A 56937-nucleotide genomic window follows, 5' to 3' on the forward strand; every position below is an offset into this window, starting at 1 on the left:
TCTCTGCAACGATCAGTGCACCTTCAGCAATCCAGCCCCCTCGTGCCAGAGCGCGCAGACCCGATTCGACCAGTGTTTTCCCGTAAGGTGGATCCAGGAAAATCAGCGTATGCGGCTCTGTCGCACGGGGCGGATGCGTCACGCTGCAACTCAGCACGCGGGAGATGTTCCGGGCGCGACAGATATCGAGATTGGCGCGCAGGGCGTTCAGGGCATTACGGTCCCGCTCGATGAAAGACGCACGCTGAGCCCCGCGGGACAGGGCTTCCAGGCCCATCGCCCCTGTCCCGGCATAACCGTCCAGGACAATGGCCTCTTCAAGCTCATCATGCCCGTACCATGGGGCATGAGCGAGCATGTCAAAGATGGCCTGCCGCGTCCGATCAGATGTGGGGCGCGTTCCTTCTCCCCGTGGGGCCATAAGTGCACGGCCCTTGTTCTCTCCGCCAACAATCCGCATGAATCAGCGGGTCCGCTTGCGGGTCGGAGCAGGTAGATCGGGGATCTGCTCGCGCAGCGTCTTACCGTTGACTTCCTCAAGCTCGCGCGCCTTCAGGGAGCCCAGCTGAAACGGACCATACGACAGACGGATCAGTCGGCTCACATGCAGGTTCAGGCCGCGCATGACCTGACGGATTTCACGGTTCTTGCCTTCACGCAAAGAGACGGTCAGCCAGGAGTTGTCACCCTTGACGGAATCCAGTTCGGCTTCGATCGAGCCATAACGGATGCCTTCAAATTCAAAACCATCGACCAGAGAGGCCAGACGTCTCTCGTCCACCATGCCAAAGACGCGCACACGGTAACGGCGGACCCAGGCATTGCCGGGTAGTTCCAGACGACGTGCCAGTTCGCCATCGTTTGTCAGCAGCAGCAGACCTTCGGAATTGATATCCAGCCGGCCGACGCTGATAACACGCGGCATTCCCTCAGGCAGGGAGTCAAAAACTGTCCGGCGTTCCTGCGGGTCACGATGCGTGGTCAGAAGGCCGTCAGGCTTGTGATAACGCCACAGACGGGTACGCTCGGGATTATCCACGGGCTTACCGTCAACCAGCACGATGTCACCCGGCTGAACGAATGTTGCGGGATGCGTGACGGGCTGGCCGTCCATCTTGATCCGGCCGTCTTCGATCATGCGTTCCACGTCACGACGGCTGGCAACGCCAGCGCGCGCAAGGAACTTCGCGATGCGTTCGCCTCTTGGGCCGTCGGATGTTTCAGGGGTCGGGTTAAGTTCTTCGGTCATCGTGCTGCTGCCTCCACCAGCGCCGCATACAGGCGACGGTCGCCGGGGTCGAGGGTGAATTCAGGATGCCACTGTACACCAATGGCGAATTTTGCGTCGTCCAGTTCGATTGCCTCGATCACACCGTCTGCTGCAACAGCCGAGATTTTTGCCCTTCCTGCCGTTCGCACAGCCTGATGGTGAGACGAATTGACGTGCATAATCTCGGTGTCAGCAATGCGGGCCAGGCGGGTGCTAGCCACAAGGGAAACCGTATGTCCGGGTTCATGGCGAGGGTTGGGCTGCTCGTGTTCCAGTTCGGGTGGAAGATGCTGGATCAGCGTCCCGCCCGCATTCACGGCCATAAGTTGCATGCCGCCGCAGATTCCGAGAACGGGAATGTCCCGCTTGAGCGCAGCACGCAGAAGGGCAAGCTCGGCAGATGTTCTGGCGGGACGGGGAGCGGTCAGAGAATGAGGCTCTTCCCCATACAGCGCAGGATCAACATCAAACGCGCCGCCAGTGATAACGAGGGCGTCCAGGCGTTCCACTATCGCTTCCGCGTTCCCCATATACCCCAGGCAGACTGGTAAGCCGCCAGCATCACTGAGGGCCGTGAGATAATTTTCCCGCAAGGCATAATAAGGATAGCGAGAAAATTGTCCCGGACCGCCAGGTTCATGATCGAGCGTAAGACCAATGAGCGGAGCTGTGTTCCGGGAAGGGGATGGACGGGCAGTGGTCATACGCCCCATCATCGCATCATGATTCAGGCCGATACAAGCCGCGCCATGCAGATGGCTCTTGATGCCGCAGACGAAGCGGCCCGACAGGGTGAAGTTCCCGTGGGGGCAGTTGTGCTGGATGCGGCGGGAGATGTCGTGTCCGTGGCGCGCAACCGCGTAGAGGAACTGTATGACGCCTCTGCCCATGCTGAATTGTTGGCCATGCGTGCCGCAGCGGTGAAGCTTGGCTCTTCGCGCCTGACAGGATGTACGCTTGTGGTCACGCTGGAACCCTGCCCGATGTGCGCGGGTGCCATTGTGCATTTCCGGTGCGAGCGTGTCGTGTTCGGTGCTTATGATCCCAAAGGTGGCGGCGTAGAGCATGGCCCGCGTGTGTTTGAACGGCCGACCTGCCTGCACAAACCTGAAGTGATCGGCGGACTACGCGAACGGGAAGCTGCTCATCAGCTCAGGACATTTTTCCAGCGGCTGCGGAACGGGTGACAAACAAAGACTTACGGATGTTTCACCTCCCGGTCAGCTTGGTGAATGGGAACGCAGTGCATAGTGCGGACTTATAACGACCGAACCGTTCTTCTGTAACAATCGGGACTGACATGACCACACGCTTCCGCGCTTCCCTTGCTGCCCTCGCTGCCACGACCTTTCTGGTCGCCGCTCCCGCTGCCATGGCGGATAACGGAGCCATCAAGCCGCAGACCAATGTTCAGGCGCTGCCCAACTTCGTCACTCTTGTGAAGCAGGTGAAGCCTGCCGTCGTCTCCATCACGGCACACATCAAGGCCGATGTTGCCGAGCAGGAAGAGAACGGTCCAGGTGGTGATGGCGGCGGCGGAATGCAGGGCTCGCCTTTCCCGTTTCCCTTCCCGTTCCAGATGATGCCGCAGCAACAGCAGCAGAACCGCACAGTAGAAGCTCGTGGCTCGGGCTTCATCATCTCGGCTGATGGTTATGTCGTGACCAACAACCATGTTGTGAATGGCGCCACGAAGGTCACGGTCACGCTGGATGACGGGACCACATTGCAGGCCAAGATCATTGGCCGTGATCCGAAGACGGACGTGGCTCTGCTGCGTGTGAAGCCAACAGGCAAACTGCCGTTCATTGACCTCGGTGATTCTGACGATGTCCAGCCGGGCGAATGGGTCGTTGCCGTCGGCAATCCCTATGGTCTTGGCGGAACCGTGACGGCAGGTATCGTCTCGGCTCTGGGCCGTGATCTGCATTCCGGCGCGTATAACGACTTCATCCAGGTTGATGCCCCGATCAATCACGGCAACTCCGGCGGCCCGCTGTTCACACAGGACGGCAAGGTCGTGGGCATCAACTCCATGATCATTTCGCCGAACGGTGGTGGTTCAATCGGTATCGGCTTTGCCATTCCGTCCAACACGGTGCGATCTGTCGTCGACCAGCTTGAAAAGACCGGTCATGTCACGCGTGGCTATTTCGGCATCGAGGGGCAGGATATTTCTCCGACGATGGCTCAGGCGCTCAACCTGAAGTCCCCGGAGCCCGGTGCTCCGCCGCATGGTACGCTGGTGGCGTCCGTCTCCAAGGGTAGCCCGGCTGAGAAGGCTGGTATCAAGAGCGGTGACGTCATCCTGACGCTGAATGGTCATCCGGTGAAGAACGGCCATGATCTGGCTGTGAAGGTTGTCTCCATTGCGCCCGGAACAGACGCTACGGTGAACCTGCTGCGTGACGGCAAGCCGATGGATGTGAAGTTCACGGTGGGCAACCTCGCCAATCAGGACCATGGCAGTGGGGGGGCGGATAGCAGCCAGTCTGCTGGTGCTGGCAAGCTAGGTGTGTCTTTGGCATCCCTGACGCCGCGCGCCCGACAGGAACTGGGCCTTGATGACAGCGTGCAGGGCGCCGTCGTTGCTGACGTTGTTCAGGGTTCCCCAGCTGATCAGTCTGGCATTCGTCCGGGCGACATTATTGTGGCCGTGGGAAATCACGTCACGCCGTCTCCGAAGGCTGTGGTGGCACAGGTGCGTGACGCTCTGTCCCGCAAGCAGCCCCCTCTGCTACGCATCCTGCGTGACGGGCAGCAGCTCTTTGTTGCTGTCTCGCCTGATGGTTCGGATGATGGCAGCTCCGGCGACGATCTCCAGTAATTCTCGTATCCGTTTTTGCGAAACAGAGCGGGGGGACAGGTTTCTCCCCGCTTTTTTTATGCTCGCCACAGGGCAGGGCGTCAGAGCTCTGTAACTGGACAGAAGGCCCGAGATAAGTTTTTCTCAGCCGCAATTGGCGTTCGTGCGTTACGGTCGCTTAAAACGCGGATCTGTTAAGGATTTTGGATTAATGGCCAATATCAGCCCCCTCGCCGGAAAAATGCTCGATCAGTCGCAGTTGACGGATATATCGGCCCTGGTTGCCGCTTATTATGATCGTAAGCCGGACGTCTCCATCCCGACCCAGCGTGTTTCGTTCGGGACTTCCGGACACCGCGGTTCGTCTTTCCATACCAGCTTCAACGAAGGTCATATCCTCGCCATCTGTGAAGCAATCTGTCGGTATCGTAAGGCGGAGGGGATTGATGGACCGCTCTTCATTGGCATTGACTCGCACGCCCTGTCGGCCCCGGCACAGCGCTCGGCCATTGAGGTTTTCGCGGCCCACGGGATTGATGTCCGCATTGACCAGAACGATGGCTACACGCCGACGCCCGTCATTTCCCACGCCATTCTGACCTACAACAAAGGCCGCACAACGGGGCTGGCCGATGGTGTTGTCGTCACGCCGTCCCATAACCCGCCGACGGATGGTGGCTTCAAGTACAATCCGACGAATGGTGGTCCGGCAGATACGGCCGTGACGAAAGCCATTCAGGACATGGCGAATGAGCTCTTGGCGGATAGCCTGAAGGACGTAAAGCGCCTGCCTTACGACGAAGCCAAGAACGCACCGTCCATCAAGCGCTATGATTACGTCACGCCGTATGTGGCCGATTTGGAAAACGTCATCGACATGGCGGCCATCCGTGATGCGGGCGTGAAGATCGGTATTGATCCACTGGGTGGCGCTGCCGTCGGTTACTGGAAGCCCATCGTCGAAAAGTACGGCCTGAATGCCACGATCGTCAGTGATGTCGTGGACCCGCAGTTTGCGTTCATGACGGCAGACTGGGACGGGCAGATCCGTATGGACTGTTCTTCGCCCTATGCCATGGCGCGTCTCATCAAGATGGGCCAGGATTTTGACGTCGCGTTCGCCAATGACACGGATGCAGACCGTCATGGCATCGTGGCCATGCCGGATGGCCTGATGAACCCGAACCACTATCTGGCTGTGGCGGTCTCGTACCTGTTCCAGAACCGTCCGGACTGGAAGCCTGATCTTGGCGTCGGCAAGACGCTGGTGAGTAGTGGTCTGATTGATCGTGTTGTGGCGGATATGGGCCGCAAGCTGGTCGAAGTGCCGGTCGGTCTGAAATGGTTCGTGCCGGGCCTGATGGATGGCTCGCTGGGCTTTGGCGGCGAGGAGAGCGCAGGCGCAACCTTCCTGCGCCGTGATGGCTCAGTTTGGACGACCGATAAGGACGGCCTCATTCTCGGCCTTCTTGCTGCGGAAATCACAGCCAAGACGGGCAAGAACCCGAGCCAGCATTACCACGAGATTATCGCTCGCCTCGGCACGCCGTACTATGCGCGGATCGACGCAGCGGCGAACCCGGAACAGAAGGCCAAGCTCAGCAAGCTGGCGCCGGAACAGTTCCCGCTGGAAGAACTCGCTGGTGACAAGATTATTGCCAAGCTCACGAAGGCACCGGGCAATGGCGCGGCGATCGGCGGCCTAAAGGTTGTGACGGAAAACGGCTGGTTCGCAGCCCGTCCGTCAGGCACGGAAGATGTCTACAAAATCTATGCCGAGAGCTTCAAAAGCCCAGAACACCTGAAGGCCATTCAGGACGAGGCTCAGGCTGCAATTTCCAAGGTCTTTGCGTCTTGAAGGTGTCGCCTTCAAAAGCGCAGTAACAACATTGGGCCACCATCTTTAACGAGATGGTGGCCTTTTTTGTGGAACGTCTTTCCCGCCCGGTCAGAAAGGCAGCACGGGCCTTTATTTTCCCGAGAGGCTTCGGTGCAACCGTGCAATGGCACCCGGCAGGCCTCGGATTTTTAGGATGCGACCTGTCTCGTCGTGATCTTCGGACAGGACGCGGGCGCTCTCGTAAATCTCGCCAATCAGCCCCTGTTTCGAGTAGGGCAGTACCAGAACATCATCGACCATTTTCGTCTCGAAGAAGGCGATCAGGCTTTCCCGTAAAGCGCTGACGTCATCTGGTCGATGGGCAGACAATGGAATGGCGTCGGGATGCTTTTCCAGCAGTTCAGCGCGCCGGGCGTCATCCACCTTATCCATCTTGTTCAGAACAAGTCGGGACGGCACAACATCCGCCCCGATTTCATGCAGAACGCTGTGGCTAACCTCAAGCTGCGCTTCGTAAGTCGGGTCCGAGGCATCTACGACAAACAGCAGTAGCGACGCTTCCAACGCTTCAGACAGCGTGGAGCGGAACGAGGCGACCAGATCATGGGGGAGCTGTTTGATGAAGCCCACCGTGTCGGACACGAGAATACGTGGACGTGTCTCGGGCTGAAGCGTCCGAACTGTCGTATCAAGCGTAGCGAAGAGCTTGTCCTGCACCAGAACTTCGCTACCGGTGAGCGCGCGCATCAGGGAGGACTTGCCAGCATTGGTGTACCCCACCAGAGCGACGCGAAGCTGATCCCGCCGTGCAGAACGCCGGTTATCGCTATCGCGTTGCACGGCTTCAAGCTGGGTTTTCAGCTCGGCAAGGCGGTCCCGGATCTTGCGGCGATCAAGCGACAGATTGGTTTCACCAGCCCCAGGCCCCTGCTGTCTGCCGCCACCATTCGAAGATTCCCGCAAGCGTGGTGCAACGTATTTCAGCCGCGCCATCTCCACCTGAAGCTTTGCTTCGCGGGTGTTGGCGTGACGATGGAAAATTTCGACAATGACACCCGTACGATCCAGCACCTGCGCGCCGGTAGCGCGTTCAAGATTGCGGATCTGACTGGGTGTCAGCTCGTGGTCAACAATGACAAATTCTGGCTTGCGAGGGCCATCTGAGTCGTCTTCATCGGGCTCTGATGCTTCAACGGTGCCCTCAAAGCGTTTGCGGGCCTTTGTCATCGGGGTCTTGACCATCGGTGTGATGATCCCGCGGCCGCCGGTAATGTCTGCGAGCTCTTCCAGCTTGCCAGCACCAAGGAGCGACGCAGCACCCGTACCTTCGCGCTTTTGGGAGACGGACCCGATGACGTCATAGCCAAGGGTTTTAACCAGTCTCCCCAGTTCTTCCAGGCTGGCTTCGTGTGCGACGTCATCGACGTCAGGGGTCTGGATGCCGACAAGAACGGCGAGCGGAATGGGGAGCTTTGTTTCCATTCGGCCTTACATAGCACGGATTATGGCAACGCCATCGAAATGCATGGACGGCGTGATTCACTGTTTCGATGGAGTGGAAAACAACGCATTTTCTGCACGTTTCTGACGAAGTTTGTTGTCTGGGGCTGGGGGGTGCGGCATGAGAAGGCACAATCAGAAACCACCCCTTTGCCGTCAGCAGGTCCGTACAGATGTCAGAACACACCCCAATTGGTCTCGGAAAAGAAGCCAGAACCGTCAAGGCATTGACCCATTCGGGCAATTTCCATGCCGACGAGACGCTGGGTTACGCCATTCTTCACTACGCTCTTTCGCCGGAAGGCAGCCTGCGTGGCCGTGTGCTTGGTGAGGACGCAGACGACCGCCTGCAGTTTGTTCGCACCCGGTCGCCGGAGCGTATTGCAGAAGCCGATATCGTTTTTGATGTCGGCGGTATCTTTGATCCGTCCATCGGGCGGTATGACCATCACATGAAGGACAAGCCCCTGCGTGATGACGGGACGCCGTATAGCGCTGCGGGTCTGTTGTGGAAGGACTACGGTCACGCTGCCATCCGCAATATCGTCACCACACCGGTGACCGAGGACATGGTTGCCGCCATCTGGCAGTCGCTCGACAAGTCCCTGATCATTCCTGTTGATCAGGATGACAATGGCGTGGCCAAGATGGGCAAGCTGTCTCTTGCGGACATTGTTTCTGCGTGCAGTCCGGCTTGGGATACTGCGGAGCTTTACGGAACGCAGGAAGCCAAAAAGCGTGAAGCTTTAGGGTTTGCGAATGCGGCAACGGCCGTCGCATCCCATCTGGTCAATATGGTTGACCGTGTACGGGCCAGCCTCAAGGCCGCTAACCGCGTTGTGGAAGCTTACGAGGCTGCGGAAGACAAGCGCATCCTTGTCATGGAAACAGGAATGCCCACGGAAAAGGTCATTTTCGAGCGGGATCTTCCGGTTGTTTATGTTGTCTCTCCAGCAGGCCCGGAGCAATGGAACGTGAAGGCCATTCCCCCTGTGCGCGGCGATTTCGGGCAGCGTGTGTCACTGCCGGAAGCCTGGGGTGGGCTGGAAAAAACTGCGCTAGCGGCCGTTTCGGGCGTTCCGGATGCAGTTTTTGCACATCCGGCCCGTTTCATCTGTGGCGCGGGAAGCCGGAACGGGGCCATCACCATGGCGCGCCTGGCGTTAGAAATTGATGCGTCCCTGAAATCTAAAGCTGGTTGATCATCGTCGGTAGAAAACCGTTGATCCGGACAACAATGCCCGGATCAACGTCTTATTTGTAAATGCCGGTTTAGGCTGCAATTTCTGCAAGCAGCGCGTCTACATCTTCTGGCCGGGTGTAGTAACTCGTGACCAGACGGATCAGTGTGCCAGAGACGTCTTCCGGTGTAGGCCAGCGGTAGAATGTGTAGCCCACGGCTTCCAGATCTTTCAGAACCAGATCTGGCAGAATGACGAAAACCTCGTTGCTCTGCCGTTCATAAGGCATCTGGGCCGCCGGATGGCGACGAAGCCCATCGACGAGGCGCTGGGCCATCTGGTTGGCATACGCAGCGTTCCGGAGCCACACATCGTTTTCCAGCAATGCGTGAAGCTGCGCACTCAGGAAGCGATGCTTGGACCACAGATTGCCACTGCGTTTGATGCGCCGCAGGAACTCTTTAACCCGTGGACGCGTCCGGTCATTGAGGAAAAAGACCACGGCTTCCGCCGCCATTGCGCCAGCCTTGGTGCCTCCGAAACTCAGAACATCCACACCTGCTTTCCACGTCACGTCCGCTGGAGAGCAGCCAAGATGGGCCACGGCATTCCCTAGGCGCGCGCCATCAAGATGTACGCTCAGGCCATGGTCGTGTGCGATGCTCGTCAGTGCGGCCAGCTCCTCCAGACTATAGACAAGTCCCCATTCGTTAGCCTGCGTGAGTGACAAGGCCTGAATGACAGGGCTGAGAATGCCGCTTTCCTCATTATTCCTGAGAACGGCAGGCATTGTCGCCGGGTCCAGCTTTCCTTCTGCGGATGGAATGCAGACGAGCTTGGCGCCGTGCATGTAGAATTCCGGAGCGCCACCTTCATCCGTGTTGATATGGGCGCTCTGGTCGCACAACACGGCTCCGTAAGGTGAGACCAGCGCGGAAAGCGCGATACTGTTGGCGGCAGTTCCAGTCGCGATCGGGAAAACAGCCACTTCCGTCTCGAAGATGTCCCCAAACCGTTTGTTCAGGGATTGGGTAAGATCATCCGCTCCATAAGATCCAACGCTGCCCTCATTGGCGGCCAGCAAGGCTGCCATGACTTCAGGGCAGATGGGGGTAACATTGTCACTGGCGAAGTTCTTGCGTATTTCCTCGGACATAAGACCATCCTTTTCCTGCGCACGACGCGGGCTGTAGCCTGAATCGTAACTGAAACTGCAGCCTGTTGCCATCCGGAGAGCCCATGAGCACGTTTCCCCCTGAACTGGCCGGCAAACTCATAGATGGCAAAGGTATTGCCCGGTCTCTGACAGACCGTATCGGCCGTGAAGTTTCCAGCTTTATCGAGCAGGGCAATGCCGTGCCGGGTCTGGCAGTCGTTCTGGTCGGCAATGATCCCGCATCTGAAGTCTATGTGAAGAACAAAGCCATTCAGACGCACCGTGCTGGCATGCGCTCATTCATGCACATGCTGCCGCAAAGCACGAAGCAGGAAGAGCTTCTGGAGCTCCTTGCACAGCTGAACGCGAACCCGCAGATTCACGGTATTCTCGTCCAGCTTCCGTTGCCGCCCCAGATTGATCCGGTCGTCGTGACGAATGCGATCGCGCCGCATAAGGATGTTGACGGGCTGGGTGAAGTGAATGCCGGGCGCCTGTCTCTGGGCATTGACGGGCTCGTCCCCTGCACGCCGCTGGGATGTCTTATGCTCTTACAGTCTGTTCATAAGGACATGACGGGCAAGCATGCTGTGGTGATCGGGGCGTCCAGTCTGGTTGGAAAGCCCATGGCGCAGCTTCTGTTGAAGCAGAACTGCACGATCTCGGTCGCGCATATCCATACGCGGGACACACGAGCACTGGCACGTGAGGCAGACATTCTGGTTGTGGCAACTGGCAAGCACGGTCTCGTTCGCGGAGACTGGATCAAACCGGGCGCCACCGTCATTGACGTTGGTATTACGCGCGTCCCGACGCCTGAAGGCCGGACACGACTTGTGGGAGATGTTGCTTTTGAGGAAGCGCTCCCGATTGCAGGCCATATTACGCCTGTTCCGGGTGGCGTTGGCCCAATGACAATTGCCTGCCTCCTGCACAATACGCTTCAGGCTGCGCGCGTTACACAGGGGCAAAGCAAGGGTGAAGCCCTCTGATGCGTGTTTCTGTTGAACTGGTTCCCCGCTCGGAAGACGCTCTGTTTGATGATGTGGCGGTGGTACAGAAAGTGCTTCCGCAGGTTGGCCTTCTGAATATTCCAGATCTGATCCGTTTCGACCTGCGCAGTGACGATGCTGCTGCACAGGTTAACCGTCGGTCAGGCATGGATGTGATTCCACATATTCGCGCAATCGATATTGCTCCTGGAGCGCCTCTTCCGGGTGCAGATCGTCCAGAATTGAAATCCGTGCTTGTGGTGGCAGGCGATCCACTGCCGGCGGGAAGTGATCGAGTTTCCTATCCTAACACTTCTGCGGAAATCATTACGCGGTATCGCAAGGAAGCGCCGCATCTGGATATTTACGCGGTATTTGACCCTTACCGCCGGGCTCCCTGGCTGGAGCTAGAAGATATCGCCCGGAAGAAAGACGCCGGGGCCTGCGGTTTCTTTACTCAACCGCTGTTTGATCTGCACATGCTCCAGCTCTCCATGGACTGGTTGCGGGACGATACGGTGTTCTGGGGCGTTTCACCCGTCTTGGGCGAACGATCCCGCCGATACTGGGAGCGCGTTAACCATGTGGTGTTCCCCAAAGACTATGACGATACTCTTGAAGGCAACGTCCATCTTGCGCGCCAGATGCTGACGCTGGTGCGCGAAAAGAACGACAATGCCTATCTTATGCCTCTGAAAGTGGATCTGGCATCTTATCTGGGCGGCCTAGGTGATATTATAACGGGGTAGGAACTAACGAGAGCGGAGATCATAGCCCGGATGCGCGTACGCCTTTTTCTCTTACCCCTTCTGGGAGGCGCGATGGTTCCGGCCGCTCTTTCGGCCAAAACCCTTTCTGATCCGGCTCCGGTTTTTGCTCCCCTGACATTGCCCGATGCTCCAAACGTCTATCGTTCGGGCTCTGGTCTTCCGGGCCCGCAATACTGGCAGAACCGAACGGATTACGTCATCCGATCCCGCATCGACACGCAGGCGCATATCCTGCGTGGGGCCGAAACCGTCACATACAGCAACAACAGTCCGGAAACGCTGGACGTTCTGTGGATTCAGCTTGAGCAGAACCTCTATCGCCCAGATTCACGGGCCTCGTTCTGGGGTAAATTTCCATCGGGTGGTCATCATACTTCCGGCATGGAAATCGAGCGTGTTTCCATTGTGCAGGGCGGCCGTGAAGTTGATGTCACGCCGCTGATTACTGACACCCGGATGCAGCTTCGACTACCCCGAGCTCTGGATGCTCATGGCGTCGCAGTCATTAAAATCGAGTGGCACTATACAATCCCGGGAGAGTGGGGAGGCCGTACGGCTGTCACCCCGTCTCGCGAGGGCGAAATTTACGAGATTGCTCAATGGTACCCGCGCCTGAGCGTGTATGATGATCGCGCGGGATGGAACACTCTGCCCTATCTTGGGCAGGAATTTTATCTGGAATATGGTAGCTTCGATTATACGGTCACTGTTCCATGGAATTTCACGGTCGTCGGGTCCGGGGCACTCTTAAATCCGGACCAGACCCTGACAACGACCGAGCGCGCGCGACTGGCCCAGGCCGCGCAGAGCGACAATCGCGTCATGATCCGGACCATTGATGACGTGACAGACCCGAAAAGCCATCTCAGGCAGTCTGGGGAAGTGTCCTGGCATTACGTTATGCGCAATAGCCGCGACGTGGCCTTTACGGCATCGCCAGCTTTCCTGTGGGATGCTGCTCGTATCAACCTGCCGCCTGTTGCGCCCTGGGCCAATTACCGGCCGGTTCCGCGGCTGGCGATGTCCGTCTATCCACGCGAAGGCATTGGCCCGCATGGATGGGACCGATCAACGGAATATGTCAAACACGCCATCGAGTATTTTTCGTCTCAGTGGTATGAATATCCGTGGCCAAATGCCGTCAATCTGGGCGGGCACGGGGCCGGGATGGAATATCCGGGTATCGTGTTTGACGGCATGAGTGACCGGGACCCGGAGCTCTTCTGGATCACGACGCATGAGCTGGGCCATGACTGGTTCCCGATGATTGTGGGTTCTGATGAGCGGCGTAATCCGTTCATGGATGAAGGGTTCAACACCTTTATTGATGCTTATGCGTCAGATCATTTCCACAACGGGGAATTCGCGCCAAAGCGGGACCCGGAATTTGCTCCGAAAACTGGTAATCCTGCGCAGGATATCGTTCCTGTCCTGACGGATTCAAAAGCACCTAACCTGATGGCGGGGGCCGACGAGGTCTCCGAAACTTACCGCCATAGCGTTGTCTATTTCAAAGGGGCTTACGGGCTGAAGCTTCTGCGAGAGCAGATTCTCGGGCCTGTGCGTTTTGACGCTGCCTTCCGTCGCTATATTGCCGTCTGGGCTTTTCATCACCCATCACCCTCGGATTTCTTTCGCTTGATGAGCAGCGAAGCCGGTGAGGATCTCTCATGGTTCTGGCGCGGATGGTATTTCTCTAACGCCGCGCCTGATTACGCTGTTGGAGCCGTGGAGCAGAAAGGAACAGATCCTGTGTCTGTGCAGGTTCTGAACTACGGCACCCTGCCTCTTCCTGTTGTTCTACGCGTCGAATATCAGGACGGAACAACGCTGGACCGCCGTATCCCGACGGAAGCCTGGCGGCAGACCAGCGATTTGAAGGTCACGTTTGAAGCCCATGGTCCGGTGAAGGCCGTAACGCTTGATCCGGACCATGTCATTCCGGACATTGACCGCAGCGATAACCGTAAATGACGCGCCACCATTCCTAACATGCAATGTGTGTCAGGAATGGAAAAACTCCCATGTCCTGCCACAGGCGTGGGAGAAGTAGTTTTTACCCGACCATTTGAATAGCTGCGCGAGTTTCGTTTGATGCCGCGGGTCCCGCATATGAGGAAGGGCCAGCAGACGCTGACAGACCTTCAATCATGTCCATGTTGATATCAATGAGAGCCTGAAGGGATGTATCCGAGTTCAGTGCAACATTGGCGTATCGCATGGACCAGGTTCCAACGGTCGTCAGGTCTTTGCGCAGAGTTGCATCCAAAGGGCAGTCCGTCCGCTGGACCCCTTGCATCAGAATGCCCCAGAGTTTGAGATTGGCAGACAATGCGGCCTGTCGATCTGAGCGTGTTTTTGCTGCCGACAGCAGACCATTAACGTGTCTGAACGCCATGGCTTCCACTTCTCGTGGCGGAAGATAGGTGCCGGACTGGTTCTGGTATTGTGACATGCCATAGGTCACGGACATGATGTTCCTTTACAAAAGGACTGTTTCAAAAGACTCCCGGGAAACGGGAAACTTCTGGAACAGTCCAGGAAGGGGCGCTGGCTTTCATCAGCGCCCCGCCGACATCAACCGCGGAAGAGCGACATGATGTTGGAAGACTGCGAATTCGCAATCGAGAGCGACTGAATGGCCAGCTGCTGCTTCGTTTGCAGGGACGTAAGCTTGGCGCTTTCCGCTGCAAGATCAGCATCCGTCAGGGCGCCCACGCCCGTCGTCAGGGCATCAGACAGCGTGCTGTTGGACGTCTGAAGCTGTGTAACGGTATTGGAAGCCACACCGATGCTGGAAGAAATGCGGCTCATCTTGTTGATGGCGCCAGAAACAGCAAGTTGGACAACGTCCGTGCCGGAAGTGGTCGCTACTGTGGCAGCGCCTGTCGTCCCTGTGAGGCTGACCGACGCGCCTGTCGTAGCTGTTGCGTCGGCGGCGTCGAGATTGCCGCCGGCAATCGTCAGCTTGCCGTCGTTTGCCATCTGGGCGCCGAAACCGGCATTTCCTAGGGCCGTCACCAGCGTTGAAAGCTGGTCACTTGTGGTCTTGGTTGTGGAGGCGTTCGAGACGTTGACGTCCACAACCTGCGTCAGAACTTTCGCATTGCCGTTGGTATCCAGATCACCAACCTTGGCAGCGCTATAGGTCATGTTGCCACTGGCATCAGCCTTGGCAGTGATGGTGTCGCCATTGGTCAGGGAGTACGTCGTCGTACCATCAGATGCCTTCTTGGATGTGGCATCGGCGATTGTCAGCGTGCCATCCTTGTTGACTGCCACGGAGGTGGCAGTGTCTGTCAGGCCAGAAGCAATGGCTGTTCCGACAGATGTTGCAGCACCATCAGTGGTATCGCCCGGCTTTGAGTCCAGAACGAAGGACGTGGTGATGGCCGGGTTTGATGCTGTCGCATTGCTGCTGTCAGCAGAAGACAGGTTCTTCAGGGTCAGTGTCGTGGCGGTCGCGCCAGAACCCGCCAGAGCCGTGACTGCGCTCGTGTCGATCGTGACACCCTTCATATCCGTGCTCAGCCCTTGCAGGCCCAGACCGGTCGAGGTGGCATCAGCACCATTCAGTGTGAACAGGTTGCCATTGATGTCCTGAGCAGCAGAAATCTGCGTGTATTTCACGCTGCTGCTCGTAGAGCCGGACAGCAGGTTTACCCCTTGGAAGGTCGAGTTCGACGTGGCCACGTCGATCTGAGACAGGTAGCTGCTCAGCTGGGTGTTCAGGGTGTCCTGATCTTCACCGTTATTGGCAGCATTCGTGACCGTCTCGGACATGCTGCTCAGAACGCTTGAAATGGACCCAGCCTGCGAAGAGGCCGTGCTGAGAACCTGTCCCGCAAACTGAAGACCGGTCGAGACGCCGGACAGGGCCGAAATCTGGGAATTCATTGTCTGGGAAATGGCGTAAATGGCCGGGCTGTCAGAGGCGGAGCTGACGCTCTTGCCTGTGGACACGGCGTTCTGCGTCTTGCTCAGCTGGTCCGTCGTCTGGTTCAGAACCTGAAGAGCCGACATGGCGGCTGTATTTGTATTGATTGACATGGACATCGAGACATTCTCCGTCGGTGCAGTTTTGCTCCTTCACGATAGGCCTTGAATGGTTAAGGGAACCTGAATCTTCGCCTTTAAAAAACGGCGACAGGGTTTGACAGAAAACAAGCAAACAACCGGTAAATTATAAGCAGTTCTTGCATTTTATAGACGGGAACGAAATAAGAACAATGCATGAAGAAATCTCTGTCTGAACGTCTTGCGATTCTGTCCGATGCGGCAAAGTATGATGCGTCCTGCGCGTCCAGTGGATCGACGCGGCGGGACTCTGCCAAAACGGGCGGTCTGGGCTCCACGACCGGGAACGGGATCTGTCATGCCTATACGCCGGATGGGCGTTGTATTTCGCTGCTCAAGATCCTGCTGACCAATTTCTGCATTTATGACTGCGCCTATTGCATCAACCGCTCATCCTCAAATGTTGAGCGGGCGAAGTTCACGCCTGATGAAGTGATCTGGCTGACGCTGGAGTTCTACCGTCGGAACTGCATTGAGGGGCTTTTCCTGTCGTCGGGGATTATCCGGTCGTCCGATCATACGATGGAGCAGCTTGTACAGGTCGCGCGGGACCTGCGGCTCAAGCATGGTTTCCGCGGATATATCCATCTCAAGACGATTCCGGATGCATCTCCCAAATTGCTGGAGGAAGCTGGGCTGTATGCGGATCGCTTATCGATCAACGTCGAGATGCCAACAGAAACGGGTCTGAAGGATTACGCGCCGGAGAAGGATGCCGGAAATATCCGCCGCGCGATGGGGGACATGCGTCTCAAGATTGATGCGGCCAAAGAGAAGACACATACGGGTAGACGGGCAGGGCGCTTTTCACCGGGCGGCCAGAGTACACAGATGATCATCGGGGCAGATGCCGCGACGGATCAGGATGTTCTGGCCAGTAGCTCGGGTCTCTATGGGTCTTACGGCCTGCGCCGCGTTTACTATTCAGCCTTCAGCCCCATTCCAGATGCTTCAGCGATCCTGCCTGTGCGTAGCCCACCGTTACAGCGGGAGCACCGGCTGTATCAGGCGGACTGGCTCTTCCGGTTCTATGGCTTTGATTTTGGCGAACTGACAGCATCACGGCCCAATGGAATGCTGGATCTGGAGATTGATCCCAAGCTGGCCTGGGCTCTGGATAACCGCGCGCAATTTCCAGTGGACCTGAATCTTGCCTCCAAAGAAATGCTGCTGCGGGTCCCTGGGCTTGGGGTTCGGACCGTTGCCGCGCTGCTGTCTGCGCGAAAGCACACGACAATCCGTCTGGAAGATCTGGCGCGGCTGAACGTCTCCATTAAAAAGGTGCGTCCGTTCGTCAAGGCATCCGGATGGAGCCCCGCGCGTCTGACGGATCGTCAGGATTTGCGGACTCTTTTTCTGCCGGCTCCACAGCAGATGCGGCTTCTGTAAATGCCGGTTACCGTCAGGCTCGCGGATACCAGCGCGTTTGAAGGCTGGCGCGAAAAGGCCAGAATGGCGCTTCAGCGTGACATTCCTCCGGACCAGATCCTCTGGCGCTATCCTGAGGTCGATCTGGATCTGTTTCACGCGGCTGAAAATCAGACGTTTGAAGGCGAAGTCGTGCGGGATGTTCGCCTCAAAGCATCGAGCCTGCCCCTTTTGAAAGATGTTCTCTGCCACTCCAGTGCTGAGCGGTTCGCATTAGCTTACCGGCTGCTCTGGCGTCTTCAGAGTGATCCGAACCTGTTGTCGGTGGTGACAGATCAGGATGTGGCGCAGGCGCGTCGCATGGTGCATCAGGTTCGCCGGGCGGCCCATAAAATGACGGCTTTCGTGCGCTTCCGGGAGCAGGGAACGTCGGAGACGGGTCGGCGGCGTTTTCTTTCCTGGTTTGAGCCGGACCATCATGTGCTGGAAAAAGTCTCTTCTTTTTTCGCGGGCCGTTTCGCAGATATGGACTGGATGATCCTGACGCCGCGCGGCTCTTTGCGATGGGATGGCGAGACGGTACATTGCTCTTTCGAGCCCTGTGAAAAGCAGGTGCTTGATGATGACGTGGATCAGCTCTGGCAGACCTATTACGCCTCGACTTTCAATCCTGCCCGTGTCCGGACGAAAGCGATGCGCAATGAAATGCCGCGGCGTTACTGGCATAACCTGCCAGAGGCTAACCTGATTCCTCATCTGGTGGCGCAGGCGGAAAAACGCGTGGCCGAAATGGCGGCACAGGAGGCTCTTCCTGCGCCCAAATTCCATCAGGCTCTCCAGAATCGTCAGAAAACCGTTTTGGCTGACGTGCCCTCATTAGGTGGTCTGGAAGAACTGACGCAGCAAATTCGGGCCTGTCAGGCTTGCTCTCTTCACTGTCATGCTACGCAGGCCGTCGTCGGGGAAGGGCCTGAGGTGGCGAAAGTCATGATTGTCGGAGAGCAGCCGGGCGATCAGGAAGATCTGGCTGGGCGTCCTTTTGTTGGGCCTGCGGGCTCCCTTTTAAGGGCGTGTATGGCGGAAGCAGGCGTTGAACCTCACTCCCTCTATATGACGAATGCAGTAAAGCATTTCCGTTTCAGTACTCGTGGCAGGCGGCGCATTCACCAAGCACCTGGCGCAGAGCATGTTCAGGCGTGTCAGCCTTGGCTACGGCAGGAAATAGCCCTGATCCGGCCACAGCTGGTCGTGACGCTTGGGGCAACAGCTTTGCGCGCCGTGGAGGGGCCTTCCGCTCAACTGAAAGATTTCCGTGGGATCATGCGTGAGGATGCACAGACGGGGCGGCACCATCTGAGTCTGGCTCATCCCTCCTGGATTCTGCGTCTCGGACCAACGCAGCAGGCCGAACAGGAACGTCAGCGCCTGATTGACGGTTTGAAAAAGATAAAGACCACATTCTGATAGCAGTCCTCTGTCAGAGGACTGCTGAGGTGCTCTCTCAGGATAAGAAAATTTCGTCTTACGGATGAGGGCGCGCAAGGAAAAACCTTCTTCACCTGAAAGGAAACGCATCAGTTTTTTCCGGCTTGAAGGCGGCCATACAATATGTCATGGATGACCGAACCGATCGGTCAATCGGCCTTTTCAGAGGCCATTTCATTCAGCCGGTCACTTCGGACAGACCCGTTTAAAGCGAGAGAGACGATATGGCGCAGGGCGACCAAGCGCAGGCCGAACAGCAGTCCGGAGCGTCCGGAAAACCGCAGAAAAAGCGTAATCCCCTTGTACGGGTGCTTCTGATCTGTCTGGTTGTTCTGGTGCTGGTGGGGATTGGTTCATACCTCTTCCTGACCCGCAATAACATCGAGACGGACGACGCCTATACGGCCGGTCGCAAGATCGCCATTGCGCCGCACGTGAACGGGTATGTGACGCAGCTGCTGGTGAACGATAACCAGTATGTGCATCGCGGTGATCTTCTGCTGACCATTGATGACCGCGACTACGCGGCATCCCTGCACAAGGCACAGGCGTCAATCCAGCAGGCACAGGCCAACATGCAGGCCTATCAGCTGATGGTTGAAGTGGCGCACAAGAACTTCCCAGGTCAGCTCGTAACGGCTCAGGGCAGTCTTTCTGCCGCTCAGGCCCAGCTGACGAAGGCTGAAGCAGATTACAAGCGCCAGCGCAGTGTTTCACGTGCCGCAACGTCCCAGCAGGACATTGACTACGCTCGTGCAGCTCTTGAAGAAGCCAGAGCCCGTGTCATGCAGGCGCAGGGTCAGTTGACGCAGGCTGAGCCGGTGAAGGCCAATGTCGCGAATGCGGATGCCCGCGTCTCGCAGGAAGAAGCCAATCTGAAGTCTGCCCAGGCATCCCTGGAACAGGCTGAGCTCAACATGGAATGGACGCAGGTTCGCGCCCCTCATGATGGTTGGGTGTCCCAGCGTAGTGTCGAGCGTGGCAACTTCGTCCAGACCGGCCAGCAGATGTTCACGATCGTCCAGCCAGAAGTCTGGGTTGTGGCCAACTACAAGGAAACACAGCTGACCCACATGCGTCCGGGTCAGAAAGTGGACATCGAAGTTGACGCGTACCCACAGCTTAAACTGCAGGGCCACGTGGATTCCATTCAGCTTGGCTCCGGTGAATCCTTCAGCACCTTCCCGCCAGAAAATGCGACAGGCAACTTCGTGAAAACGGTGCAGCGTATTCCGGTGAAGATCCTGATCGACAGCGGTCTGGATCCGCAGCTGCCACTCGCTCTTGGTCTTTCCGTCGTTCCTACGGTCTATGTGAAATGAGCGATACTGCCGGGCATCAGGACTGGAAACCCAGTCATAATCCGTGGGTTGTGGCCATTACGGTCACGCTGGCGGCCTTCATGGAGGTGCTGGACACCACCATCGTCAACGTGGCGCTACCGCATATCGCGGGATCGCTCGGCAGTTCCTATGACGATGCCACCTGGGCGCTGACGTCCTATCTGGTGGCAAACGGTATCGTTCTGACGATTTCCGGCTGGCTCTCACGCCTGTTCGGGCGCAAGCGCTACTTTCTCATCTGTATTGCGATGTTCACCGTCTCGTCCTTCCTGTGCGGTCTGGCGACATCGCTGCCCATGCTGGTGGTCTTCCGACTGATGCAGGGCTTCTTCGGTGGTGGCCTGCAACCAAGTCAGCAGTCCATCATCCTTGATACCTTCCCACCCGAAAAACGTGGTGCAGCCTTTGGCATGACCGCGATTGCAACCATCGTTGGCCCGGTTCTCGGTCCGATGCTGGGCGGCTATCTGACGGACAATTTCTCCTGGCGCTGGATTTTCTTCGTCAACGTTCCCTTCGGTATTTTGACGGTCATGGCGGTTACGGCCTTTGTGGAAGATCCGCCATGGGAGAAGAAAAAACGCGAAAAGATTGACGTAATCGGCATCAGTCTCATTACGCTGGGGCTGGGCTGCCTTGAGGTCATGGTCGACCGTGGTGAAGACGATGACTGGTTTGGCTCGAACTTCATCATCACCATGGCTGTTCTGGGTGTGATCGGTGTGCTCGGTGCGATCGTGTGGCTCTGCTATGCCAAGGACCCGCTGGTGAAGCTGACGGTTCTGAAGGACCGTAACTTCGCAACCGGCATGTTCCTGATTTCCATGGTGGGGGCGACGCTCTACGCGTCTGCCATTATCGTTCCGCAATTTGCGCAGCAGGTGCTTGGTTATACGGCAACCACGTCTGGTCTGCTGCTTGCACCAGGTGGGGTCGCGGTGATTTGCCTGATACCGATTGTTGGTCGCCTCATGAAGGTCATTCAACTGAGGTATCTGATTGCTTTCGGGTTTTTCTGTATGGGCATGGCGATGTTCCAGGCTGCCCATCTGTACGCGGCAATCGATTTCAAACACCTGATGTTTTATCGAATCAGTCAGACCGCGTCTCTGGCTTTCCTCTTCGTGCCGATTTCAACGATCGCGTATTCGACGCTGCCACGTGAGCTGAACTCCGACGCATCAGCCCTGTTCAGTATGGCGCGAAACTATGTGGGGTCGATGGCCATCTCGCTGGCAACTGCGGCAATTATTGAGACCCGTCAGCGGCACCAGGGTTATGTGGCCGATAATATGACGCCGGGGCGGCAGGAGTTCACGAACTATATCAACCATGCGCAGACCGTTGGGGAAGCGCATGGTTTGACCCCCGCAGCTGCGCATACGTTTGCGATCCATCGTCTGTTCATGGACTTCACGTCCCAGATCTCAATGTTGGCTTACAACGAAGTGTTCCGCTGGATTGGCATCATCGCGATGTTCGTTGTTCCGCTCTGCTTCCTTCTGTCACCGAACAACACGAAGAAAGCGAAGCCGGCGGGGGGTCACTGATGATGCGGGCCGTAAATCTTCATGAAGGAGTCTGCTGTGATGCTGGCCAGTCGGCTAATGGCTTCCGGGCTGTCATCGACAGGCAGCATGAGCCGGCGGCGATGCACGATGCGGGCCTGACACAGGATCATCAACTGCTCGGCAGCGAAATCCGGGTCGTCGATCTGGAGCTCGCCCGCATCGCTGCGGCGACGCAGCCAGTCGGAGAGGTTGTACAGGGTTCGTCCAAAGCCATAGCGCCAGAAGGCGTCGGCAAGGTTCGGGAATTTTCCGGCTTCGCCGACGATGATGCGATACAGGTCCATAGACGTCGAGTGGAGCATCATTTTGATGGCAGTTTCCGTCAGGCGGCGCAGACTCGTATGAATGTCCTGCCCGTCCTCCCGGGAAATAGCTTCAATGGCCGCCAGCTTGGTTTTGCTGCGTTCTTCGAAAAATGCGGAGAAGAGCGATGCCTTACCATCGAAGTGATTGTAGAGCGTGCCCTTCGAAACACCGGCCTCCCGTGCAATCTGCGACATGGACGCGCCTTCATAACCGCTTGCGAGAAAGACCTTTTCCGCTCCCTGCAGAATCTGCTCGCGCTTGGCGCGCATCTGGCACAGAGATGCGCTGGCCTCGTCAGGCATACTCTCGGGGCGGTCAGTCGGCGTGCTGGTCATGAGGGGGCAAGGTCCTTTTGCGGAAAAAATACCGTCTCCAATATGCTGACCGAACTGGTCGGTCACCGCAAGATCATTTCCGTTTCAGGAGTTTCTTTGTGAGCGCAGCCTTTCTATCCCGCGCGCTGCTGTCTGGCTGCGCCCTTGTTGCTCTTTCCGGCTGCCTGCGGGTTGGCCCGGAATATCATGAGCCTCATCCCTGGCCTCCGGCACATTATGCCGACCACACGGCAGGGGCCCCTGACAGTGTGACGAGCGAAGCTGAAGCTGCCAGCAAATGGTGGACAGTCTTCAAGGATCCAGAGCTGGTTTCCCTGGAAGACCGCCTGGTTCAGCAGAACCTGTCCTTCCGTCTTGCGACGGCCAATCTGGCACAGAGCCGCGCGCAGCTCATGATGGCGGGGGCCGAGCGCTTTCCCGGATTGAGTGCTTCTGGCTCCTACACGCGGAGTCAGTTCAGCACGAAACAGATGCAGGAAATCATCCAGCGTGTGGGCGGTAATATTGCCAAGTCCGACAACGGGCTTCTGGGAGATCAGGGCAGTAGCATTCTCAGTGGTGCAGCCAGCGGGGCCACGATCCCTCTGCTGAACCAGTGGAAGACATCGATTGATGCCAGCTACGAAATCGATCTCTGGGGCCGCGTGGCCCACCAGTACGACGCTGCCAAAGCGGATCTTCAGGCCACGGACGAAGAGCGCCGCTCGGTCCTGATTGCCCAGCAGGCCGATATGGCGCGTGGATACATGACGCTCCGCGGGGACCAGAAGCGCCTGAAGGTTCTTCAAGACAATCTCGGTACGCTGAAGCAGATCGTGGATATTTCCCAGAGCCGCTATCGCAGCGGTCTGGTCACGGAAGTGGATGTCGATTCCGCGCAGGCCCGCCAACATGACACTGAAGCGCAGGCTGCTCAGCTTCAGCAGGGTGTGGCGCAGGAAGAAAATGCACTCGCGCTGTTGCTGGGTGCGCCTCCGGGAAGTCTGAATGCCGAACTGAACAAAGATGCAGGCATCCCTGTGGTGCCGCCGGTCGTTCCCGTCGGGTTGCCATCTGAACTGGCGCATCGCCGTCCGGATATCCGGGAAGCTGAAGCCAAGCTCCGTGCTTCTGTGGCAGAAGTGGGTGAAGCAACGGCCGATTTTTATCCGAAGATTACCATCAATGCAGACTTCGGATTCCAGACCCTGTCATTTCGCGATCTCGGATTCTGGAATGCGCGGGCCTGGAACGTTGGCCCATCCATTTCCTTACCGATTTTTCAGGGAGGACGTCTGCGCGGCCAGCTTGAGCTGAAGAAATATGCCCAGAAAGCTGCGGCAATTTCCTATCAGCAGACGGTCATTCAGGCGTGGCATGATGTTGATAACGCGCTGATTGCTTACCGAGATGAGCAGCTCCGTCATCAGGGGCTTGAGCGGGCTGTGAACGACAACCGCAAGGCGCTCCAGTTGGCCCAGAGCCAGTATCGCAGTGGCCTGACGAACTACCTGAACGTGCTGAACGCGCAGGGTCAGCTGCAATCCGCTGAAATGAGTCTTGCTGACAGCGATGCGACTGTCGCGACCAATCTGGCGCGTCTCTACAATGCGCTTGGCGGAGGCTGGGAAGAGGTTGTCCCCGCAGCGCAGGACGTGACCAAGACGAAGCTTGCCTCGGCAACGCCGGGTCCCTGAGACCCGGCGCTATCGCTGGGAGCTGTTTCAGCTCCGAGCGATGGACTGACCTTTGGAGCCGAGGATTTCAAAAGCCTCGCTCATCCGCTCCACGATAGACTTCTCACCCGCACGCAGCCATTTGCGAGGGTCGTAGAAGGACTTCATGGGTTTGTCTGTGGCGGGATCAATCTGGTGCTGGAAAGCGACCGGATGCGTGCTCACATAAGAGCCCACGCCATGAGCAAATGCGAACTGGATGTCCGTATCCAGGTTCATCTTGAACGTCCCGTAGGACACGGCATCCCGGATTTCTTCCAGGCTTGACCCTGATCCACCATGGAAGACCAGCGGGAGGGGCTTGGGCCCGCTTCCTGTGGCTTTCTGCACGACGTCCTGAGAATTTTTCAGGATTTCTGGTCGAAGTTTGACGTTGCCTGGCTTGTAGACGCCATGAACGTTGCCGAAAGACGCGGCGATGGAGACCATGCCAATAGGCGAGAGCAGTTCCCAGGCTCTCAGCACGTCTTCCGGCTGGGTATAGAGATGCGCATTGTCCGCACCTTCTTCCAGATCATGGCCGACGCCATCTTCTTCACCGCCTGTGACGCCAAGCTCGATTTCCAGACCCATGCCCAGAGGGGCGAGGCGCGTCAGAAGCTTTTCCGAAAGGGCCAGGTTGTCATCCAGTGTTTCGGCCGAGAGGTCGAGCATGTGGGATGAGAAGAGCGGGCGTCCGGTAGTTTTGAACTCTGCTTCACTTAGGGAAATCAGGTCCTCAAGCCACGGAATCAGCTTGCGGTCAGCATGATCGGTGTGGAGGATGACGGCGATTCCGTACTCCTTGGCCAGCAGATGGACGTGATGGGCCATCGATGCTGCGCCAAGAACGCGGGCGCGATGGGCATCCGGAAGACCCTCGCCAGCGAAGAAGCGCGCGCCACCGTTTGAAACCTGGATAATGACGTCCGAGCCATTGGCTGCGGCCGCTTCCAGAACGGCGTTCACGCTGTTGGTGCCAACGACATTGATGGCCGGAAGGGCATACCCGCCGTCCCTGCACGCCTGAAGAAGAGTTTGGTAGTCGGCGCCCGTTACGACGCCGGGAGAAACGCTTGTCATGGGAGACTCCGGTCGAGTGCAGGAACCGAGATAGGCTGTTCCTGCGTTTCGTGTATTGTAAGCTAGAAAATGTTTTCCGTCATGAGCGCTAAAGATAAGGGAACAGTTTCAGCCCAGATTTGTTGCTTGTGGTATCTGCCCTGCTGCGATTATGGAAAAGTATGGTGCCAAATCTTTCCGATCCCGATCTTCCCGCCCGTATCCTTGTTGTCGAAGATGACGCAGGAATGCGGACCCTCATTCTGCGCGCATTACAGGGCGGCGGTTTCCGCGCCCGTGGTGTGGCAAGTGGAGATGAGATGTGGGCCGCTCTTGAAGTGGCTCCGGTTGATCTCATCATCCTTGACATCATGTTGCCAGGCACGAACGGCATTGAGCTGTGCCGTGCTCTGCGCAATGGCCAGGGGGCCAGTCATGTTGACGAAACGCCCCCCTCGCAGGTTCCCATCATCATGGTTTCTGCCCGTGGTGAAGAACGCGACCGTGTGACCGGCCTCGAATCCGGCGCGGATGACTATGTGCCGAAGCCTTTCGGGCAGCGCGAGCTTCTGGCCCGCGTTCGGGCAGTGCTTCGTCGTGGCAGCCCAAGCGCGGCACCGGAGAAGGTGCGGCGTGAAAGACTGCAATTCGCAGGCTGGATGCTGGACCTGCGTCGTCGTGAACTGACAGACCCGAGTGGGGCGACTGTCGATATTTCAGGTGCAGAACACGACCTTCTGACCAGCTTCCTCGATAACCCGCAGCGCGTTATTGCACGTGATCGTCTGCTGGAACTGTCACGGACCCGCTTGGGCGATGTGTCTGACCGCAGCATCGATGTTCTGGTCAGCCGCCTTCGTCGCAAGCTCGGTTCAGATGCGGACCAGCTGATTCGTACGGTTCGCGGGCTGGGATATATCTTCGTGGCCGAGGTTGAGCGGGTCTGAACATTCAGAATCGGATCCTGCTGTGGCCGCTGGGGCTGGTCGGTCGCGTTTGCGTCGTCCTGACCGTAGCGGTCACGCTGGTCTTCCTCGCCAACGCCGTTTTTTACGGCGAGGCTGAAACCTACATTGTTGATGACGTGCGCATTGCGCAGCTTGGCGAAGCCCTCAGTACAGATCTGAGGGTTCTCGCTGCTGCGCCTGTGACGCAGCGTTCCTTCCTGGCAGTCATGCTGTCCGGCAGTGAACTGAGTGTTGCTTGGCAGCCCTCAACGGCCCTGCCGCATCTGCCGGGATATCGTCCTACGGTTCTGAGGGATCTCACGGCCCGCTTGATCAAGGATGATCCCATCCTCGCGCAGGCCCAGCTTGATCTTTACACACTGGGAACCGGCACACCGGATGTGCTTGGCTCCGAGCGCCTTCCTGACGGAACATACATTCATTTCCGTGTGCCTGGTCTTTTGGGGCACCACCATTTTACGCGCGGACTAGCTTCAGCAGCGATTGCGGCGGGTGCTGTTGCAATCGCGGCAACCATGCTGATCCGGGGGCTGAGTATGCCCTTGCGGGCGCTGGCTTCTGTAGCGGACAAAATCGGCTCAAACGAAACCTGGGTGCCGCTGGCGGAACGGGGCCCGCGTGAGGTTCGCGGGGTTGCTCGGGCCATCAATGCCATGCAGCGCCGTATTCAGAGCCTCATCAATGACCGGACGCAGGCTCTGGCTGCCGTTTCACACGATCTCCGCACGCCTCTGACGCGTCTGAGACTCCGGTGCGGATTCCTCAATGATGGAGAAGCGCAGGCGGCCATCGAGTCGGATCTCGATGAGATGGAGGGGATGGTCAACGGTATTCTTGCCTATCTCGCAGGCGCAGATGATCCGGAAAAACCTCGTACCATCAACATCGTCGCGACTCTTGCGACTCTGGTCGACGACCACGCAGATCACGGCAAGGATGCGCGTTATGAAGGGCCGGACCGTGCCCTGGTTCATGTCCGCCCTCTGGCCATCAAACGCGTTCTGTCCAACCTGATTGAAAACGCCCTGAACTACGGGGGAAATGCCCTCGCAACGCTGAGGGTTCAGGAAGACGGTGCCATAGAAATTTCCATTCAGGACAACGGCCCTGGCATTCCTGAGAGCGAATACGAGCGGGTTCTGGCGCCTTTCTATCGGCTTGAAGGATCGCGCTCTCGCCAGACGGGCGGGATTGGGCTCGGCCTGGCCATCGTAACCCGCGAGATTGCCCGGGAAGGCGGATATCTCAAGCTTGGCCGGGGAGACCCTGAAAAGGGCTATGGAGGTCTGTGTGCGACGATTGTCTTGCCTCCGGCACGCAAGCCTTCGATCGGTGCCCGTCCTCAGAGCTGACGGGCAAGAAGTGGGACTACGTTGGTCCAGACCCTTGCGCCAGCGGCTGAAGTGGCACATGTCAGGTGCGGACTGGCCACTGAGGACATGATGACGATGTTCATTGAAACCGAAGATACTCCGAATCCCGCCACGCTGAAGTTCCTTCCGGGTCGACCGGTCACGAATGACACGCGCACGGTTGATTTTGGCGAAGCTTCTGCTGCCGAAGGCCGCTCCGAGCTTGCTGAAGCCCTCTTTGCCCTGCCAGACGTCAAGCGCGTCTTTCTGGGAAGTGACTTCGTGTCCATCACCAAGGCGCAGGACGTCAGCTGGGGCGATCTCAAGCCTGTTGTTCTCAGCGCTCTGACCACGTTTTTCGAAAGCGGAAAGCCTGTTTTGGCCGGTGATGACGAAGCGCTGAAATACGACGTCGCGCCGGAAGATGCGGATGTCGTGACGCGTATCCGTGATCTGCTGGACACACGTGTTCGTCCCGCTGTTGCCGGAGATGGTGGTGACATCGCGTTCCGTGGTTACCGGGACGGGATTGTTTACCTCACGATGCAGGGCGCCTGTTCCGGCTGTCCGTCTTCCCGCGCGACGCTGAAGCATGGTGTTGAAAACATGCTCCGTCATTATGTGCCGGAAGTGCAGTCCGTTGAGCAGGTTGAGGACTGATCCATGGATGGCCAGACGTCTCTTCCCGTGACTGACGATTTGGCTTCCGGTCCCGTGCCGGGAGCCGAAGTCCTTTTCACGCAGGCCCGAACACCGCGTGCGTTTTCCCCGCGTCCGGTCCGGGAAGATGTTTTGCGTCACCTCTACGATCTGGTGAAGCTTGGCCCCACGTCGGGCAACTGCTCTCCGGGACGCTTTGTGTTCCTGACAACGCAGGATGCCAAAGAGCGCCTGCGCCCGGCCCTTTCACCGGGCAATGTCGCTCGCGCCATGGCGGCACCGGTTCTGACCGTTGTCTGCCATGATCCTCTGTTCTTCGAGGCTTTGCCACGTCTGGGTGCAGATGAAGGCCTGCGGGACTGGTTTGCGGCAGATGTCGGGCTTTCGGAAGAGACGGCTTTCCGGAACGGTACGCTGGAAGGCGGTTATCTTATTCTGGCAGCACGGATGCTTGGACTGGCAGCCATGCCGATGTCCGGGTTCGATGCGTTCATGGTGGAAGATGCGCTGCTGACCGCCTCAGGCTGGCGGGCGAATTTTCTAGTGGGACTTGGTTACCCTGCTGAAAACGAGCCTCATCCGGACCATGCAGAGCCCCGTGCGCCACGTCTGGACTTCGGCGAGGCGTGTCTGTGTCTGTGAGGACCGTTGTTTTTAACGGCGCAGGTGCCGGAACGGGATCGACCAATCTTGTAGCGCTCGTCGAAGACGGTCGTATCGTTGCTGAACAGCATTTGGCGGGGAGGGGTGCTTCCGAGCATTTTGCTCCGGCACTACGGACTGTTCTCGAAGCTGGTGGTTGGTCTGGTGCACCTGACAGGGTTGTTGCTGTGATCGGTCCCGGCTCTTTCACCGGCTTGAGAGCGTCACTCTCTCTTGCCGCAGGTCTGGCCGCAGGATGGGAATGCCCGACAATTGGCGTCACTCTGGGGGCTGCCATTCGGGCTACGCTCGGTCAGCTTGATGTAACCTGTATCAGTGTTGCCAGACGCGGTAGGTATTTTGTGGACCCGCCGACGGGCGAGGTTTTCGCAATTTCTGCTGATGATCTCGATGCGTCTGCATTTGAGGTTATTGCCGGCGACGCAGTGTCTGAGCGTGAGACGTGGCCTTGTCGTGTTGTGGCCTGTGTCGCTCCGGATGCTCTCGGTATTGTCCGTGCCGCTGAGACCCTGCCTTCGGGGCCACTGATGCCTCTGTATGTTGACCCCCCCGAAGCCAAACCGCCCGCTGCTGGACTTCGCCCTCTCCCTCAATGACGCCGTCTCCTCCGGATTTAATATTTCAAGTCACGGGCGTGGAAAGCGCTCCGTTACTGGCGGCGCTTCATGAAGAAGCGTTTGCGGGAGGAGAAGTGTGGGACGCGGACTCCTTTACATCCCTTCTGGGTCTTCCGGGCACAGAAGCTCTTGTTGTTCTTAAAGGAAATGAGCCAGCGGGTTTTATCCTGACCAGAACCGTCATGGATGAAACAGAAGTCCTGACATTGGCTGTTCGACCGTCGTTCCGGCGTCTTGGTCTGGGAAAATCTCTGGTTGAGCAAATACTTCCAAAAGGAAAAATATTTCTGGAAGTATCAATAAGTAACAATTCAGCAAAAAAACTTTATGATCGGTGCGGTTTCATAAAGGCCGGCCATCGACGTCGCTATTATCGTGATGGAAGCGATGCTCTGGTTCTGGTCTCTACGCCTTCAGAATGAGTAGGCAGTAAAGATCATGGTCTTCCTGATGTGGAAAATTTTCTATTATTTTGTGCCCAAGTGATAGTACCGATGCAGTTACATTGTTTCTAGGCTCTTCGCCTTTAACGATCACTTTTATTTTTTGACCGGAAGTCATGGTGTCGAGACGGGCGCGGACATGTACAGTCGTCATCGGACAGATCTTGTTGCTTACATCAAGAAGAAATGTTTCATATTTTGTCATATTCTAGTTTTTCCTTGTTTTTGCTTGCTGGTAGGAGGCTTCTACTGATAGGGAACTCGTCGTTTCCGGATGAAGGACTATTACACTATGCCGCATGAGACTGCAGACCTCGATCTGCGCCATCTGACCGCCCAGATTGTTACCGCTTACGTATCCAGCCATGATATCGGAGCCGACGCGCTGCCGGGTCTTATCCGCTCGGTACATGATTCGCTTGCAACGGTGGATGTGCAGGAAGAGGTTCCCGCTGAGAAGCCGGTGCCAGCAGTTCCGCCCCGCAAATCAGTATTCCCTGACTACATCATCTGCCTTGAAGACGGGAAGAAGCTGAAGCTGCTTCGTCGTCACCTCAAGACAGCCTACAACATGACGCCGCAGGAATACCGCGAGCGTTGGGGTCTGCCGCCGGAATACCCGATGGTTGCTCCGAACTACGCAAGCCATCGTTCCTCCCTGGCACGCAAGATCGGCCTCGGCCGTCGTCGCGAAGACTGAGGATGTTTCCCGGCTTCCTGATCTTCATCCGCAGGAAGCCGGTTCTTTTATTTGCATCTCTGATTGGACAAATGGTCCGGTTTTCGGCTAGGCCGCTGATATGGTCGTAGATATGAAAATCGCGGACAGACGCGCTCGCACGCAAGGTCGGAAGCCAGAAGGTTCCGTCGTTGTCGATGATTCTCCCATTGCACGCCTCTGCGTGGAAAATGGTTTGAAGATGACAGGACAGCGTCGGGTTATTGCCCATGTTCTGTCTGAAGCCAGCGACCATCCGGACGTAGAAGAGCTTTATCGGCGCGCATCCGCCATAGACAGCCGCATTTCCGTTGCCACGGTTTATCGGACCGTGCGTCTTCTGGAAGAAAAAGGGATTCTCGAACGCCGTGATTTCGGCGGTGGGCGTGCCCGGTATGAGGCCAGCGACAGTGGCCATCACTATCATCTGATTGATGTAGACAGCGGCCGTGTCATCGAATTTGAAGATGACGAACCTGTCCGTCTGCTTACGCAGATTGCAAAACGTCTCGGATTCGATCTCGTCTCACACCGCATAGAACTCTTCGGTCATCGTCTTGAAAAAGAAACTCCGAAGCAGACTGTTGCCAAGAACAGGAACAAGAGCGGATCATGAGCACCAATCCGGCCGAGGAAAAAACCTCACCGACAGCCCATTCGCTCATCAGTAGTGAAGAAACACTCAAGCAGATGGAGACCCTCTCCACGCTGGCTCTGAACCGCGACGGCGGTTTCCAGGAGCTTCGGGGCGGTTCTCTGGGTGTTCGCATCGCTGTTACCGAGGCTGAGCGGGATGCTGCTCAGGCCCTGAGGTATCGTGTGTTTTTTGAAGAACTTGGCGCGCACCCGGACGAACGCGCATTCCGCACAAAGCGGGACGTGGACGAGTTTGACGAGGTTGCCGACCATCTTCTCGTCATCGACCACAGCATTTCTTCTGGTGCAGAAGGCGTTGTCGGGACCTATCGCCTTCTACGTTCCGATGCTGCCGAGAAGATTGGCCGTTTTTACACGGCTTCCGAATACGATATTTCGACCCTGACGGAATTTCCGGGGCGTTTGCTTGAGGTTGGCCGGTCCTGTGTGGCTCGCGAACATCGTGGACGTTCTGCAATGCAGTTGCTTTGGCGTGGCATTGCATCCTATATCTTTCTTCACCGGATCGATGTGCTGTTCGGTTGCGGAAGCCTCCCGGGCACAGATCCTGATGCGCTCTCCGATCAACTGACCTATCTGCATCATAATCATCTGGCTCCTCCCGCTCTCAGAATTCGGGCGCTCCCAGATCGTTATGTGGAAATGCTGCGTACGGACCCGCATACGCTTGATTACCGGGCCTGCCTGAACAAGCTGCCGCCTCTCATCAAAGGATATCTCCGCCTTGGGGGATATGTTGGAGATGGTGCTGTTGTGGACGAGCAGTTCAACACGACGGACGTAGCCGTTCTGGTAAAGAGTGAACTTCTGGCGGATAAATATTACCGCCATTACGAGCGCCGCCTTCGGGACGCTCTGGACTGATTTCCGGCTCGGGCCTCTGTGGCCCGACCGTTTTTTCTAACGGATAATCATCTTCATGATTTCGACGCTCCCTGTGCGTGGCTGGCGACTTGCCGGCCTGATGGTGCTGGCAGGGGCGTTTTCTGCCCTGTCTCTTCCGCCTGTCTGTGCGCTTTTTGTGCTCCCTCTCGGGCTGCTGGTCCTCTATCGCGCCTCTGAGGATGCGGCATCCTGGAAGCAGGCTGCTCTTTGCGGCTTCCTGTTTGGAATGGGATTTCACACGGCAGGCCTGTATTGGCTGACCAATGCCATTCTGACGCGTATCCATCAGTTCTGGTGGGTCATTCCGTTCGCGGCTCCGGGTGTTGCGCTCATTATTGCCCCGTTGATGGCTGTTCCCGCGGTTCTCTGTCGTCTTGTGCCAGCTGGGTGGCGGCGTATTCTGATGTTCGCCGGAAGCTGGACGGTCGTCGATATGGCGCGCGTCCTGATTTTTTCAGGCTTCCCCTGGAATCCACTGGGCAGCGATCTGGAATTGCCCGGTTCGATCGGCAATGCGCTGATCCAGCCCGCGTCCATTCTGGGTGTCGACGGCCTGACTCTTGCGCTGGTCCTGGCATCTCTGGCGCTTTTTCGTGGGCGTGTTGCTGTTTTAAGCGTGCTCGTGTGCAGCGTGCTGTGGCTCGGTGGCGGCTACTGGCGGCTTGCCACAGTAACTCCGTTGCCGATCAGTAATCCGCGTGCGGTTCTGGTTCAGGGGAATGTCTCGGAAAATGAAATCATCAACCGGCAACAAAGCGTCGAAAATTTTCGGCGCTACCTCCGCCTGACGGCTCAGGGAACGCAGAAGGCCCGATTGATGGGCGATGACCGGCCTGTGGTTGTCATCTGGCCAGAATCCGGCTTTCCGGGGCTTCTCGACGAGGATGAACTGGCCCGGCAGGTAATTGCCCATGCAGCCGGCGGTGCTTCGGCAATGATCGGGTCAGATCGTGAAGAAAATGGCCACTGGTACAACAGCCTCGAACTGGTGGATCAGGATGGCAAGATTACGTCCATCTACGACAAGAGCCGTCTGGTGCCATTTGGGGAGTACCAGCCTTGGATCATTCCCTTCAACGTGCTTCCAGGAGTTCTGACGCCCGGGCCCGGTCTCAAGACATGGGATCTTCCCGATATTGGCCGCGTCGGTCCAATGGTTTGCTACGAGATCATTTTTTCCGGGTCTGTCGTTGCACGGCATGATCGGCCTGACTGGCTGGTCACCATTTCTAATGACGCCTGGTTCGGCAATAGTGCTGGCCCGCGCCAGCATCTTGCCACGGGCCGTCTGCGGGCAGTGGAAGAAGGTCTTCCGGTTGTCTTCGCGAACAACACTGGCATTTCTGCGATTTATGATGCGGCCGGACGCGAAACGGCTCGTCTGGGTTGGGGCAGGGCAGACGTGATGGTCAGTGATATTCCGTCACCACTCTCACCGACGATCTTCTCCCGATACGGGCGTGCCATTCCGTTGGCTCTATCGCTGCTGTGCGTAGTGCTCTCGTTCTGGCCAACGGTTCGCCGAAAGAGAGAGCGGGTTGTAATGCGTCAAAAAGGTTAATATTGACAATCTAGGGTTGTTTTATTTACCTTCTCTTTGTCTCAGGGGAGGATTATCATGTCTACGGGTCACGTTAAGGCCGAGCCAAAGAGTGCTTCGGCTGCTGGCCCGGTCGATGTGCATGTCGGAAACCGCATTCGGCTGCGGCGCACGCTGATGGGGCTTTCGCAGGAAAAGCTTGGAGAGGCGCTGGGACTCACGTTCCAGCAGATCCAGAAATATGAACGTGGTGCCAACCGCGTAGGGGCAAGCCGCCTCTATGATCTGGCGCGTGTCTTGGATGTGCCGATCGGTTTTTTCTTCGATGATATGCAGGATGCGGCCCCCAAGGCAGCACCTGTACCCCTTCAGCCCTCAGTCACGACCGGCTTTGCAGAAACGCAGGCCACTTTCGGCGGTCCGCCCCGCAAAGCGGTTCAACCGCCACGGCTGTTTGATCTGCCAGCTGATGAAGCGGCGCTTTTCAGCCGGCGTGAAACGGTTGATCTGGTGCGATCCTATTATCGCATTCCAGATCCTTCCGTGCGAAAGCGAATGCTGGACCTTATCCGCAGCCTCGGCCCTGCAGAAGAATAAGCCAGGGTCTATTCGCGGCGCAGGATGCTATCGTTCAGGAAGGACGAAATCTTGCCCGCTTTGAAATCGGCCCGCAGCCGGTCTTCATCGTACTCGGTCTGAAGCCAATCCATGAAGGAAAGACGCCCTTCGGCTTCAGCGCGGTAGCGCAGGAAAAATGCATCCAGGATTCCCGTGCGGGACCGGTTGAAATGTCCGAAGCGCCAGTGCAGCTGCCTGAGAGCGTCTGTTGCCGTTCCCCCCTCAAACATCACAACCAGCCCCGAAGCTAATCCTGCGCGGTCAGCTCCTGACTTGCAGTGCATCAGCATTGGAAACTGAAGGGTCTGATACATGGCATGAAAGCGCAGGATGCGATCCTTGTGTGGCGCGCCCCGGCTCTCAAACGCCATATCCAGATGCGTCAGACCCAGCTTCTCGCTTGTGCTGCGAGAAAGAGCGTCTGACCCACATTTACGATGTCCGCGCAGGTTTACGAGCGTCTTGAGGTGAAGCTGCTTTGTTAGTCTGCGCAGACGTGACGGTGTTGGGTGGTTGCAGCGCCACACCTTGCCAGGAACGACTTCCGCAAGATTTGTCCAGCCGAGGCGAAAGATGGAATGGTCCACAAAGAGACTGTCCCACCAGGCCCGTCGCAGCGTAGCGGCAGAAGTAATCCGGCCTTCAAACATCAAAAACGTCCTCGACTGTGAGAGCATGAAGCAGCTTCAGGCAGCGCTGTGTCCCACTTGAGATGGGGATGCGTCAACCGCAAGGAAATGGTAATGTCAGCTTATGCGGTGGCTTTCTCTTTCTCTGATGGTGTCCTGCCTGTCCCTGACGGGATGTGGTGTTGGTTCAATGTTTGACGGACCGGCTGCGGATATGACCGCACTTCCCCCGCCGGGAGCTGCTCCGGATAGAACCTCTCATCGTCGCTCGCATCCAAGCGGCGTATCCTATGTGGATGATGCCCCCGTTATGCCGATGCCGCCGGGTGGAATGAGCGAGGAAAACCGTCCACGTGAAAGCAGCGATCCGTCTTCTGAAGGGATGACCTTCGGGACCGGTGGTATGGGTGGCAACACAGCCGATATTACACCGCGTCCCGCAGTTCCGGATACAGAAGTGTCGTACGGCAAAAACAGTGGAAATTAAGAACGACAGGGCTGCGAGCGGCGGCTGACGGTCTGGTCTTCATGATTGCGTAACTATTGGCGTGGTAGGGCGGAAGCAGTCCTCACCAGTGGGCCGAGTTGACGTCTTGGAGACCAGAAATGACCGAGCAGGTCGCGGCAGATATTAAAGAGCGCCTTGCCTTTTTGGGAATTGGAGCCAGTGAAAAAGCCCTGATATCCCGAATTGGCCAACAGATCCGCCGGATCTTGCCCCCTGCGCTTGACCGGTTTTATCGACGTGTGGACGAGACACCGGAACTGGCACGTTTTTTCTCGAGCTCCTCCCAGCAGAATACAGCCCGCACACAGCAGGAAAAACATTGGAGCCGTATTCTCGAGGGTGATTTCGGCCCCGACTATGTCCAGAGTACGCGTGCGATTGGGAATACTCACGCTCGTATTGGCCTGGATCCACAATGGTATATCGGCAGTTACGGGCTGCTGGTCGAAGGTATTGTCGCAGGTGTTATTCAGGAGGCTTGGCCAGAACAGAAACAGGGCTTTTTCGCGAGATTGTTCGGTAAACGCCGATCTGTTCTGACCAGCCAAGACGTTGCTGCGCGGGTCGGGCTTTTGGTCAAAGCCGCGTTTCTGGATATGGAACTTGGCCTTGAGACATACACTCTGAATCTGGACGGGCAGGAGCGTTCCCGCGCCGAGAAAGAGCGCAACGAAAGTCTGTCCGCTCTTTCCGAAGCACTTGCAGATTCGCTGGACCGCATGGCCGAAGGAGATCTTGTACAGGACATTGATCCTGAGCTTGCCAGCCAGGCAGCGCGGATGAGCGGGGCATTCCAGCGCGCTTGCAGTGGACTGGGGCGGATTGTGCAGGGGGTACGCTCCACGTCTGGTGTCGTGGAGCACCGGGCCCGAATGATCAGCAGTTCATCCGAGGACATTGCCTGTCGTATTGCGGAGCAGGTTGACGCCCTGGGAACCGTATCGCGCAACATTACCCAGTTGACGACGTCCGTAAAGGAAGTGGCTGAGGAAGCGCGCCAGGCAGATGAGACGGTCGAAGCCTGCTGTCATGAAACAGGGCAAAGTACGGAAGTTGTTGCTCGGACAGTTGAAGCAATGGCCAAGATCTCGGCATCATCCACACGAATTGTCCAGATTATTGGCGTTATTGATGAGATCGCTTTTCAGACAAATCTTCTGGCTTTGAACGCAGGCGTAGAAGCGGCACGTGCCGGCGATGCGGGGCGAGGTTTTGCTGTAGTTGCCCAGGAGATACGTGCACTTTCCCAGAGGTCTACAACAGCCGCCCGTGAGATCAAGGAATTGATCAGCAGCAGTATGGAAGACGTGGAGCGTGGCGTGACGATGGTCGACGAAACGGGGGCTGCGCTTGGTAATATCAGCGCATCCGTGAATCGACTGGGGAAAGCTGTGGGACAAATTGCCTCAGGTGCAGAGGCTCAGGCGCAGCGGATCATGGATATCAACACCAGTACGACACAGCTTGAAGCCGTGACCAAGACTAACGCGGCGATCGTGAGGCAGATGAGCAACTCCAGTCAGGAGTTGGTGGGGGATGCCGCCCAGTTGATGAAGATCGTCATGAACTTCAAGGTTCAGAACGATCTTCCTGCATTGCATCGGGTCTAAAGAGGGGCCTCTGTCAGAGAGAGCGCGCTTCTTCCGGCAACATAATGGGGATGCCATCCCGGATTGGAAATGCCAGCTTCGCGCGGGGGCTGATAAGTTCCTGCGTGTCACGGTCATAGGTGAGCGGCCCTTTGGTGAGGGGGCAAACCAGCAAGGACAGGAGGCGAGGGTCAAGTTCAGTGTTCATGGTCATTCCATGCCTTTTGCCAGAAGATCCAGCAAGACCCCGGCGCGGTCATCCAGTGTACTTGCTTCAAGAAGAGCCTGTTTCTGTTCAGAGCTGAACGGAACAAGCATCGGCAGAATGACGAGCAGCATGTCATCATCCATTTCATCAAGCAAAGACCAGTCCGTCTGTAGCTGATGTGCTGTCAGATAGCTTTTCAAACGGCTTAGCAGACGCGCCCGATTGATCGGGGAGGGGTCGCTTTCCAGCAGGTCTGAAAAGAAAGGTGAGGCGTCAATAGTGCCTTCTCTCCAGCCCCGTTGTGTCAAACCTTCCATCAGCAGTCTGAAACGAGTGATGCCCAGAAGCGTGATGGAAAATGTACCGTCCGAGTGTTCTGTGAAGCTGGTGATTCGACCAAGTGTCCCAATGTTATGCAGGACGGGAAGTGGATCCGTTTCGTCTTCTTCCTGTGGCTGTATCATCCCGATGAGTCGGCGCCCCGCGAGAGCATCTTCCAGAAGGGCGACATAGCGCGGTTCAAAGACCGTCAGAGGCAGATGCCCTCCTGGCAGAATCATGGCTCCAGACAGTGGAAAAAGCCCGACCCGCGGAGGAATATCCGCAAGGGTAAGGTCCGCAAGAGCTGGAACCCTGCGCGGGATATCATTCAGATCCAGAAAGGTGTCGGGCGTTTTCGTCATGGGATTACGAGAACAGCAGAGAAGACAGCTTGCGACGCGCAGCAAGCGTTACAGGGTCCGTATGGCCCCACGCTTCGAAGAAACGCAGCAGTTCCGTTTTGGCAGCGCCTTCATTCCAGTCACGGTCCTGACGGATAATGCCCAACAGGACATCCGCAGCATCCGCGCGATTTCCCGCAGCATTGAGCGCGCCAGCTAGTTTGAGCTGGATATCGAAGTCAGCAGGTGAGACCGCGGCTTGTTGTTTGAGAGTATCCAGTTCGGAAACCGCTGCCGCACCTTCTTTCTTGAGAGCGAGTGCTGCGCGCGCGCCTGTGATTTCAGGATGGTTATTAAGCTTGGCAGGGATCTGGCTGGACGCTTCTTCTGCCCCTTCCAACTCATCAAGGGCCAGAAGCGCACGCAGCATCCCGCCCCATGCTTCAGGGTTTTCAGGTTCTGCATCGAGAACCTGCGCGTAGAGGCCGACAGCTTCTGCGGGCTGGTTTTCGGCAAGGGCTGTCTTGGCTGCGGCCAGAATATCTGCTGCGGGCATCGTGCCGCCAGCAGCTTTCAAAAGCGATTCGACAAAGTGGCGGATTTCACTTTCTGGCTGCACACCTTGGAAAAGATCCAGAACCTGACCCTTCCAGAACGCGACCACGACGGGAATGGATTGAAGCGGAAGCCCCATCTGAGCCAGTTGAGCCGCGAGGGACTTGTTGGCCTCTACATCGACCTTGACCAGACGAACCCGTCCGTTGGCAGCATGGACGATCTTTTCCAGAACGGGCGTCAGCTGTTTGCAGGGGCCGCACCAGGGGGCCCAGAAATCCACTAGAACCGGGATCTGCTGGCTGGCCTCAACAACGTCCGCCATGAACGTCGTCTGATCTGCTTCGACGATGTATGCGGCCTTGCCTGAAGACGGGGACTGGCCAATCAGATGTTCGTCAAAAGTGCTGCTCATGGAATGGAAGCCATCCTGCTGGGAAAATCTAGTTCCGTTGAAGATCGGGCCTGATGGCTCTGTGTGCAAGGGCGCTTTCGTGGGAACGCCTCTGATCTCGTCAGAAGATCAGGCTTCTTCATCGCAAGAAACGGCACGGGCTGAAAAATTGACTGGAGGGTACATTTTCTCTCTTGCATGTCTTCGTAAGTTCAGTAATAACACCGCCCACGGAACGCGGGTGTAGCTCAGGGGTAGAGCACAACCTTGCCAAGGTTGGGGTCGTGGGTTCGAATCCCATCACCCGCTCCAGTTTGAAAAAGACGCCTTAGGGCGTCTTTTTTCGTTTCTGGCTTAGTAAATGTTTCCTGATCAGGAAAATGCTTTTCCGCTCGTCTTTCCTCTTGCGGATATTGCAAGTTTCCGCCATAAGCCGCCTCACGGAATGCGGGTGTAGCTCAGGGGTAGAGCACAACCTTGCCAAGGTTGGGGTCGTGGGTTCGAATCCCATCACCCGCTCCAGTTTGAAAAAGACGCCTTAGGGCGTCTTTTTTCGTTTCTGGCTTTCGTTGCCACAAGATGGTGTCCCGCTACGAGAAAACTGCGCGGTCGTAGAAAGTGCAGCGACGGTCAGGCTGTCGTTCAGCCCTGATCCAGCTTGCCCGCGAACTGCATTAATCTTGGATTTGGAAAGCCGTTCTACGCTTAAGAGGTGGGCGTAAGTGGCTCTTCGTCAGCTTTCTGAGGCACGAAAGAGCTGTTTATTTTGGGAATGACCGCGCGAGCGGAGATTGGCCACAAGCCACTGCGTTGGCCATCAACTGACCAACTAGACGTGCCCTTTGTCGCGCCAATGCTGCCTGGCCGTTACGCCTGAAAATAAAAGCGGCCAGTCAGAATAATCTACTGGCCGCCGTGTAGGCTTAGAAGAACTGGATGTGGCTCTTGAAGCCCAGCATTGCTGCGTTGTGCAGTGCAGCCTGACCGCCGGGACGGAAGTAGTACTGGAAGTCCGGTGCAAAGGTCACGCCGCGCATCACATGGATACGGTAGTTCGCTTCGAGCACTGCGCCGTAGCTCTGAATCCCGTAAGAGCCATTCATAAGCGACATCCCACGAGCAAGCTGTAGGCGCTGGGTGTCGGAAACGCTGCCTGCAACACGAACATAGGTGAAGTTCACACCGATGCCGTCCAGTGGCCGAGCCTTCCAGAATCCGCTGTCCACAAACCCGATTTCATACTGCTGGGCACGCGTCTGGGTGCGGGGGCTGTTGGCATAGAAGCCGCCCAGTACGACAAGGCCAGCGTCCGGGTTTCCGGGCGTATGGTGGCGCCAGACCATTTGGTCCGCCAGGAACCAGGCTGCCCAGGAATAATTGACCGTACGCTGGGTCTGGCCCGTGATGACATACGGGTTCCCGTTGACATCATAGTAGTTGTCTTTGTGAGGCGCATTGTCGATGGCGTAGCCGACCTTGTAGTGGCCTGGCAGGTGGTCCTTACCGACCAGTGGCTCCCAGCCAGCTTCCACTGGCACGGCTTCACCATTGATGTCCGCACCGTTGAACTTAAAGCCCGTCCGGTACTGAACGTTGTTGTAAATGCCTGCCTGCGCGAAATACACGCCGGTCTGGATGTATGTGCTTTTTGTCGGGCGGACGCGGATACGGGCTGCCCACACTGCATCAGGGTAGGACGAATGGGTGGTATTATCAGACGATGCCTTCGGGTTACCGCAGAAGGCATTGTTCTGGAAGTTGCAGTACAGCGGGTTGGCGGAGAAGTCGTTCAGGAACGGAATACGTCCGGCAGCGACGTCAAAATGACCATTTGCAAGCGTTTCTTCACCATAGGCATAGACAAGGTGCACCACCACGTTGCCGCCTGCACCGTAAATTTCGGAGCTGGGGTTCAGGTTGTCACCAAACATGCGACTTGCCGGAATACCGTAACGACCGACAACAACGGCATGGGTTGAGAAGCCGCGGATACCAGCAAGCTTTTCCCAGTCGATATCGTTCTCAAGGCTGTACTGGCCTGCGTTGCTGCTACCCTGACGAAGCCCGTAACCTGGTGTCGGCTTGGTGATGGCGCCCGTGTATTCGTTGGTGTTGTCCATCATGATCGCAATACCGCGGTCACGAAGCCATTTGTTCCAGCCGAACGGGTTGGTCAACAATGCCTCAGGCTTGGGAAGCGGTGGCACCTGCTCCTTGTCGAACGACATGATCGTTAGAGGCGTGTTGACGCGAACACTCGGGTTTTCTGAGTTCTGGTCCGGCCAGTCCATAACCGTGATGGGAGCGAGAACGCGCACGGTCGTAACCTTTTCGCCAGCCTTTGACTGAACGACGGTCGTGACAGGTGCGGGAGCCTTGGTCGCGCCTTCAGCGGCAGCGATGGCGGGCGTAAAAGAAACCGCACAGGCTGCGGCATAGAGATGCAGGCGAGACAAGTCTCTTATCCTCGGGTATCAGGTTGCGAGATCTTCGTAACACTTTTTCCGGGATGAAGAACAGAGATTATGAGATAAATTTCGAAAATATCACGCTCATATGATATAGGCTTCATTTCTTAGGAAAAAACAAAGCCTATACCAAGCGATGTAAACTATAATCCGTATAAAACGGATCACAACATCGTATTATTTGGCTGCTGCGAGTGCTGCCTCGATGACTTTACCAGCCTCTTCCTTGCCAGCCCAGCCTGTTACCTTAACCCATTTGTTGGGCTCAAGATCCTTGTAGCGCTCAAAAAAGTGCTCAATCGCCTTGCGTGTGATCTCTGGCAGGTCGTCGATGGATTTCACGTCCGTGAACTGCGGATGGATCTTGTCGTGCGGGACGCAGATGATTTTCTCATCCTGGCCGCTCTCATCTTCCATCTTCAGCATGCCGATCGGGCGTGCACGGATCACGGCGCCAGGAACGACGGCTGCCGGAGCCAGCACGAGGGCATCAGCCGGGTCACCGTCAGCGGCGAGGGTGCCAGGAATGAAGCCGTAAGCTGCCGGATAGGCCATGGGCGTGAACAGGAAACGATCCACGAAGATCGCGCCGCTATCCTTGTCCACTTCGTACTTGACCTGAGAGCCCTGCGGGATCTCGATAACTACATTAATGTCGTTCGGCACGTCTTTGCCGGGCGAGATCTTGGAAACGTCCATGATGTTCACGTCCTGAACTGGTTTTAAGACGGCGGAACCTTAGCTGTCCTGCGCCTTTCTGCCCAGAGCGGAAGCAAAAACATGATAGGGAACTGGCGTGCCGGTCGCGGGGTTGAGAGCGCTCGACAGATCGCCAGAAACGCAAAACGCTCCAGCACAGGGCCGGAGCGTTCGTAGAAGCCGATAAACTCGGAAAGTCAGGGTCAGAGAAGCGGCTGTGCGGCCTTCAAAGCATTGTGGCAGGCTGCGCGACGGTCATCTTCGTTGGTGTAGGCCACCAGATAATAGCGCTTGCCGTTGCTGTTGAAGAAGCCAGAGGTGCCAAGAGCATAGTCTTCATTGCCAACCGTCTGTTCGGTGGCCTTGTACTTTTCGCTCAGGCCGTAAAGAGCCGGGTTGCCTTCATCATAAGAGAGATACTGCAACTCGATGCAGTAGTTCATGATTCCTGCAAGATTGGCAGGAGAGACGCCCGTGAAATCTTTGCCAGGCGTGCCCTGAACGGCAGCAGGAGGCGGTGGCGACTGTTCCTGGGCCATAGCAGCCGTGGACATCACGCCGAGGCCAAGAGCTAGGCCGAGAGCGGGCACGATACGACGAAACATGACGGTATCCTTTCTGAAGACCCTGTCTTCCCGCGGCACTCCGCGGTTGAAACGGAACATTTCCCCCCTTTTCGTGAAAAGAAAAGTCTATTTCAGAACATTTCTTCGTGAGCACTCAAACCGGCGGGTCGAGATAGGGGCTTTTTGTGTCAAAGAATATCTTGTTGGTGTCCAGTTCCGTCGCAATGACGTCCAGAGCGGTGAGGGCGGCAATCAACACGAAGCGCTGGCGGGGGCGCGATTCGGTTGTTTCACAGTCTCGCAGTCTTTGAATGGCGAGGAGGGTGGCGCGGAGCGTCCGTCCGTAATGTCCATGATAACGACCACTGAAATGACTCATCCGGGCCAGCACCAGTTCCAGCGCCTGATGTGCACGGGGGTTGAGAGACGCATCATGGTCTATGGCGCGCAGTCGAAGCAGGTTCAGCATGACGCGCATCGCGGAAAGAATGCCCGCCAGATAGGCGTGGACCACAGGAGACGGTGTATTTCCTGAATTGGTCATCAGGCGAACGAAGCGATCCACGTTGCGTGAGACCACTGTATCAAGCGTGGCGTTCGTTTTCCCTTCTGCAATGTGATGCAGGTCCTGAAGGATGTGTTCGCGCATGGTCCAGCGTTGGTGCGCTGGGTCATAGGGCAGAAAAACGCGGTACATCCATGATGTGTAAAGCAGGCCCAGAACGAGCGGCATGGCCGTATTGAAATAGACGATTTCATCCGTTCGGCCCTGATTGGAAGGGCCTAGAAGGATGGGCAGGAACAGATTGTAAGAGACGGCCGGAAGCGTCAGTGGCGGATAGGCGAAGGCCAGCCCGCCTAACATCATGGCAACGCCAGACCACATTCCGAGCATTTCGAATGTTGTGGGTTTTCCCAGCAAAAGCAGATCGAGCACGCCCCCAGCCAAAACGGCACAGCAGGCACCATGCAAAAAAGCCTGTGTCGCAAGGGCTGGGCGTTCCAGCGTCGAGAACAGGCTGCATGCAATCGCGACAAACATGATGAATGTCAGGCCGCTGGGCCACGCTGTCGCAATCCAGATTACACCCGCCCCGAAGACAGTCACCGATGAGCGGAGGCTGTTAACGATGGCCTGCCGCCAGTCCCGGTAGGATCGGATAGGCTCATGGAAATGATCGTGAGGCTGAGGATTGCGGCTGGCTTCGAACTGCCGCAGGGCCATTCTCAGGGCATCAATCAGTTCGACCAGAGACTGCTGCAACATGCCGTGGCGAAGCATGGCAGCGCGGTCTTCTACTTTGGGAAGAACAGTATCGAAATCTTCTACGACCCGGCGTCGGCAGTCCCGCCTGATGTCTCGCAGATCGCCCAAAATTGCATCCATGCTCTCGGTACTCTCCAGCCTCGCGGGCAAGGCGAGAAACATGTGCTGGATCGCTTTGGCCTGTTCGAGGAAAGCGTCATCCTGACTGAGGGGAAGGCGCATCAGCGTGGCAAGGTCCATGGCCCGTGCCAGAAGAACAGCGATGTTCGCCAGGGCGGCTCGCGTATGATCGCCCGCATGGTCCTGTCGTCCCAGCTCGACCTCAGCGAATTCAACCTGATCCCCTAAAGTGGTGATCCGGGTGAAGACAGACTGCATGGTCTCCAGAGCATCCGTCTTGCCCGCCAGGATGTCCGCGATGGTTGAAAGTGCTGGCTTCAGGGTGTCTTCAAAAGTGCTGGTGAGTTGTTGGCGCGTTCGTTTCGTGAGGCCGAGCTGGAACAGTCCAGAAATCGATGCTTCCAGAACAATGCCCAGCACAATGTATGTGGCGCGCGAACTCGCAATTTCGAAAATGTGGTGTGGGTCCGCGATCCCATCGAGGGAGACAATGGCGTAAGTGAAGCCCGTCGCCCGCATACCATGAATACGGTAGTTGGTCATGGAAGCTGGCCCCGGCATGAACGTGCCTATCAGGCAGAACAGCCCGATGCCTGCGGCCAGAAGCAGAATGAACATCAAGGGCGCCTGAGGGCAGGCTGCGACGAGTATCACGCCGCAGATCACGCCCAGCACCATGCCGAACAGATGCCATTTCGCCTTTGCCAGACTGCGCCCGCGTGTGCCCTGCGCGACCATCCAGACGGTCAGGGCTGCCCATTGCGGGCTACCAAGCTCCATCTTCAGGGCAATCCCCAGCGCGAGCAGGGACGTCAGAGTAGTTCGGAGAGCGTAGCCGGCCATGACCGGGTCCGGGCTGTAGAGCCAGCGGAATTTTTGCAGAAAAGCTGTCGCGCTTGCCTGCATCACCGAATGTGCGGCGTTGTAATGTGTTTCAATGAGCGTCCAGCCACGTCTTCCCCCAGAATAATGAAAACCGGTAGGTGCCTTCTCGAAACGGCGGCAATGGCCTTCTGAGGCCAGTCGGGGACGGGAGGCGTTTTGACACATAATGCAAAAAAAGACATTTCACCATGTCAGCCCTTGCAAAAATGCGTCAGGTGAGCGATTTCGTGCAGCTACCGCGCGCCTGTAGCTCAATTGGTTAGAGCCGGCCGCTCATAACGGCTTGGTTGGGGGTTCGAGTCCCTCCGGGCGCACGGTGTTCTATTTTGTCTGGCGAGCCTGTCTGCCGCCGCTCATTCCGCACTCCACCACCGAACAGGAGACCTCATCATGGCCGCCTACCAGTACGTCTACGTCATGAAGGATCTTACGAAGGCCTATCCGGGTGGACGTGAGGTCTTTAAGGGCATCACCCTTTCCTTCCTGCCCGGTGTGAAGATCGGTGTTCTCGGCGTCAACGGCGCGGGTAAGTCCACGCTGCTCAAGGTGATGGCCGGGATCGACAAGGAATTCGGCGGTGAAGCCTGGGCGGCCGATGGCGTCAGGATCGGCTACCTCGAGCAGGAGCCGCAGCTTGATGAAAAGCTGACGGTTGGTGAGAACGTCGCTCTCGGTTTTGGTGAACTCAAGCGCGCACTCGATCGCTTCAACGAAATTTCCATGCTGTTCGCTGAGCCTATGTCCGATGAGGAGATGACCAATCTTCTCTCGGAACAGGCCGAGCTGCAGGAAATCATCGATGCCGGTGACGGCTGGGAGCTAGATCGGAAGCTGGAGATCGCTCTCGACGCGCTGCGCTGCCCGCCAGCAGACAGCCCGGTCGACAAGCTTTCCGGTGGTGAGCGTCGCCGCGTTGCGCTGTGTCGTCTGCTGCTTGAGAAGCCTGACATTCTGCTGCTCGATGAGCCAACCAACCATCTTGATGCCGAGAGCGTCAGCTGGCTCGAAAAGACGCTGCGTGACTATCAGGGCACCGTCATGGTCATCACCCATGACCGTTACTTCCTTGATAACGTCACGAACTGGATTCTGGAACTTGAGCGCGGCCGTGGCTATCCGTTCGAAGGCAACTACTCATCCTGGCTGACCCAGAAGCGCAAGCGCCTGGCTCAGGAAGAGAAGGAAGAGAGCTCCCGCCAGCGCGCTCTTGCTGCCGAGCAGGAGTGGATCAACAGCTCGCCTAAGGCACGTCAGGCGAAGAGCCAGGCTCGTATTACCAAGTACGAAGAAATGCTGGCAGCCAACTCCGAGAAGGTTGGTGGCACGGCGGACATCGTTATCACGCCGGGTCCGCGCCTTGGCGGTACGGTGATCGAGGCTGAGAACCTGACGAAGGGCTTTGGCGATCGTCTGCTGATCGATGGCCTGAACTTCAAGCTTCCGCCTGGTGGCATCGTGGGTGTGATCGGTCCGAACGGTGCGGGTAAGTCCACGCTGTTCAAGATGATCACCGGTCAGGACACGCCGGATGGTGGCTCTCTGAAGGTCGGCGAGACGGTGAAGCTCGGCTATGTCGATCAGTCCCGCGATACGCTGGATGGCAACAAGACCGTCTGGGAAGAAATTTCCGGCGGTACGGACGTCATTCAGCTTGGCAAGCGGACGGTTCCGTCCCGCGCCTATGTCGGGGCGTTCAACTTCAAGGGCTCTGACCAGCAAAAGCGCGTTGGCATCCTGTCGGGCGGTGAGCGTAACCGCGTTCATCTTGCCAAGATGCTCAAGGAAGATAGCAACGTCCTGCTGCTCGATGAGCCGACCAACGATCTTGACGTTGATACGCTGCGTGCCCTCGAAGATGCTCTGGCAGACTTCGCTGGCTGCGCCGTGGTCATCTCCCATGATCGCTGGTTCCTTGACCGTTTAGCCACGCATATCCTGGCTTTCGAAGGCGACAGCCATGTCGAGTGGTTCGAAGGCAACTTCCAGGACTACGAAGAAGACAAGCGACGTCGCCTTGGTCCGGATGCGACTGAGCCGAGCCGTATCAAATATCGCCCGCTGGCCCGCTAAGACGGACCGTTCCTTCTGCACGTCACCGGGACAGGATCACCTGTTCCGGTTTCTGACGGTTTGAGGAGGCCCGCTTGTTAGGGCGTGAACTCCGTACTGCACGTCTGGTTCTCACTCCGGTCAATTGGCCGGATCTGGAGGACATGATTGCTCTCAAGGCTGATGCCGGTGCTTTTGGGCAAATGCTTGGCGGTGTGCGAAGCCGCTTCGATACGGAAAAGGAAATGGCCGAGGACGTTGCGTTCTGGGCCAGGCGCCGCATTGGTATCTTTGCTATTCGTGAAAATGGGCGTTTTGTTGGAATAACAGGCGTTCACGAACGCCCTGATGGCCGCGGTATCGGACTGAGATTTTCAATTTTCCCATGGGCTACTGGCCGGGGCATTGCCCGTGAAGCTGCGGCTGCTGCCATTCGGTATGTTCTGGATGAAGGGGAGCCACGGATTGTAGCTGTGGCTCGGGAAGATAATTTGGCCTCTCGCGTCGTACTCGGCAGTATCGGCATGCGTCATGTTGATACCTTCACGCGTGATGGTAATACGATGTTTCTCTACGAGATTACCCCTGCCTGATACGCAAGGGGTACTGAGCGTTTGTTTCCTGCCGCATCAGGTATTACTGATTGAAGCCATACGGTATTTTTTTCTAAGGAATAAAGTGTGGTTGATTTTCTGAAAAACATTGGAAAAGCGGCGTTTTCTGCCGTCATCATGGGGCTGGCTGTATTGCCGAGCGCACGGGCTGACGCCCCCAAGGCCCCTGAACCGGTCGTGGGTGGCATGCACATTATTGATCGTACGCTGGTTTTAGCCGTGGGAGGCACCGAGATCGTAGCGCTCCCCCCGAACCTGCAGACGGCATCCATCAGCTTGCCGGATGTTGTGCATGTGAATCTCGTGTCCCAGAAGGTCGCAGAAATTCTGGCCCATCATGACGGACAAACAGATGTACTCTTTACGGGCAAAGACACAATCTATCGTTTCCACGTCACTGTGCAGCGGCCTACCCGATAAAACTCGCTGGTAAGACAAAGCACAAAAAAAGGCCTCCTGTTATGGAGGCCTTTTTTTTATCGTCATGCTCGAGAGAACGGCAATCAGTGATGATTGCTGAGCTGACGCTCCAGAGCTGCGTTGAGTGCACCAACATCGCCGCCGTGACGGGCCAGATAGGAGCTGTAATCGCCGCGCTGATTCATGCGCAGGCTGGCACCTTCACCATACATATCCACCACCTTCGGCGGGTTCCCACCGATGATGAGCTGCATGTTGACTTCTGGCTGGCCCGGACGGTCAATCAGCGCGTTGACGCGTTCGCCATCCGGTGTCGGGCTTGTGCCGGTCACACGGAAGCTCACGCCCTGGTAGTTACCGATCTGGTCCGTGATTGTGTTGACCAGAACCTGATCGAACAGCTGAAGGTATTTCTGCTGCTGTGCCGGGGTGGCGGTGCGCCAGTAGCGGCCGAGGCAGTAGCGGGCAATGCCCTGAATATCCACATTGGACTGAAGAAGCGGAAGGACTTCGCGCTTCTTTTCACCCAGTGGCTTGCCGGAATTAACGATGCTGACCAGCTGGCCACCAAAGGAATTCACGAAATCTGTTGCCGGATTGGCATGAGCGACGCCAGCCCCGAAAGTGAGGGCTGCAGCAAAAGCACCAAGAAGGGCCCGGCGCGAAAAGGCTTTAAGCATGCGTTTGTCCTCAGTTGTACCAGTCTGGGGTGGTGGCGCGGTGATCGTTCGTCATAGCGTCAATCTGGCTCTGGCGGTTCTGCTGCCAGGCACTGCGGACGTAGGAGTACGGATCAAGGCTGTCCTGCTCCAGATGATCGATCTGATCCACACTGTTGGCAAAGCCATCAACCGTTCCAAGAATATTGTAGGCCCAGTTGAATGTCAGCAGGCCATAACCTCTTGGCACATAATTGATCGGGGTGAGAGCCTGACCAATCGCATAGCCTGCGCCATCGCGGAAGTTGCTGGGACCAACGAACGGAATGAAGAGGTATGGGCCGCTCTTTACGCCCCATGTTCCCATGGTCATCCCCGGGTCAGTCTCATGCTGTTTGTACCCGACCAGACTGGCAACATCGAAGAAACCGGCCACTCCCGCACTCATGTTGATCGTGAAGCGCATGAACGAATCACCCGCACGACGAGGCTTTCCAGCCCCTACATCAGAGAAGAACACCGCAGGCTCACGCCAGGTTTCATTGATGTTGGAAATACTATGCCGCACCGGTTTCGGAACAGCCCAGATCCAGGCTTTGGCCACGGGGCGCAAAGCCACGTGATAAGCCCACATCTGGACGTTATACATCTTCCGGTTCAGCGGCTCGTACGGATCGTTGGCAGCCTTGTAATCAGCAAGGTCGTCCGGATCTTTCGGCGGGGGATTATGCAGGGAGCTACAGGCCCCCAGCGTCAGCAGTGCCAAAACGCCTGCAATGGCTCTGCCACGACGCGAGCGCGTCGCCCTGATACCGATTCTGTCCTGCCGAGAGTCCATAACCATTCCTCAAAAACCCCACTCCGCGGGCGTGCTCACAAAGACTTCATCTGAAAACGGAAATTTTCGAAATCCGTTCCCATTCAATTGGTGTGCCGCCGGCGGAGCCATGAGCCGTCCGTCGCGGAAAACTGCGGAAGGCCGTAGTCATAGCCTATACTGTGCCAAGCTGCACCCCTCTATGTATCCAAATTACGACACAGGGAAGGGACGAGATCCTTTAACGATCCAGACGTCAAAAGGACACTCCGGCGACTTTGACGGCTGAAATATTTTGAGAGCAGTGTGGCGGCAACTCAACACCAGGGAATTTTCCAGTGTCCAGATTTTCTGCCTGCAAAGCACCGCTTTTTGCCACCGTGGCCCTAGTTGGCCTGTCTCTTGGGGCTGCTCAGGCGCGTCCAACTTCACTCTCTCAGCCATGGGGTAACACGCCCGATGGGAAGCCTGTTCGTATCATCATCTTGAAGAATGACCATAATGTGACGGTACGCGTCATTACCTATGGCGGCATTATTCAATCTGTTGAGACGCCGGACCGTAATGGCCACCCGCAGGACATCGTCCTCGGGTTTGGCGATCTCAAGGGATACACCGTCGATAGCGCCAAGGGTGGACTGTTCTTCGGGGCGATTATCGGCCGTTACGCAAACCGTCTCGCAGGCGGCAGCTTCCCGGTAGACGGGAAAATCTACCACACGGACATTACGGCTGCCCCAAATGCTCTGCATGGTGGAAAAAAGGGGTTCGACAAAAACGTCTGGACGCTTGAAAAGACAGGCGTCTCTGCAAGCGGCTCCTATGTGACGCTGAAGCTGGTCAGTCCGAACGGTGACCAGGGCTTTCCCGGAACATTGACGACGCGCGTGACCTACACGCTGGGCAACGACAATGCTCTGTCACTGCATTATGTGGCGACAACCGATGCGCCGACGGTTCTGAACCTAACGAATCACAGCTACTGGAATCTGAATGGCGAAGGCTCTGGCAGCATCGAGCCGGAAATCCTTCAGATCAACGCAGACAGCTATACCCCAACCGACAGCACCTCGATCCCGACGGGCCAGCTTGCACCCGTTGCAGGCACACCATTGGACTTCAGCAAGCCAACTGAAGTGGGCGCACGCCTCCGCAGCAATGACATCCAGATGATGTATGCACGTGGTTACGACATGAACTGGGTCGTTAACGGAGCATACGGACAGGCTCCGCGTCTGGCTGGAAAAGTCTATGACCCACGCTCGGGCCGCAGCATGGAAGTTCTGACCAACCAGCCGGGGCTACAGGTCTATACGTCCAACTCACTGGACGGTGGGTATGCAGGGATTTCCGGCCATGCTTATCGCCAGACAGACGCTATCGCGTTTGAAGCCGAGCACTATCCAGACAGCCCGAACCATCCGTCTTTTCCCACGACGGAACTGAAGCCGGGCCAGACGTTCGACTACACAACGACGTTCAGGTTCTCGAACCAGTAAGTTCCAGGGCGTATCAATAACAAAAAAAAGGGCGGCCCTTTCGGACCGCCCTTTTTTGCTGATTAAGTGATCAGGGTCAGAAGTTCACGCCTGCCTGCAGGAAGACGTAACGTCCCATGTAGAGGTTGCCATACAGCGCAGCTGCACTGTTGTCCGTTGCGCTGGCAACAAACGGCGGCTTCTTGTCGAGGAGGTTGTTCACACCACCTTCGAAGTTCCAACTCTTCCAGCGATAGGACACCGTCACATCATGTGAGAAGATGCCTGGGGTGCTGGTGCGGCCATAACCGTTGGCACGCTTCAGATCTGTCGTGCCGTCGTTCCAGACCATGCCGCCCATGTACTGCATCATGTACGTCACGCCGAACGCACCGTGCTGCCAGCCAACCGTTGCGTAGTCACGAACGCGCGGGTTGCCGTTGCCGGTTTGATACATCATGCGACCAGCATAGTTGTACCACTGACCACCAGCCTCGTTCTGCTGCAGGTAGCTGACGAGCTGCTGGAAGTTGTTGGACAGCGTCAGGACATCATGCTGCGTGACACGGATACGGTAGTCGAGGTCGAAGTCGATACCGCTCGTCTTCAGGCCGCCAATGTTGTCATACATGGACGTCACAGCATTCAGCTGCCCGGTGCTTGCAACGCGGGTAATACGATCACAGTAGGACGTATTCGTGCCCGTATAGCACTGATCCATGATGTACTGGCTGCTCAGGTACGTGATCATGTTCTTGAGCGTGTAGTGCCAGTATTCAACGGACGCAGACAGGCCCGGGATCCAGCGCGGCGTGATCACCGTACCGATCGTGTAGGTCCGGCCCGTCTCAGGGCGCAGCTTGGAGTTGCCGCCATACAACGTTGGAGACTGTCCGGAGAAGTTGGACGCGAACGTGCTGCTGTTGATGCCCTGACGTGCGCAAGTGGCTGCTACGACAGGAGATTGCGCACCGTAGGATGCTGCCTGTACGGAATCACACGGATCGGTCGCTGAGGCGTATCCCAGAGACTGACCACCATACAGCTCATAAACGTTCGGCTGACGATAAGACGTACCGAGCGTTGCGCGGAAGCGGATGTCCTGAATCGGTGCCCAGTTGATGGAAACCTTCCAGTTCTTCGTGCCACCGAACGTATTGTAGGCCGAGTACCGTCCCTGACCGTCGATCGTCAGATCTTTGGCGAGGAATGCGTTGTGCAGCAGTGTTGCCTTGCCTTCGATGTAACCTTCAGAAACGTTGAAGCCGCCGCCGGTGTAAGACGCAGAGTTCGTCAGCGTCTGACCTGCTTCGACCAGTGGATCCGGGTGATAGGCAAGCTGTTCACCACGATGCTCCATACCCAGCGCAAGACCCAGGTCGCCACCGTTATTCCATGGCATGTGAACAACATGGTTGTTGTTGATGCGCAGGTTCAGGTCACGCAGCTGGTAATAGTAGTGATCATGCGACGTGTAGTTGGAGTAAGCTGCAGCTTCCGGTGAAAGCTTGCCAAACGGGTTGGACAGAACGCAACCGGCGGCAGCGTTACAAACCGATGGATTGTAGCTCAGCGTACTGTCAGCATCACCCGGGGTGTCCTGCTGCAGGCCATATGTCTGCAGCAGCTTGGCGTAGTTACCAACGCCAGACGTCTGCTGCATGACCTGGTTCCAGCCATAGGTGTAGGACAGATCGTAGTTCCATCCATGGGTGATTTCACCCTTCACACCCGCAATACCCGTGTAGGTATCCGTGGCGGTTTCGCTGCGGCGATTGCCCCACTCACCCATACGCTTGGACATATAAGCGTCTTCGCCGAGCGTGTTGTAGGGGTCGTTTGCAGGAATATAGAGCGCCGTTGGCAGCGAGGACGGGTAAATGCTGCCAGCCACCGGAATAGGGGCCATCGTCGTGGACGAATTACGGTGTGCGTAGTTAAAGTTCAGATATGGCGTGAAATGACGGTTGATGTCGTAATGGGCATCAAACGACAGTGTCGCGTTCTGAAGGGAGTTGGTCAGGGACTGATCGTTACCGTAGTTGTATCGGTCCGCCTTGGAATACGTGTGTAGCGCACCGCTTTCGCTGCCAACATAATTGCCGCTGTCTGTCTGATACAGGCCACCGGTCGGGTAACCGGACCCGAAGGACAGTCCAGATGCACTCAGAGGGTTGTTGATCTGAACGGGGTTCGCCCATGAGCGGTTGCGCTGCTGGATGCCACTGGAGGTCATGTAAGACCCGAAAAGCGTCACGTTGCCCTTGCCATGATCGAAGTTCCAGCCCTTATAGCCGGAAATCATGCCTGTCTGGCCGTCGCCGCGATCGGTGCCAATACCCCCACGAACCGTGAGGTTCGCATCGTTGAGGTCGTGGCGAAGCTTGATGTTGATAACGCCGGAAACAGCGTCAGCACCATAAAGCTCGGAACCGCCATCCTTCAGGATTTCAATGCTGGCAACCTGATGAACGTTGATCGTGTTCATGTCGAAGCAGCTGTTGTTGCCATTGATGGCAGCACGCTTGCCGTCGATCAGAACCAGAACGCGGTTCTGCCCAAGGTTACGCAGATCCATGCAGGAGGAGCCGCCTGTGCCATTGGTCTGGCTATTTGTTGTGCCAGAGGAGCCCATGGACGGAAGGCGCTGCAGGTAATCACCAATCGTGGTGGCGCCTGTCTGCTCAATCTGCTTGCTGGTCACGATCTGGACCGGGTTCGCGTTCGAGTTGTTGGACGTGCTCAGGGCAGAGCCCGTGACGACAACACTTTCAGAACGGCCTGAATCGATCGAAGTAACGGCACGACGGCGATTGACCTGAGCGGTCAAGGCAGGCGTTGTCGCAGCTGGTGCAACTGTCTGAACCGGTGCCTGTGTTGTAACCCTGGGCGTGGCAGCCGCCTTGGCGTGCGTTGTTGTGCGATGAGAGGACGCACGGTGATGCGTGCTCGTAGCGGTCTGGGCGTCCGCTGTTGCAGTCGCTTCCAGTCCCATGGCGAGAACGGAAGCGCACAGAAGCAGCTCCCTGCGTCGATTAAGAATCATGTGGGCTCACAGTCAGACTATATTTCTGAGATCTCCTTAGTAATGTTTTTGTCTCAGAACTTTGTCTATCCGGAAATAACCAGCAGGGATGCCATAAAGGCACGCTGTTGCATAATTGTCATATGCAGATAACAGTAATACACACTCTGTTTCTTGGTGATTACTAAAGTTAATTAAGGATACATTCCTGTTTCATATCGAAACAATCGTCTGAGCAGAAAGAGACAGCCTGCGGCTCCTCTCCGTCAAGCGACAGGGTGAGCAGGGTTGGTTGTCGTAGGAAAAGAGGTAGCCTTTGGCGTGCCAATAATCCGGGCTGGGTTCCCAACCGCGGTTGCGTTGGCTGGAATATCTTCCAGAACGACGGAGGCTGCGCCGATCCGGGCATTTTCACCAATAACAAGACGGCCCAGAACTTTTGCACCGGAACCGATCATGGCGCCCCGGCGAACGATCGGATGGCGGTTCCCGCTCAGTTTTCCTGTTCCGCCAAGCGTGACGTCCTGAAAAAGGGAGACGTCATCTTCAATGATGCAGGTTTCTCCAATGACGATTCCCGTTCCATGATCGATACTCAGGCGGCGTCCCAGTCGGGCGGCGGGATGAATGTCTATTGAGAACAGTTCGTTTACCCTGCTCTGAAAGTGATAGGCTAGATGTCGGCGGTTTCTCTGCCACAGATGGTGTGAGACCCTATGAGCCTGTAATGCCTGCCAGCCTTTGAAAAACAGGAAAGGCGTGACAAGGTCAGGGCAGGCAGGATCCCGATCCCGGATCGCGAGGATGTCTTCCGCTGCGGCTTCTGCAATTGCCGGAACGTCCTGAAGAATTGACGCAACAAGACGCGTGATGGCCGTGGCCGAAATGGAGCGATCAGCCAGCTTTGTCCCTAGTAGAGAAGCCAGTGCTGAGCTGAAGTCGGCATGATCCCCGATGTTAGTCGCGAAGACATCCTGAATCAGCGGATCATGGCAACTGCATGCCTGGGACTGCATTTCCTGCCAGAGTTTAACGAGATTTACGGTTGAACTCATACGCCCATCGCCTTGCGAACAAAGGCGCGTCTCAGGCGGGGCAGGCGATGAACGCCCGCAATGCCGAGGTCACGCACGCGCCGCAGAACCGGATTATCGTTGCCAAAGAGACGTTCCAGAATGTCCGTGGCGGCCAGCATGGCCATATTGCCGGGCCGGGCGCGGCGCTGATAGCGGACAAGGAGTTCCCGGCTTCCCGGATCTGTACGTTTCGTATGGGCTTCAATCAGTAGGTCTGCCAGAGCGATGACATCCCGAAAACCGATATTCAGCCCCTGACCTGCGATTGGATGGATACCATGGGCCGCATCTCCGACCAGAGCCAGACGGGGCGCAATATATGTCTGCGCATACTGCGCTGACAGCGGATAAATCCAGCGGCGGCCAATGGGTGTGATGGCGCCCAGATCCTCATCGCCCATGCGTGCACGGATTTCGCGGGCAAAGATCTCATCGGGGAGGTCATGGAAGCGCTGGGCGCGACCTTCGCCTTCCGCCCAGACAATAGCGGATCGATGCGGATGTTCAGCCGTTCCTGGCATTGGCAGTCGGGCGAAAGGTCCTTCGGGCAGGAACTGTTCCAGCGCCACGCCGTCATGAGGCTTTTCATGCGCAATTGTCGCAACGATACCGCACTGATGATAAGGAAGTTTGGTCAGGCCGATGCGGGCCTGGTCGCGCAATGGAGAACGACGCCCCTCAGCCGCCACAGCCAGTTTGGCCGTTACGGTCGAACCCGATGCCAGACGGATCGACACATGATCCGGGTGAAACGTGAAGGTTCCTGTGTCTGGCGCGCGGACGTCCAGCGTCTCGTATTGTTCAAGTGTCCGGTTAATGGCGAGACGCAGATCGCGTGCTTCTGCCATCCATCCGAAATTCATGCCTTCAGGGGCATCGTCCACACCGAAATGCAGGAAAAGCGGTGAGGGAGCCTCGTGCGGGCGGCCATCCGAGACGCGGATTTCACGGATCGGCTGGGAAACACCGGGAAGATTGTCCCAGATGCCCGCGGCTTCCAGCATCTGGCGTGAGCCTTCCGCAATGGCGTAGGCCCGGCCGTCAAGAGAAGGGTCTTCCATGCCTGGGAGAGCTGCACGGTCAATGAGCAGAACCCGCACACCTTCGGCTGCCAGACGACAGGCCAGTGTCGCGCCAACAGGACCGGCTCCGTTAATGCACAGGTCGTAATGTGTCTTGGTCATCGTGCTCATCTCCCTGCCCCTGTCCTACTCCTGTGACGTGTGGAGCGGAAGAGGGCAGGGAGAGGCAGAAGAGATTAGAGATCGAAGCGTGCGTTCAGGAAAACGGCGCGCGGCGTGCCAACAAAGAAGTAATCAGAGGCCAGAAAGCCCCAGTAATGAAGGTTCGTGGCGTTATCGAGTTCAGCGCGTAGCGTCACTTTGTGACGGCCGATGTTGGTGCGATAGCTGGCCCGCAGGTTGAGCAGCGTATAGCTCGGGACATGGAAGCTGTTGGAACTGTCACCCCACATTGACGCGGTGTAATGAACTTCCGCAGTTGCTGAGAGACCCGGTACGCCCGGGATACGGTCCGTCAGCTGAAAGACATTCTGGAACAGCGGAATGCCCTCGATCTTATTTCCTTTAACGCTGGCATCTGCCTTGCTGTATTTTCCGCCTTCAGCGCCCAGGCTGTCCGTGAGGGTAATGCCAAACGGCAGATCGACATGACCACTGAGTTCTGCGCCCTGATATGTGACTGTGCCGTTCGAGACATAGACATTGTCCGCGTTGGCATACTGCGCGCCACGCGTGATGCGATAAAGCGCGCCTGTCAGGTCCCAGGTCTGGCGCGCAATTTTTGCACCCACTTCAACCTGATCGGAACGGATGGGCGGGAGAGTCTCGCGTGCGTTCTTATAGGTGTCTCCCACGGTCCCACCGTTTTCCAGCGCCTGAACGTAGCTGGCGTAGATGGTGGTGTCTTTCCATGGATGGAACATCAGGGCGGCAGTCGGTGTCAGTGGCGTAGTGCGCAGCGCTGTTTTTGTTCCGGAAGACTTCCATGTCAGCTGATGGAAATCGGTAAAGCGAATGCCGGCGAGGAGTGACCAGTGTTTATCAAATGTCAGGGTGTCGCTGCCGAAAAGACCGACCTGATCGGAACGATAATTGCGATAGGTCGCGGTGTCCCAGCTTCCGCTATAAGAGCGGCTGGTGATCGGCGAGTAAAGGTTCTGGCCTCCGATGTTCACGTAATCAGAGGCATATGGAAGATATTTGCTGAGCCCCTGCCAAGCCGCTCCCATCGTGAAATCATGCCGGATAAAGCCTGTCCGGAACTTGCCTTCCAGAATGGCCTGAACCTGATCATATTGTGCCCAGCTTCCAGGATTGGTGCTCATATAGGTGTCATAGTTGCCCCCCTGA

Annotated in this window: 53 protein-coding genes and 3 tRNA genes (2 of these 56 cut by a window edge); 32 read left to right on the forward strand and 24 right to left on the reverse strand. The window is 56.9% G+C overall.

Annotated elements, in window-relative coordinates; genetic code table 11:
- The 3 genes in view from rsmD to KP702_RS05605 are tightly spaced (at most 3 nt apart) and all read right to left on the reverse strand, a layout consistent with a single transcriptional unit that may run on beyond the window.
- Positions 1 to 460: the 5' portion of a 16S rRNA (guanine(966)-N(2))-methyltransferase RsmD gene (rsmD, locus tag KP702_RS05595; protein ID WP_202207069.1), read on the reverse strand. 140 nt of this gene lie to the left of the window's left edge; 460 of the gene's 600 nt are visible here — the first part of the coding sequence; it begins with the start codon at positions 458 to 460; its stop codon lies off the left edge, out of view.
- Positions 461 to 463: 3 nt separating this feature from the next.
- Complete coding sequence (locus KP702_RS05600; protein WP_046900642.1) at positions 464 to 1249, reverse strand: pseudouridine synthase; 786 nt, start codon at positions 1247 to 1249, stop codon at positions 464 to 466.
- Positions 1246 to 1986: a gamma-glutamyl-gamma-aminobutyrate hydrolase family protein gene (locus KP702_RS05605; protein WP_202207070.1), complete on the reverse strand. Its 741-nt coding sequence runs from the start codon at positions 1984 to 1986 to the stop codon at positions 1246 to 1248. The genes KP702_RS05600 and KP702_RS05605 overlap by 4 nt, the downstream gene beginning before the upstream one ends.
- 6 nt (positions 1987 to 1992) lie before the next feature.
- On the opposite strand from KP702_RS05605, the gene KP702_RS05610 reads away from it, so the two are divergent.
- The 3 genes from KP702_RS05610 (at position 1993) to pgm (ending at position 5934) form a co-directional block, all read left to right on the forward strand.
- Complete coding sequence (locus KP702_RS05610) at positions 1993 to 2457, forward strand: nucleoside deaminase (protein WP_202207071.1); 465 nt, start codon at positions 1993 to 1995, stop codon at positions 2455 to 2457.
- Between the two features lie 113 nt (positions 2458 to 2570).
- A complete protein-coding gene (locus tag KP702_RS05615; protein ID WP_046900645.1) occupies positions 2571 to 4097 on the forward strand; it encodes a Do family serine endopeptidase in 1527 nt (508 codons plus the stop codon).
- A gap of 190 nt (positions 4098 to 4287) precedes the next feature.
- On the forward strand, positions 4288 to 5934 hold the full coding sequence (pgm, locus tag KP702_RS05620; RefSeq protein ID WP_215768627.1) for a phosphoglucomutase (alpha-D-glucose-1,6-bisphosphate-dependent): 1647 nt from the start codon (positions 4288 to 4290) through the stop codon (positions 5932 to 5934).
- 111 nt (positions 5935 to 6045) lie between these two features.
- On the opposite strand, the gene hflX is transcribed toward pgm, so the two are convergent.
- The gene (gene hflX, locus KP702_RS05625) at positions 6046 to 7398 is read right to left on the reverse strand and encodes a GTPase HflX (RefSeq protein WP_215768628.1); all 1353 of its coding nucleotides are present in this window, start codon (positions 7396 to 7398) and stop codon (positions 6046 to 6048) included.
- Positions 7399 to 7589: 191 nt separating this feature from the next.
- Between hflX and KP702_RS05630 the strand changes: the two genes are divergently transcribed.
- A complete protein-coding gene (locus KP702_RS05630) occupies positions 7590 to 8618 on the forward strand; it encodes an MYG1 family protein (RefSeq protein WP_202207075.1) in 1029 nt (342 codons plus the stop codon).
- Positions 8619 to 8688: 70 nt separating this feature from the next.
- On the opposite strand, the gene KP702_RS05635 is transcribed toward KP702_RS05630, so the two are convergent.
- A complete protein-coding gene (locus KP702_RS05635; RefSeq protein WP_202207076.1) occupies positions 8689 to 9753 on the reverse strand; it encodes a low specificity L-threonine aldolase in 1065 nt (354 codons plus the stop codon).
- Between the two features lie 83 nt (positions 9754 to 9836).
- Between KP702_RS05635 and folD the strand changes: the two genes are divergently transcribed.
- The 3 genes from folD to KP702_RS05650 are packed head-to-tail and all read left to right on the forward strand — an operon-like array spanning position 9837 to position 13489.
- Positions 9837 to 10745 (forward strand): bifunctional methylenetetrahydrofolate dehydrogenase/methenyltetrahydrofolate cyclohydrolase FolD, encoded by a 909-nt coding sequence (folD, locus tag KP702_RS05640; protein WP_202207077.1) that lies wholly within the window; start codon positions 9837 to 9839, stop codon positions 10743 to 10745.
- The gene (locus KP702_RS05645) at positions 10745 to 11494 is read left to right on the forward strand and encodes a methylenetetrahydrofolate reductase (RefSeq protein WP_215749980.1); all 750 of its coding nucleotides are present in this window, start codon (positions 10745 to 10747) and stop codon (positions 11492 to 11494) included. Before folD ends, KP702_RS05645 begins: the two co-directional genes overlap by 1 nt.
- Before the next feature lie 30 nt (positions 11495 to 11524).
- Complete coding sequence (locus tag KP702_RS05650; RefSeq protein ID WP_215768629.1) at positions 11525 to 13489, forward strand: M1 family metallopeptidase; 1965 nt, start codon at positions 11525 to 11527, stop codon at positions 13487 to 13489.
- Between the two features lie 82 nt (positions 13490 to 13571).
- Here the strand turns inward: KP702_RS05650 and KP702_RS05655 are convergent, their stop codons facing one another.
- Positions 13572 to 13988, reverse strand: a complete 417-nt coding sequence (locus KP702_RS05655) for a flagellar biosynthesis regulator FlaF (protein ID WP_252348561.1) — start codon at positions 13986 to 13988, stop codon at positions 13572 to 13574.
- 104 nt (positions 13989 to 14092) lie between these two features.
- A complete protein-coding gene (locus tag KP702_RS05660; protein WP_252348562.1) occupies positions 14093 to 15565 on the reverse strand; it encodes a flagellin in 1473 nt (490 codons plus the stop codon).
- Between the two features lie 183 nt (positions 15566 to 15748).
- On the opposite strand from KP702_RS05660, the gene KP702_RS05665 reads away from it, so the two are divergent.
- The 4 genes from KP702_RS05665 to KP702_RS05680 all read left to right on the forward strand — a co-directional run bounded on the left by KP702_RS05665 (position 15749) and on the right by KP702_RS05680 (position 21338).
- Positions 15749 to 16981, forward strand: coding sequence for a putative DNA modification/repair radical SAM protein (locus tag KP702_RS05665; protein WP_202207081.1), 1233 nt, complete (start codon positions 15749 to 15751; stop codon positions 16979 to 16981).
- The gene (locus tag KP702_RS05670; protein WP_202207082.1) at positions 16982 to 18424 is read left to right on the forward strand and encodes a UdgX family uracil-DNA binding protein; all 1443 of its coding nucleotides are present in this window, start codon (positions 16982 to 16984) and stop codon (positions 18422 to 18424) included. It abuts the gene before it with no gap.
- 245 nt (positions 18425 to 18669) lie between these two features.
- The gene (locus tag KP702_RS05675; RefSeq protein ID WP_046900655.1) at positions 18670 to 19767 is read left to right on the forward strand and encodes an HlyD family secretion protein; all 1098 of its coding nucleotides are present in this window, start codon (positions 18670 to 18672) and stop codon (positions 19765 to 19767) included.
- Positions 19764 to 21338, forward strand: coding sequence for a DHA2 family efflux MFS transporter permease subunit (locus tag KP702_RS05680; protein ID WP_202207083.1), 1575 nt, complete (start codon positions 19764 to 19766; stop codon positions 21336 to 21338). The genes KP702_RS05675 and KP702_RS05680 overlap by 4 nt, the downstream gene beginning before the upstream one ends.
- Here KP702_RS05680 and KP702_RS05685 read toward each other — a convergent pair.
- Positions 21332 to 22000: a TetR/AcrR family transcriptional regulator gene (locus KP702_RS05685; protein WP_202207084.1), complete on the reverse strand. Its 669-nt coding sequence runs from the start codon at positions 21998 to 22000 to the stop codon at positions 21332 to 21334. The two genes, KP702_RS05680 and KP702_RS05685, sit on opposite strands and share 7 nt — an antisense overlap.
- Before the next feature lie 98 nt (positions 22001 to 22098).
- Here KP702_RS05685 and KP702_RS05690 point away from each other — a divergent pair, with 98 nt between their 5' ends.
- On the forward strand, positions 22099 to 23676 hold the full coding sequence (locus KP702_RS05690) for an efflux transporter outer membrane subunit (protein WP_202207085.1): 1578 nt from the start codon (positions 22099 to 22101) through the stop codon (positions 23674 to 23676).
- A gap of 27 nt (positions 23677 to 23703) precedes the next feature.
- Here the strand turns inward: KP702_RS05690 and fbaA are convergent, their stop codons facing one another.
- The gene (fbaA, locus tag KP702_RS05695) at positions 23704 to 24777 is read right to left on the reverse strand and encodes a class II fructose-bisphosphate aldolase (RefSeq protein ID WP_202207086.1); all 1074 of its coding nucleotides are present in this window, start codon (positions 24775 to 24777) and stop codon (positions 23704 to 23706) included.
- 161 nt (positions 24778 to 24938) lie between these two features.
- On the opposite strand from fbaA, the gene KP702_RS05700 reads away from it, so the two are divergent.
- From KP702_RS05700 to KP702_RS05725, 6 genes are all read left to right on the forward strand, one after another.
- Complete coding sequence (locus KP702_RS05700; protein WP_064274614.1) at positions 24939 to 25703, forward strand: response regulator; 765 nt, start codon at positions 24939 to 24941, stop codon at positions 25701 to 25703.
- Positions 25704 to 25723: 20 nt separating this feature from the next.
- Positions 25724 to 27076, forward strand: coding sequence for an ATP-binding protein (locus KP702_RS05705; protein WP_202207265.1), 1353 nt, complete (start codon positions 25724 to 25726; stop codon positions 27074 to 27076).
- Between the two features lie 96 nt (positions 27077 to 27172).
- Positions 27173 to 27736: a NifU family protein gene (locus tag KP702_RS05710; protein ID WP_046900986.1), complete on the forward strand. Its 564-nt coding sequence runs from the start codon at positions 27173 to 27175 to the stop codon at positions 27734 to 27736.
- 3 nt (positions 27737 to 27739) lie between these two features.
- The gene (locus KP702_RS05715; RefSeq protein WP_202207087.1) at positions 27740 to 28378 is read left to right on the forward strand and encodes a malonic semialdehyde reductase; all 639 of its coding nucleotides are present in this window, start codon (positions 27740 to 27742) and stop codon (positions 28376 to 28378) included.
- On the forward strand, positions 28363 to 28995 hold the full coding sequence (gene tsaB / locus KP702_RS05720; protein ID WP_202207088.1) for a tRNA (adenosine(37)-N6)-threonylcarbamoyltransferase complex dimerization subunit type 1 TsaB: 633 nt from the start codon (positions 28363 to 28365) through the stop codon (positions 28993 to 28995). The genes KP702_RS05715 and tsaB overlap by 16 nt, the downstream gene beginning before the upstream one ends.
- A gap of 38 nt (positions 28996 to 29033) precedes the next feature.
- Positions 29034 to 29438 (forward strand): GNAT family N-acetyltransferase, encoded by a 405-nt coding sequence (locus KP702_RS05725; protein ID WP_237389896.1) that lies wholly within the window; start codon positions 29034 to 29036, stop codon positions 29436 to 29438.
- On the opposite strand, the gene KP702_RS05730 is transcribed toward KP702_RS05725, so the two are convergent.
- Entirely contained in the window at positions 29422 to 29664 is a 243-nt protein-coding gene (locus KP702_RS05730) for a sulfurtransferase TusA family protein (RefSeq protein WP_202207090.1), read from the reverse strand. The two genes, KP702_RS05725 and KP702_RS05730, sit on opposite strands and share 17 nt — an antisense overlap.
- A gap of 87 nt (positions 29665 to 29751) precedes the next feature.
- Between KP702_RS05730 and KP702_RS05735 the strand changes: the two genes are divergently transcribed.
- From KP702_RS05735 to KP702_RS05755, 5 genes are all read left to right on the forward strand, one after another.
- On the forward strand, positions 29752 to 30159 hold the full coding sequence (locus KP702_RS05735) for a MucR family transcriptional regulator (RefSeq protein WP_202207091.1): 408 nt from the start codon (positions 29752 to 29754) through the stop codon (positions 30157 to 30159).
- A gap of 100 nt (positions 30160 to 30259) precedes the next feature.
- A complete protein-coding gene (locus KP702_RS05740; protein WP_052750032.1) occupies positions 30260 to 30793 on the forward strand; it encodes a Fur family transcriptional regulator in 534 nt (177 codons plus the stop codon).
- Positions 30794 to 30867: 74 nt separating this feature from the next.
- On the forward strand, positions 30868 to 31698 hold the full coding sequence (locus tag KP702_RS05745; RefSeq protein ID WP_174694812.1) for a GNAT family N-acetyltransferase: 831 nt from the start codon (positions 30868 to 30870) through the stop codon (positions 31696 to 31698).
- Between the two features lie 55 nt (positions 31699 to 31753).
- A complete protein-coding gene (gene lnt / locus KP702_RS05750; protein WP_237389897.1) occupies positions 31754 to 33280 on the forward strand; it encodes an apolipoprotein N-acyltransferase in 1527 nt (508 codons plus the stop codon).
- A gap of 57 nt (positions 33281 to 33337) precedes the next feature.
- On the forward strand, positions 33338 to 33856 hold the full coding sequence (locus tag KP702_RS05755; protein ID WP_202207092.1) for a helix-turn-helix domain-containing protein: 519 nt from the start codon (positions 33338 to 33340) through the stop codon (positions 33854 to 33856).
- An 8-nt stretch (positions 33857 to 33864) separates the two neighbouring features.
- On the opposite strand, the gene KP702_RS05760 is transcribed toward KP702_RS05755, so the two are convergent.
- On the reverse strand, positions 33865 to 34527 hold the full coding sequence (locus tag KP702_RS05760; protein ID WP_202207093.1) for a tyrosine-protein phosphatase: 663 nt from the start codon (positions 34525 to 34527) through the stop codon (positions 33865 to 33867).
- Positions 34528 to 34630: 103 nt separating this feature from the next.
- Between KP702_RS05760 and KP702_RS05765 the strand changes: the two genes are divergently transcribed.
- Both KP702_RS05765 and KP702_RS05770 read left to right on the forward strand, forming a co-directional pair.
- A complete protein-coding gene (locus KP702_RS05765) occupies positions 34631 to 34993 on the forward strand; it encodes a hypothetical protein (protein WP_202207094.1) in 363 nt (120 codons plus the stop codon).
- A gap of 119 nt (positions 34994 to 35112) precedes the next feature.
- Entirely contained in the window at positions 35113 to 36624 is a 1512-nt protein-coding gene (locus KP702_RS05770; protein ID WP_202207095.1) for a globin-coupled sensor protein, read from the forward strand.
- Positions 36625 to 36637: 13 nt separating this feature from the next.
- On the opposite strand, the gene KP702_RS05775 is transcribed toward KP702_RS05770, so the two are convergent.
- From KP702_RS05775 to KP702_RS05785, 3 genes are read right to left on the reverse strand one after another with little or no spacing between them, the layout of a single operon-like run.
- Positions 36638 to 36817 (reverse strand): Trm112 family protein, encoded by a 180-nt coding sequence (locus tag KP702_RS05775; protein ID WP_046900670.1) that lies wholly within the window; start codon positions 36815 to 36817, stop codon positions 36638 to 36640.
- Positions 36814 to 37494: an LON peptidase substrate-binding domain-containing protein gene (locus KP702_RS05780; RefSeq protein WP_202207096.1), complete on the reverse strand. Its 681-nt coding sequence runs from the start codon at positions 37492 to 37494 to the stop codon at positions 36814 to 36816. The genes KP702_RS05775 and KP702_RS05780 overlap by 4 nt, the downstream gene beginning before the upstream one ends.
- Before the next feature lie 4 nt (positions 37495 to 37498).
- The gene (locus KP702_RS05785; protein ID WP_202207097.1) at positions 37499 to 38443 is read right to left on the reverse strand and encodes a co-chaperone YbbN; all 945 of its coding nucleotides are present in this window, start codon (positions 38441 to 38443) and stop codon (positions 37499 to 37501) included.
- A 216-nt stretch (positions 38444 to 38659) separates the two neighbouring features.
- Here KP702_RS05785 and KP702_RS05790 point away from each other — a divergent pair.
- Together KP702_RS05790 and KP702_RS05795 are read left to right on the forward strand one after the other, a co-directional pair.
- Positions 38660 to 38734 (forward strand) — tRNA-Gly (locus KP702_RS05790).
- Positions 38735 to 38869: 135 nt separating this feature from the next.
- Positions 38870 to 38944: transfer RNA gene (locus KP702_RS05795), tRNA-Gly, on the forward strand.
- Between the two features lie 401 nt (positions 38945 to 39345).
- Here the strand turns inward: KP702_RS05795 and KP702_RS05800 are convergent.
- From KP702_RS05800 to KP702_RS05815, 4 genes are all read right to left on the reverse strand, one after another.
- Positions 39346 to 40878, reverse strand: coding sequence for a carbohydrate porin (locus KP702_RS05800; protein ID WP_215768631.1), 1533 nt, complete (start codon positions 40876 to 40878; stop codon positions 39346 to 39348).
- Positions 40879 to 41067: 189 nt separating this feature from the next.
- Positions 41068 to 41589 carry an inorganic diphosphatase gene (gene ppa, locus KP702_RS05805; protein ID WP_046900674.1) on the reverse strand — a complete coding sequence of 174 codons (522 nt, stop codon included), beginning with the start codon at positions 41587 to 41589 and terminating at the stop codon, positions 41068 to 41070.
- A 203-nt stretch (positions 41590 to 41792) separates the two neighbouring features.
- A complete protein-coding gene (locus KP702_RS05810) occupies positions 41793 to 42194 on the reverse strand; it encodes an alcohol dehydrogenase (RefSeq protein ID WP_202207099.1) in 402 nt (133 codons plus the stop codon).
- Positions 42195 to 42309: 115 nt separating this feature from the next.
- Positions 42310 to 44448, reverse strand: a complete 2139-nt coding sequence (locus KP702_RS05815) for an FUSC family protein (protein WP_202207267.1) — start codon at positions 44446 to 44448, stop codon at positions 42310 to 42312.
- Positions 44449 to 44667: 219 nt separating this feature from the next.
- On the opposite strand from KP702_RS05815, the gene KP702_RS05820 reads away from it, so the two are divergent.
- The 4 genes from KP702_RS05820 (at position 44668) to KP702_RS05835 (ending at position 47510) form a co-directional block, all read left to right on the forward strand.
- Positions 44668 to 44741 (forward strand) — tRNA-Ile (locus KP702_RS05820).
- A gap of 76 nt (positions 44742 to 44817) precedes the next feature.
- Positions 44818 to 46497 carry an energy-dependent translational throttle protein EttA gene (gene ettA, locus KP702_RS05825; RefSeq protein ID WP_202207100.1) on the forward strand — a complete coding sequence of 560 codons (1680 nt, stop codon included), beginning with the start codon at positions 44818 to 44820 and terminating at the stop codon, positions 46495 to 46497.
- A gap of 74 nt (positions 46498 to 46571) precedes the next feature.
- Positions 46572 to 47069 carry a GNAT family N-acetyltransferase gene (locus KP702_RS05830; RefSeq protein ID WP_202207101.1) on the forward strand — a complete coding sequence of 166 codons (498 nt, stop codon included), beginning with the start codon at positions 46572 to 46574 and terminating at the stop codon, positions 47067 to 47069.
- 87 nt (positions 47070 to 47156) lie between these two features.
- A complete protein-coding gene (locus KP702_RS05835; RefSeq protein WP_202207102.1) occupies positions 47157 to 47510 on the forward strand; it encodes a pilus assembly protein N-terminal domain-containing protein in 354 nt (117 codons plus the stop codon).
- Between the two features lie 83 nt (positions 47511 to 47593).
- Here KP702_RS05835 and KP702_RS05840 read toward each other — a convergent pair whose 3' ends face one another.
- Together KP702_RS05840 and KP702_RS05845 are read right to left on the reverse strand one after the other, a co-directional pair.
- On the reverse strand, positions 47594 to 48190 hold the full coding sequence (locus KP702_RS05840) for a phospholipid-binding protein MlaC (RefSeq protein ID WP_202207103.1): 597 nt from the start codon (positions 48188 to 48190) through the stop codon (positions 47594 to 47596).
- Between the two features lie 10 nt (positions 48191 to 48200).
- Positions 48201 to 49007 (reverse strand): VacJ family lipoprotein, encoded by an 807-nt coding sequence (locus KP702_RS05845; protein ID WP_215768632.1) that lies wholly within the window; start codon positions 49005 to 49007, stop codon positions 48201 to 48203.
- Between the two features lie 317 nt (positions 49008 to 49324).
- On the opposite strand from KP702_RS05845, the gene KP702_RS05850 reads away from it, so the two are divergent.
- Positions 49325 to 50485, forward strand: a complete 1161-nt coding sequence (locus tag KP702_RS05850) for an aldose epimerase family protein (RefSeq protein ID WP_215768633.1) — start codon at positions 49325 to 49327, stop codon at positions 50483 to 50485.
- Positions 50486 to 50561: 76 nt separating this feature from the next.
- On the opposite strand, the gene KP702_RS05855 is transcribed toward KP702_RS05850, so the two are convergent.
- The 4 genes from KP702_RS05855 to KP702_RS05870 form a co-directional block, all read right to left on the reverse strand.
- A complete protein-coding gene (locus KP702_RS05855; protein ID WP_202207106.1) occupies positions 50562 to 53510 on the reverse strand; it encodes a TonB-dependent receptor domain-containing protein in 2949 nt (982 codons plus the stop codon).
- 245 nt (positions 53511 to 53755) lie between these two features.
- On the reverse strand, positions 53756 to 54544 hold the full coding sequence (gene cysE, locus KP702_RS05860; RefSeq protein WP_202207107.1) for a serine O-acetyltransferase: 789 nt from the start codon (positions 54542 to 54544) through the stop codon (positions 53756 to 53758).
- Positions 54541 to 55758 carry a UbiH/UbiF/VisC/COQ6 family ubiquinone biosynthesis hydroxylase gene (locus KP702_RS05865; RefSeq protein WP_064274630.1) on the reverse strand — a complete coding sequence of 406 codons (1218 nt, stop codon included), beginning with the start codon at positions 55756 to 55758 and terminating at the stop codon, positions 54541 to 54543. The genes cysE and KP702_RS05865 overlap by 4 nt, the downstream gene beginning before the upstream one ends.
- Before the next feature lie 65 nt (positions 55759 to 55823).
- Positions 55824 to 56937, reverse strand: partial view of a TonB-dependent siderophore receptor gene (locus KP702_RS05870; protein WP_215768634.1) — the 3' portion only. The gene runs 1079 nt beyond the window's last position; only the last 1114 of its 2193 coding nucleotides appear in the window; the start codon falls outside the window, past its right edge; the stop codon is at positions 55824 to 55826.

It is taken from the genome of Gluconobacter sp. P5B12 (genome assembly GCF_018812035.1).
GTDB lineage: Bacteria > Pseudomonadota > Alphaproteobacteria > Acetobacterales > Acetobacteraceae > Gluconobacter.

Bases quoted from the DNA above. Each gene is read 5' to 3' on its own strand.
- KP702_RS05760 (WP_202207093.1), bottom strand. From the start codon at position 34,527: ATGTTTGAAGGCCGGATTACTTCTGCCGCTACGCTGCGACGGGCCTGG.
- KP702_RS05630 (WP_202207075.1), top strand. From the start codon at position 7,590: ATGTCAGAACACACCCCAATTGGTCTCGGAAAAGAAGCCAGAACCGTC.
- hflX (WP_215768628.1), bottom strand. From the start codon at position 7,398: ATGGAAACAAAGCTCCCCATTCCGCTCGCCGTTCTTGTCGGCATCCAG.
- KP702_RS05685 (WP_202207084.1), bottom strand. From the start codon at position 22,000: ATGACCAGCACGCCGACTGACCGCCCCGAGAGTATGCCTGACGAGGCC.
- KP702_RS05655 (WP_252348561.1), bottom strand. From the start codon at position 13,988: ATGTCCGTGACCTATGGCATGTCACAATACCAGAACCAGTCCGGCACC.
- cysE (WP_202207107.1), bottom strand. From the start codon at position 54,544: ATGAGTTCAACCGTAAATCTCGTTAAACTCTGGCAGGAAATGCAGTCC.
- KP702_RS05755 (WP_202207092.1), top strand. From the start codon at position 33,338: ATGTCTACGGGTCACGTTAAGGCCGAGCCAAAGAGTGCTTCGGCTGCT.
- KP702_RS05660 (WP_252348562.1), bottom strand. From the start codon at position 15,565: ATGTCAATCAATACAAATACAGCCGCCATGTCGGCTCTTCAGGTTCTG.
- KP702_RS05780 (WP_202207096.1), bottom strand. From the start codon at position 37,494: ATGACGAAAACGCCCGACACCTTTCTGGATCTGAATGATATCCCGCGC.
- fbaA (WP_202207086.1), bottom strand. From the start codon at position 24,777: ATGACAAGCGTTTCTCCCGGCGTCGTAACGGGCGCCGACTACCAAACT.
- KP702_RS05615 (WP_046900645.1), top strand. From the start codon at position 2,571: ATGACCACACGCTTCCGCGCTTCCCTTGCTGCCCTCGCTGCCACGACC.
- KP702_RS05650 (WP_215768629.1), top strand. From the start codon at position 11,525: ATGCGCGTACGCCTTTTTCTCTTACCCCTTCTGGGAGGCGCGATGGTT.
- KP702_RS05845 (WP_215768632.1), bottom strand. From the start codon at position 49,007: ATGGACTCTCGGCAGGACAGAATCGGTATCAGGGCGACGCGCTCGCGT.
- KP702_RS05740 (WP_052750032.1), top strand. From the start codon at position 30,260: ATGGTCGTAGATATGAAAATCGCGGACAGACGCGCTCGCACGCAAGGT.
- KP702_RS05600 (WP_046900642.1), bottom strand. From the start codon at position 1,249: ATGACCGAAGAACTTAACCCGACCCCTGAAACATCCGACGGCCCAAGA.
- ettA (WP_202207100.1), top strand. From the start codon at position 44,818: ATGGCCGCCTACCAGTACGTCTACGTCATGAAGGATCTTACGAAGGCC.
- ppa (WP_046900674.1), bottom strand. From the start codon at position 41,589: ATGGACGTTTCCAAGATCTCGCCCGGCAAAGACGTGCCGAACGACATT.
- KP702_RS05645 (WP_215749980.1), top strand. From the start codon at position 10,745: ATGCGTGTTTCTGTTGAACTGGTTCCCCGCTCGGAAGACGCTCTGTTT.
- KP702_RS05680 (WP_202207083.1), top strand. From the start codon at position 19,764: ATGAGCGATACTGCCGGGCATCAGGACTGGAAACCCAGTCATAATCCG.
- KP702_RS05605 (WP_202207070.1), bottom strand. From the start codon at position 1,986: ATGATGGGGCGTATGACCACTGCCCGTCCATCCCCTTCCCGGAACACA.
- KP702_RS05855 (WP_202207106.1), bottom strand. From the start codon at position 53,510: ATGATTCTTAATCGACGCAGGGAGCTGCTTCTGTGCGCTTCCGTTCTC.
- KP702_RS05810 (WP_202207099.1), bottom strand. From the start codon at position 42,194: ATGTTTCGTCGTATCGTGCCCGCTCTCGGCCTAGCTCTTGGCCTCGGC.
- KP702_RS05840 (WP_202207103.1), bottom strand. From the start codon at position 48,190: ATGCTTAAAGCCTTTTCGCGCCGGGCCCTTCTTGGTGCTTTTGCTGCA.
- KP702_RS05675 (WP_046900655.1), top strand. From the start codon at position 18,670: ATGGCGCAGGGCGACCAAGCGCAGGCCGAACAGCAGTCCGGAGCGTCC.
- KP702_RS05770 (WP_202207095.1), top strand. From the start codon at position 35,113: ATGACCGAGCAGGTCGCGGCAGATATTAAAGAGCGCCTTGCCTTTTTG.
- KP702_RS05745 (WP_174694812.1), top strand. From the start codon at position 30,868: ATGGAGACCCTCTCCACGCTGGCTCTGAACCGCGACGGCGGTTTCCAG.
- lnt (WP_237389897.1), top strand. From the start codon at position 31,754: ATGATTTCGACGCTCCCTGTGCGTGGCTGGCGACTTGCCGGCCTGATG.
- KP702_RS05715 (WP_202207087.1), top strand. From the start codon at position 27,740: ATGGATGGCCAGACGTCTCTTCCCGTGACTGACGATTTGGCTTCCGGT.
- KP702_RS05775 (WP_046900670.1), bottom strand. From the start codon at position 36,817: ATGACCATGAACACTGAACTTGACCCTCGCCTCCTGTCCTTGCTGGTT.
- pgm (WP_215768627.1), top strand. From the start codon at position 4,288: ATGGCCAATATCAGCCCCCTCGCCGGAAAAATGCTCGATCAGTCGCAG.
- KP702_RS05670 (WP_202207082.1), top strand. From the start codon at position 16,982: ATGCCGGTTACCGTCAGGCTCGCGGATACCAGCGCGTTTGAAGGCTGG.
- KP702_RS05665 (WP_202207081.1), top strand. From the start codon at position 15,749: ATGAAGAAATCTCTGTCTGAACGTCTTGCGATTCTGTCCGATGCGGCA.
- KP702_RS05700 (WP_064274614.1), top strand. From the start codon at position 24,939: ATGGTGCCAAATCTTTCCGATCCCGATCTTCCCGCCCGTATCCTTGTT.
- KP702_RS05865 (WP_064274630.1), bottom strand. From the start codon at position 55,758: ATGAGCACGATGACCAAGACACATTACGACCTGTGCATTAACGGAGCC.
- KP702_RS05635 (WP_202207076.1), bottom strand. From the start codon at position 9,753: ATGTCCGAGGAAATACGCAAGAACTTCGCCAGTGACAATGTTACCCCC.
- KP702_RS05765 (WP_202207094.1), top strand. From the start codon at position 34,631: ATGCGGTGGCTTTCTCTTTCTCTGATGGTGTCCTGCCTGTCCCTGACG.
- KP702_RS05610 (WP_202207071.1), top strand. From the start codon at position 1,993: ATGATTCAGGCCGATACAAGCCGCGCCATGCAGATGGCTCTTGATGCC.
- KP702_RS05785 (WP_202207097.1), bottom strand. From the start codon at position 38,443: ATGAGCAGCACTTTTGACGAACATCTGATTGGCCAGTCCCCGTCTTCA.
- KP702_RS05710 (WP_046900986.1), top strand. From the start codon at position 27,173: ATGTTCATTGAAACCGAAGATACTCCGAATCCCGCCACGCTGAAGTTC.
- KP702_RS05815 (WP_202207267.1), bottom strand. From the start codon at position 44,448: ATGCAGGCAAGCGCGACAGCTTTTCTGCAAAAATTCCGCTGGCTCTAC.
- folD (WP_202207077.1), top strand. From the start codon at position 9,837: ATGAGCACGTTTCCCCCTGAACTGGCCGGCAAACTCATAGATGGCAAA.
- KP702_RS05735 (WP_202207091.1), top strand. From the start codon at position 29,752: ATGCCGCATGAGACTGCAGACCTCGATCTGCGCCATCTGACCGCCCAG.
- KP702_RS05730 (WP_202207090.1), bottom strand. From the start codon at position 29,664: ATGACAAAATATGAAACATTTCTTCTTGATGTAAGCAACAAGATCTGT.